This window comes from Terrabacter terrae, assembly GCF_039529575.1.
In the GTDB taxonomy this organism is placed as follows: domain Bacteria; phylum Actinomycetota; class Actinomycetes; order Actinomycetales; family Dermatophilaceae; genus Terrabacter; species Terrabacter terrae.
In genome coordinates, this window is sequence record NZ_BAAANB010000001.1 from 371134 (window position 1) to 428452 (window position 57319).

At 72.5% G+C, this 57319-nt stretch carries 50 protein-coding genes and 1 pseudogene (2 of these 51 running past the window's edge); 25 read left to right on the top strand and 26 right to left on the bottom strand.

All coding sequences use genetic code 11. The features are described 5' to 3' along the window. From ABD194_RS01720 to ABD194_RS01755, 8 genes are all read left to right on the top strand, one after another. A protein-coding gene (locus tag ABD194_RS01720; RefSeq protein WP_343986563.1) for a Fic family protein crosses the window boundary here: on the top strand, window positions 1–184 show its final stretch. Its footprint begins 731 nt before the window's first position; 184 of the gene's 915 nt are visible here — the last part of the coding sequence; its start codon lies beyond the left edge, outside the window; it ends in the stop codon at window positions 182–184. Between the two features lie 669 nt (window positions 185–853). Then, the gene (locus ABD194_RS01725) at window positions 854–1645 is read left to right on the top strand and encodes a CpaE-like family protein (RefSeq protein ID WP_343986565.1); all 792 of its coding nucleotides are present in this window, start codon (window positions 854–856) and stop codon (window positions 1643–1645) included. A 109-nt stretch (window positions 1646–1754) separates the two neighbouring features. After that, complete coding sequence (locus tag ABD194_RS01730; RefSeq protein WP_343986568.1) at window positions 1755–2927, top strand: TadA family conjugal transfer-associated ATPase; 1173 nt, start codon at window positions 1755–1757, stop codon at window positions 2925–2927. After that, a complete protein-coding gene (locus tag ABD194_RS01735; RefSeq protein ID WP_343986571.1) occupies window positions 2924–3799 on the top strand; it encodes a type II secretion system F family protein in 876 nt (291 codons plus the stop codon). The genes ABD194_RS01730 and ABD194_RS01735 overlap by 4 nt, the downstream gene beginning before the upstream one ends. Continuing rightward, window positions 3796–4467, top strand: coding sequence for a type II secretion system F family protein (locus ABD194_RS01740; protein ID WP_343986574.1), 672 nt, complete (start codon window positions 3796–3798; stop codon window positions 4465–4467). The genes ABD194_RS01735 and ABD194_RS01740 overlap by 4 nt, the downstream gene beginning before the upstream one ends. A 179-nt stretch (window positions 4468–4646) precedes the next feature. Further along, window positions 4647–4832 carry a DUF4244 domain-containing protein gene (locus tag ABD194_RS01745; protein WP_343986577.1) on the top strand — a complete coding sequence of 62 codons (186 nt, stop codon included), beginning with the start codon at window positions 4647–4649 and terminating at the stop codon, window positions 4830–4832. A gap of 41 nt (window positions 4833–4873) precedes the next feature. After that, complete coding sequence (locus ABD194_RS01750; RefSeq protein ID WP_343986580.1) at window positions 4874–5197, top strand: TadE family type IV pilus minor pilin; 324 nt, start codon at window positions 4874–4876, stop codon at window positions 5195–5197. After that, window positions 5194–5571, top strand: a complete 378-nt coding sequence (locus ABD194_RS01755; RefSeq protein WP_343986582.1) for an Rv3654c family TadE-like protein — start codon at window positions 5194–5196, stop codon at window positions 5569–5571. The genes ABD194_RS01750 and ABD194_RS01755 overlap by 4 nt, the downstream gene beginning before the upstream one ends. A 5-nt stretch (window positions 5572–5576) precedes the next feature. Here ABD194_RS01755 and ABD194_RS01760 read toward each other — a convergent pair whose 3' ends face one another. From ABD194_RS01760 to ABD194_RS01785, 6 genes are all read right to left on the bottom strand, one after another. Further along, a complete protein-coding gene (locus ABD194_RS01760) occupies window positions 5577–6041 on the bottom strand; it encodes an RrF2 family transcriptional regulator (protein ID WP_343986584.1) in 465 nt (154 codons plus the stop codon). Between the two features lie 170 nt (window positions 6042–6211). After that, window positions 6212–7219, bottom strand: a complete 1008-nt coding sequence (locus ABD194_RS01765; protein ID WP_343986586.1) for a sulfate/molybdate ABC transporter ATP-binding protein — start codon at window positions 7217–7219, stop codon at window positions 6212–6214. Then, window positions 7216–8022, bottom strand: coding sequence for a sulfate ABC transporter permease subunit CysW (gene cysW / locus ABD194_RS01770; RefSeq protein WP_343986588.1), 807 nt, complete (start codon window positions 8020–8022; stop codon window positions 7216–7218). Before cysW ends, ABD194_RS01765 begins: the two co-directional genes overlap by 4 nt. Beyond that, on the bottom strand, window positions 8019–8981 hold the full coding sequence (gene cysT / locus ABD194_RS01775; protein ID WP_343986590.1) for a sulfate ABC transporter permease subunit CysT: 963 nt from the start codon (window positions 8979–8981) through the stop codon (window positions 8019–8021). The genes cysW and cysT overlap by 4 nt, the downstream gene beginning before the upstream one ends. Window positions 8982–9036: 55 nt before the next feature. Then, on the bottom strand, window positions 9037–10071 hold the full coding sequence (locus ABD194_RS01780; RefSeq protein ID WP_343986593.1) for a sulfate ABC transporter substrate-binding protein: 1035 nt from the start codon (window positions 10069–10071) through the stop codon (window positions 9037–9039). A gap of 239 nt (window positions 10072–10310) precedes the next feature. Beyond that, window positions 10311–12626 carry a DEAD/DEAH box helicase gene (locus ABD194_RS01785; RefSeq protein WP_343986596.1) on the bottom strand — a complete coding sequence of 772 codons (2316 nt, stop codon included), beginning with the start codon at window positions 12624–12626 and terminating at the stop codon, window positions 10311–10313. Between the two features lie 178 nt (window positions 12627–12804). On the opposite strand from ABD194_RS01785, the gene ABD194_RS01790 reads away from it, so the two are divergent. The 5 genes from ABD194_RS01790 to ABD194_RS01810 all read left to right on the top strand — a co-directional run bounded on the left by ABD194_RS01790 (window position 12805) and on the right by ABD194_RS01810 (window position 19716). After that, on the top strand, window positions 12805–13182 hold the full coding sequence (locus ABD194_RS01790) for an anti-sigma factor antagonist (RefSeq protein ID WP_343986599.1): 378 nt from the start codon (window positions 12805–12807) through the stop codon (window positions 13180–13182). Next, entirely contained in the window at window positions 13179–14804 is a 1626-nt protein-coding gene (locus ABD194_RS01795; protein WP_343988167.1) for a DUF7059 domain-containing protein, read from the top strand. The genes ABD194_RS01790 and ABD194_RS01795 overlap by 4 nt, the downstream gene beginning before the upstream one ends. A 181-nt stretch (window positions 14805–14985) precedes the next feature. Further along, a complete protein-coding gene (locus ABD194_RS01800; protein WP_343986602.1) occupies window positions 14986–15774 on the top strand; it encodes a TetR/AcrR family transcriptional regulator in 789 nt (262 codons plus the stop codon). 85 nt (window positions 15775–15859) lie between these two features. After that, window positions 15860–17590 (top strand): ABC transporter ATP-binding protein, encoded by a 1731-nt coding sequence (locus ABD194_RS01805; RefSeq protein ID WP_343986605.1) that lies wholly within the window; start codon window positions 15860–15862, stop codon window positions 17588–17590. After that, the gene (locus ABD194_RS01810) at window positions 17590–19716 is read left to right on the top strand and encodes an ABC transporter ATP-binding protein (protein WP_343986608.1); all 2127 of its coding nucleotides are present in this window, start codon (window positions 17590–17592) and stop codon (window positions 19714–19716) included. The genes ABD194_RS01805 and ABD194_RS01810 overlap by 1 nt, the downstream gene beginning before the upstream one ends. Before the next feature lie 110 nt (window positions 19717–19826). On the opposite strand, the gene soxR is transcribed toward ABD194_RS01810, so the two are convergent. The 12 genes from soxR to ABD194_RS01870 form a co-directional block, all read right to left on the bottom strand. Continuing rightward, entirely contained in the window at window positions 19827–20258 is a 432-nt protein-coding gene (soxR, locus tag ABD194_RS01815) for a redox-sensitive transcriptional activator SoxR (RefSeq protein ID WP_343986610.1), read from the bottom strand. 229 nt (window positions 20259–20487) lie between these two features. Further along, the gene (locus ABD194_RS01820; RefSeq protein WP_343986612.1) at window positions 20488–21435 is read right to left on the bottom strand and encodes a double zinc ribbon and FHA domain-containing protein; all 948 of its coding nucleotides are present in this window, start codon (window positions 21433–21435) and stop codon (window positions 20488–20490) included. Further along, the gene (locus ABD194_RS01825) at window positions 21432–22721 is read right to left on the bottom strand and encodes a VWA domain-containing protein (RefSeq protein ID WP_343986615.1); all 1290 of its coding nucleotides are present in this window, start codon (window positions 22719–22721) and stop codon (window positions 21432–21434) included. The genes ABD194_RS01820 and ABD194_RS01825 overlap by 4 nt, the downstream gene beginning before the upstream one ends. Then, window positions 22714–24108 carry a PP2C family protein-serine/threonine phosphatase gene (locus ABD194_RS01830; protein WP_343986618.1) on the bottom strand — a complete coding sequence of 465 codons (1395 nt, stop codon included), beginning with the start codon at window positions 24106–24108 and terminating at the stop codon, window positions 22714–22716. The genes ABD194_RS01825 and ABD194_RS01830 overlap by 8 nt, the downstream gene beginning before the upstream one ends. Further along, window positions 24105–26579, bottom strand: coding sequence for a serine/threonine-protein kinase (locus tag ABD194_RS01835; RefSeq protein WP_343986622.1), 2475 nt, complete (start codon window positions 26577–26579; stop codon window positions 24105–24107). Before ABD194_RS01835 ends, ABD194_RS01830 begins: the two co-directional genes overlap by 4 nt. Next, on the bottom strand, window positions 26576–27814 hold the full coding sequence (locus tag ABD194_RS01840; RefSeq protein ID WP_343986623.1) for a hypothetical protein: 1239 nt from the start codon (window positions 27812–27814) through the stop codon (window positions 26576–26578). Before ABD194_RS01840 ends, ABD194_RS01835 begins: the two co-directional genes overlap by 4 nt. Next, on the bottom strand, window positions 27811–28800 hold the full coding sequence (locus tag ABD194_RS01845; protein WP_343986625.1) for a glutamate ABC transporter substrate-binding protein: 990 nt from the start codon (window positions 28798–28800) through the stop codon (window positions 27811–27813). Before ABD194_RS01845 ends, ABD194_RS01840 begins: the two co-directional genes overlap by 4 nt. Further along, complete coding sequence (locus tag ABD194_RS01850) at window positions 28797–30131, bottom strand: hypothetical protein (RefSeq protein WP_343986627.1); 1335 nt, start codon at window positions 30129–30131, stop codon at window positions 28797–28799. The genes ABD194_RS01845 and ABD194_RS01850 overlap by 4 nt, the downstream gene beginning before the upstream one ends. Beyond that, window positions 30128–31744 carry an AAA family ATPase gene (locus ABD194_RS01855; RefSeq protein WP_343986630.1) on the bottom strand — a complete coding sequence of 539 codons (1617 nt, stop codon included), beginning with the start codon at window positions 31742–31744 and terminating at the stop codon, window positions 30128–30130. Before ABD194_RS01855 ends, ABD194_RS01850 begins: the two co-directional genes overlap by 4 nt. Before the next feature lie 17 nt (window positions 31745–31761). After that, window positions 31762–32406, bottom strand: coding sequence for a hypothetical protein (locus tag ABD194_RS01860; protein ID WP_343986633.1), 645 nt, complete (start codon window positions 32404–32406; stop codon window positions 31762–31764). A gap of 143 nt (window positions 32407–32549) precedes the next feature. Next, on the bottom strand, window positions 32550–33812 hold the full coding sequence (locus ABD194_RS01865; RefSeq protein WP_343986636.1) for a toxic anion resistance protein: 1263 nt from the start codon (window positions 33810–33812) through the stop codon (window positions 32550–32552). A 380-nt stretch (window positions 33813–34192) separates the two neighbouring features. After that, window positions 34193–34972, bottom strand: coding sequence for a dioxygenase family protein (locus ABD194_RS01870; protein WP_343986639.1), 780 nt, complete (start codon window positions 34970–34972; stop codon window positions 34193–34195). 258 nt (window positions 34973–35230) lie between these two features. Between ABD194_RS01870 and topA the strand changes: the two genes are divergently transcribed. From topA to ABD194_RS01885, 3 genes are all read left to right on the top strand, one after another. After that, a complete protein-coding gene (gene topA / locus ABD194_RS01875) occupies window positions 35231–37987 on the top strand; it encodes a type I DNA topoisomerase (RefSeq protein WP_343986642.1) in 2757 nt (918 codons plus the stop codon). An 80-nt stretch (window positions 37988–38067) separates the two neighbouring features. Further along, the gene (locus ABD194_RS01880) at window positions 38068–38532 is read left to right on the top strand and encodes a GNAT family N-acetyltransferase (protein ID WP_343986645.1); all 465 of its coding nucleotides are present in this window, start codon (window positions 38068–38070) and stop codon (window positions 38530–38532) included. A 12-nt stretch (window positions 38533–38544) separates the two neighbouring features. After that, window positions 38545–39339 (top strand): PIG-L deacetylase family protein, encoded by a 795-nt coding sequence (locus ABD194_RS01885; protein ID WP_343986648.1) that lies wholly within the window; start codon window positions 38545–38547, stop codon window positions 39337–39339. Window positions 39340–39506: 167 nt separating this feature from the next. On the opposite strand, the gene ABD194_RS01890 is transcribed toward ABD194_RS01885, so the two are convergent. Both ABD194_RS01890 and ABD194_RS01895 read right to left on the bottom strand, forming a co-directional pair. Continuing rightward, entirely contained in the window at window positions 39507–40901 is a 1395-nt protein-coding gene (locus tag ABD194_RS01890; RefSeq protein ID WP_343986652.1) for a GntP family permease, read from the bottom strand. Next, on the bottom strand, window positions 40898–41428 hold the full coding sequence (locus ABD194_RS01895; protein ID WP_343986655.1) for a gluconokinase: 531 nt from the start codon (window positions 41426–41428) through the stop codon (window positions 40898–40900). The genes ABD194_RS01890 and ABD194_RS01895 overlap by 4 nt, the downstream gene beginning before the upstream one ends. 158 nt (window positions 41429–41586) lie before the next feature. On the opposite strand from ABD194_RS01895, the gene ABD194_RS01900 reads away from it, so the two are divergent. Further along, on the top strand, window positions 41587–42291 hold the full coding sequence (locus ABD194_RS01900) for a FadR/GntR family transcriptional regulator (RefSeq protein WP_343986659.1): 705 nt from the start codon (window positions 41587–41589) through the stop codon (window positions 42289–42291). Between the two features lie 188 nt (window positions 42292–42479). Here ABD194_RS01900 and ABD194_RS01905 read toward each other — a convergent pair whose 3' ends face one another. Then, entirely contained in the window at window positions 42480–44702 is a 2223-nt protein-coding gene (locus tag ABD194_RS01905; RefSeq protein ID WP_343986663.1) for an NADP-dependent isocitrate dehydrogenase, read from the bottom strand. Window positions 44703–44878: 176 nt separating this feature from the next. On the opposite strand from ABD194_RS01905, the gene ABD194_RS01910 reads away from it, so the two are divergent. Both ABD194_RS01910 and ABD194_RS01915 read left to right on the top strand, forming a co-directional pair. After that, complete coding sequence (locus ABD194_RS01910) at window positions 44879–46264, top strand: serine hydrolase domain-containing protein (RefSeq protein ID WP_343986666.1); 1386 nt, start codon at window positions 44879–44881, stop codon at window positions 46262–46264. Continuing rightward, window positions 46255–46860, top strand: coding sequence for a GNAT family N-acetyltransferase (locus ABD194_RS01915; RefSeq protein ID WP_343986668.1), 606 nt, complete (start codon window positions 46255–46257; stop codon window positions 46858–46860). Before ABD194_RS01910 ends, ABD194_RS01915 begins: the two co-directional genes overlap by 10 nt. A 41-nt stretch (window positions 46861–46901) precedes the next feature. Here the strand turns inward: ABD194_RS01915 and ABD194_RS01920 are convergent, their stop codons facing one another. From ABD194_RS01920 to ddaH, 5 genes and pseudogenes are all read right to left on the bottom strand, one after another. Further along, window positions 46902–48317 (bottom strand): glycoside hydrolase family 3 N-terminal domain-containing protein, encoded by a 1416-nt coding sequence (locus ABD194_RS01920; protein WP_343986671.1) that lies wholly within the window; start codon window positions 48315–48317, stop codon window positions 46902–46904. Window positions 48318–48581: 264 nt separating this feature from the next. After that, a complete protein-coding gene (locus tag ABD194_RS01925; RefSeq protein WP_343986674.1) occupies window positions 48582–48821 on the bottom strand; it encodes an MMPL family transporter in 240 nt (79 codons plus the stop codon). Window positions 48822–48919: 98 nt separating this feature from the next. Further along, window positions 48920–49405: pseudogene (locus ABD194_RS01930) on the bottom strand (MMPL family transporter); the annotation flags it as partial. 20 nt (window positions 49406–49425) lie between these two features. Then, window positions 49426–49794: an MMPL family transporter gene (locus tag ABD194_RS01935; protein WP_343988170.1), complete on the bottom strand. Its 369-nt coding sequence runs from the start codon at window positions 49792–49794 to the stop codon at window positions 49426–49428. A 267-nt stretch (window positions 49795–50061) separates the two neighbouring features. Next, entirely contained in the window at window positions 50062–50832 is a 771-nt protein-coding gene (ddaH, locus tag ABD194_RS01940; RefSeq protein ID WP_343986677.1) for a dimethylargininase, read from the bottom strand. 104 nt (window positions 50833–50936) lie between these two features. Here ddaH and ABD194_RS01945 point away from each other — a divergent pair, with 104 nt between their 5' ends. From ABD194_RS01945 to ABD194_RS01970, 6 genes are all read left to right on the top strand, one after another. Further along, complete coding sequence (locus ABD194_RS01945) at window positions 50937–51725, top strand: MerR family transcriptional regulator (RefSeq protein WP_343986680.1); 789 nt, start codon at window positions 50937–50939, stop codon at window positions 51723–51725. Between the two features lie 72 nt (window positions 51726–51797). Beyond that, window positions 51798–52832 carry an aspartate-semialdehyde dehydrogenase gene (locus ABD194_RS01950; protein WP_343986683.1) on the top strand — a complete coding sequence of 345 codons (1035 nt, stop codon included), beginning with the start codon at window positions 51798–51800 and terminating at the stop codon, window positions 52830–52832. Between the two features lie 57 nt (window positions 52833–52889). Next, window positions 52890–53549, top strand: coding sequence for a dTMP kinase (tmk, locus tag ABD194_RS01955; protein WP_343986686.1), 660 nt, complete (start codon window positions 52890–52892; stop codon window positions 53547–53549). Beyond that, window positions 53546–54706, top strand: a complete 1161-nt coding sequence (locus ABD194_RS01960; RefSeq protein WP_343986689.1) for a DNA polymerase III subunit delta' — start codon at window positions 53546–53548, stop codon at window positions 54704–54706. The genes tmk and ABD194_RS01960 overlap by 4 nt, the downstream gene beginning before the upstream one ends. A 129-nt stretch (window positions 54707–54835) precedes the next feature. Further along, on the top strand, window positions 54836–56407 hold the full coding sequence (locus ABD194_RS01965) for an alpha/beta hydrolase (RefSeq protein WP_343986691.1): 1572 nt from the start codon (window positions 54836–54838) through the stop codon (window positions 56405–56407). Further along, window positions 56401–57319 carry the 5' portion of an alpha/beta hydrolase gene (locus tag ABD194_RS01970; protein ID WP_343986693.1) on the top strand. 815 nt of this gene lie beyond the right edge of the window, so 919 of the gene's 1734 nt are visible here — the first part of the coding sequence; its start codon is at window positions 56401–56403; the stop codon falls past the right edge of the window. The genes ABD194_RS01965 and ABD194_RS01970 overlap by 7 nt, the downstream gene beginning before the upstream one ends.

Below are 57319 nucleotides of genomic sequence, written 5' to 3' on the forward strand. Positions count from 1 at the left end.
CGTCCCCGAAGCCGGACACGTCGCCGGCGGGGGGCCGGCCTACCTGGGCGCGCTGACGGCATACGCGGAGGGTGGCGCCCGGGGCGTGGGCCTGTGGCTCGCCCAGGCGGGGGAGGCGCTCGTGCGCGGCGCCGCCGAGGGTGAGCGGATCAGCGACGCGGTGCGCGCGGGTCGCCTCCGCTGAGGGCGCCCGTCCTTTTTGGGCGGGGTGTCCACGTGACGGGACACTTTCTGGAAGCCCGGCGCCGGCAGGGGTGTCGCCACACCGGGAGCGTGGAGTAGAACGGAGTCAGGAACCACATCGCCGAGAGGCGTAGGCCGGATCCCTTGCAGGACAGAAGTCTCGAGAAGATGCCGAGTACCCACGCGAGAGCAGTTCACTTGGAACCGTCCACCCCCGGGCGCACAACCGGGGCGACACTTCGAAAGATGCACGCCTGGTAGCACGGAACTTCTCTGGAGGCCCCTGACCCACGGTCGAGGGGCCTCCGCCCTGTTTTGTCGCCCGCCAAGATTTCACCTCCGCGAATAGTTCCGGTACGAAGTCGGGAAAAATCCGCCTCAGTGGGGACAAGTCGGTTTGCATTCGAGCGAGCCAGGGGTCACGATTGATGAGGTGCTCCCCCTAGGGGTCGAGCATCGCGCGATCTGGCTCCTCCCCCCCGGCGCCAGGCTCGTGAGGTGGCCTCCGTCTTCCCCCGGACGGAGGCCACCAATGCTTTGTCGGCCTTCCGGAGCCGCCGGCGAGTCCGGGCGGCGGGGGTTGTCCACACCCCCTCGGTGAGATGTGCCGCTGTCCACCGACCTGCGTATGCCGCTGGGCCCGGCCACATCGCTGCGTGACCGTTGGCGCATGGGAACTGTCATCGCCTTCGTGCCTGCCTCCGGTGGGGTCGGGTCCTCGACCCTCGCCGCCGCCGTCGCCGTGCGGGCCGCTGCGGCAGGCCGCTCGGTCGCGGCCGTCGACCTCGACCCCTGGTCCGGCTGCCTCGACGTCGTGTTCGGCCTCGAGCAACAGCCGGGATGGCGCTGGCCCGAGCTCGCCGAGGTGGCGGGCGTCGTCGACGGCCAGGGCCTGGCCGACGAGCTGCCGGTGTCGTGCGGGGTGCCCGTGCTCTCCGGGGCCCGGGGTGCCGGGTGGGGGACCGACCCTGATGCTGCCTCGGTCGAGGCGTGGCTCGAGACGGTGCCCGACGTGGTGGCCGGGCTCGCCGACGCACACGCAGTGACCGTGCTCGACCTGCCGCGGCACCCGTCGGTCGTCGCGGCGGTCGCCCTGCTCGTCGACGCGGTCGTCGTGGTGACGGGGTCGCAGGTGCCCCAGCTCGGCTCGGCCTACGTCGTCGTCGCCGGCGTGCGCGGACTGCTGGCCCGGGCCCGTGACGCCGACCGTGCGTGGGAGGCGGAGCCGCTGCTGCCCATCGAGCCCTGGGTCGTGCTGCGAGGCGGACGGGTCGAGCCCGACCTCGAGGACCTGGTCGTCGACCAGCTCGACGTGCCCCTGGTGGCGACGGTGGGCGAGGACCGACGGCTCGTCGCTGAGGTGACCGACGGGCTCCCGCCGGGTGCTCGGGGGCGCGGTGACGTGGTCCGGCTGGCCGACGAGCTGCTCCTGCGGCTCACCGAGCAGGCGATCGCCGCATGAGGGGCGACGACAGCGAGTCGCCTCGTGGCTCACTGACGCAGCGGCGGTTCCTGCCGGCACCCGGCACGGCCCACGCCGCTCCGTCCGGCCCTTCGGTGAGGTGTCTGCGATGAGCCTGACACCGGCGATGTGGCAGCGGGTGCGCGACGGCGTCGGCCCCGACGGCGCCGCCGTCGACGACGTGGCGGTGCAGGAACGGGGCGCCCTCGGGGCCCACCGGGTCGCCGAGACCCGATCGGCCCTTGCTGCTCGGGTGCTCGGCGCCGGCCCGCTCGACCCGTGGCTTGCCCAGGCCGGTGTCACCGACGTGGCGGTCAACGGCGACGGGCGCATCTGGGTCGACCGGGGCTGCGGCATGGAGTGCGTCGGCGAGCGGCTGGCGCCCGACGAGGCCCGGGGACTGGCCGTGCGGCTGGCGGGCCTGGCGGGGCGGCGCCTCGACGAGGCGAGCCCGTGGGTCGACGGCCAGCTGCCGTCCGGGGCCCGGTTGCACGCGATGCTCCCGCCGCTCGTCGCCGGCGGCCCACACATCACCATCCGCGTCCCGCCCAGTCGTCCCGTGTCGCTGGACGAGCTCGGCGGCAGGGGGATGTTCCCGCCGGAGTGGGAGCCGGTCCTGCGGGCCCTCGTCTCGAAACGGCTGGCCTTCGTGGTCTCGGGCGGCACGGGCGCCGGCAAGACGACCCTGCTCGCCGCGCTCCTGGGCTGCGTCGACCCACTCGACCGGGTGCTCGTCGTGGAGGACGTGCGCGAGCTGAGCGTGGACCACCCCCACCTCGTCCGGCTCGAGGCCCGTCCGGCCAACGTCGAGGGCGTCGGCGAGGTGACGCTCACGACGCTCGTGCGGCAGGCGCTGCGGATGCGGCCCGACCGGATCGTCGTCGGGGAGGTCCGCGGCGCCGAGGTGCGTGAGCTCCTCGCCGCGCTGAACACCGGCCACGAGGGCGGCTGCGGCACGGTGCACGCCAACGCGCCCGGCGACGTGCTCGCCCGGTTCGAGGCCCTGGGTGCCTTGGCAGGGATGGGTCCCGAGGCGGTCCGGGCGCAGCTCGCCGCTGCCATCGACCTGGTCGTGCACGTGACCCGCCACCGGGGTGTGCGCCGCATCGCCTCGGTGGCTGCCCTCTTCCGCCGTGACGGCGCGCCGCAGGTGGTGACGGCACTGGAGTGGGACGGGCCGGGGCAGGCTGCGCGCGTCGGCCCGGGCTGGCCCGCGGTGGCAGCCCGGCTCGGTCTGGCGGCTGACCTGCTGGTCCACCTGCGACCCGCGGAGGCATCGTGACCGCGCAGGGTGCCGTGCTCGCGGCATCGGCCCTGGCCGCAGCGGCCTCGGTCGCCGCTGCCGTGCTGCTGTGGCCGCGCCGCAGGTCCGCGGTCGGCGCGTTCGTGGACGCCTGGTCGGTTCCGGTCCCCGGGCACGGTTCGAGAGGTCCCGCCCGGGTCGGCAGTCTCTGGCACGAGGACCCGGTCGACCTCTATCGGCGCTGGAGGCTGCGGCGAAGGCCCGGGGTGCTCGTCGACGACGTCCTCGAGCTGCTGCGTGGCATCGGCCCGGCGCTCGAGGCCGGGTTGACGCCGAGCCGAGCCATCGACCTGGCCGCCACGTCCACCCTCGGCGCGGAGCGAGTCGCTGCCGCGAGGGGCGCGGTGCGGGCCGCTCGTGCGTCTCGGAGGTCTCCTTCCGGCCGGTCGGGAGCCGATGGCGACGACGCACCCGCCGCCGACATCGACCGGCTCGTGGGTGACCTGCTGGAGGCGAGCGACCGGGCCGCACCGACCTCCCCGGTGTGGGCCGGGTGGGCCGAGCGCAGCGCCTCTGCGGACCTTCGCCTCGTCGCCGCCGCCTGGCGACTCTCGGAGACGACGGGTGCGCCGCTCGCCTCGGCAGTCGACCGAGCTGCCCGCGGGCTGCTCGATGCGCGGACCAGGCGCGGCAAAGTCGCCGTCGCGGTCGCCGGTCCCAGGGCCACGGTGACGGTGCTCACCCTGCTGCCGCTGACCGGACCGCTGTTCGGGCTCGCGTGCGGTGTCGACCCGGCCGGCCTCTACCTGGGCTCGCCGCTCGCCGCCGCCTGTGCCACTGTCGGCCTCGGCCTGGTGTGGTCCGGCCGCGTCTGGTGTGCGCGCCTGGTCCGTCGGGCGGTGGGGCGATGAGCGGGTCGGATGTCCTCGCGCGCCTGCGCGACGCCGGTGTGCCGACCTTCGTGGCTGCGGCGCTGGTCGCCGTCGCCGTTCTGGTCCTGCTCGGCGGTCGAGAGGCCTCCGGGACACGTGCCGCCGGAGGTCCGGGAGAGGACCCCGTCGCTCCCGCGGGGGAACGACCTGCGTCCCGTGCTCGCCGCTCGTTGGTTGGGCACCTGCGTCCCAAGGACGTCGGTCGGCGGCATGCTGCCGAGTCCGAGGTCGCGGCGGCGCTGGCACTGCTCGCCCTGGCATACCGCTCCGGCCTGCCCACGTGGGACGTCCTCGACGCCGTGGCGGACGGGATGCCCGGCCCGGTGGCCACGGACCTGCAGCAGGTCGCCGCCGCCCTGCGGTGGGGAGCCACCGACGGCGAGGCGTGGACGTCCGTCGGGCCGACGTGGGCTCCGGCCGCAAGAGCGGTGGCGGTCGCCCACCAGGCCGGCATCCCGCCCGGTCCGATGCTGCTCGCGGCCGCCGACGACCTCCGCGCCGCGGAGCTGGAGCGGCTCGAGGTGTCGGCCGCCAAGGTCGGGGTGCAGCTCGTGGCGCCGCTCGGCCTCGTGCTCCTTCCGGCCTTCTGCCTCACGACGGTGGCGCCACTCGTCATCGCGCTCGCCGGCGACCTGCTGCAGACGTGAGGCGCCGCCCACCTCCGCTCCCGACGGCCGCGGCCGGTCCATGGCCTTGCTCGTCCCCCGCTGCCCCGTCCCGTCCCGCCGCCTAGTGCATCCGTCGCGTCCCGCCGCCCCTTGGTGGTGGCCGTCGGCAGCACCCCACACGTCCCGGGCACCCGTCCGGACCAAGAGAAGGAGAACCCATGACCCACAGACTGATCCGGCGCCTCGCCCGCCGGCGTGACACCGGCATGACGACCGCGGAGTATGCCGTCGGCATCATGGCCGCGTGCACGTTCGCGCTCGTGCTGCTCGGCGTGGTCAAGTCCGATGCCGTGAAGAGCGCCCTCGCCGGCATCGTCCAGAGCGCCCTGGGAATCGCGGGGTGAGGAGCGACCGGAGCCGGTCCCGCAGGCGACGGGACCGCGGGATGGTGACGGCCGAGCTCGCCGTCGCCATCCCGTCCGTCGTCCTCGTCCTGGCCATGTGCCTCGTCGCCGTCAAGGCCGGCATCGACCAGATCAGGTGCGTCGACGCCGCGCGCATCGCGAGCCGGTCCGCGGCGCGGGGGGACGACTCGGACACCGTCAGGACCCTCGCCGCCCGCGCTGCCCCTGACGGCGCTCGCGTGCAGGTCGACGCCGGAGTCCAAGGAGTTCGCGTGACCGTCTCGGTCCGGACCGGCGGGTGGGGCGCCCTGCCCGGCTGGGAGCTCAGCGCGACGGCGGTCACGCCCGTCGAGTCGACGTCATGAGGCGGCGCACCGCCACGGCCCAGGAGGTGACCCGCCGGGACGACCGTGGTGCGGCGACGGTGCTGCTGGTGTCGGTGGTCGCGGTGGTGCTGGCGCTGACGGCCGGAGGCCTGGTCCTCGTCTCGGCGGTGGTGGCCAGTCATCATGCCCGGCTCGCAGCCGACCTCGGCTCGCTCGCCGGTGCGTCCGCGATCCAGGACGGCCTCTCGCCGGTTCAGGCCTGCGGCGTCGCCCAGCAGGTGGCCCACACGAACGGCGCTGCCCCGCAAGGGTGCACGGTCACGGGCGAGGATCTCGACCTGCGAGTCACGGTGCGCGCGGCCCTGTGGCCCGAACCGGCCGTGGCGCGCGGACGAGCGGGCCCCCGACGCTAGCCAGGTCAGCGGTTGCGCCAGGCGTCCGGAGCGGCCAACAGCTCGCGCACCCGGTCCGGCAGGTCGCCGGTCCGCAGGTCGTCCAGCGACGTGTCGTCCAGCACCTCTCTCAGGCTCGCGCGCACCGCGACCCAGAGGCTCGGCAGATGGGCCGCCACCCCCTGGTACTCCGTCTCGTGCGGCCGCAGGCCCCGGACCTCGGCGAGCGGTCCGTCGACGGCCCGGAAGACGTCCGCCACGCTGATGTCCTTGCTCGGCCGCCCCAGCACGTAGCCGCCCTGCGACCCCCGACGGCTCACGACCAGGTCGGCGCGGCGCAGGTCGGCGAAGATCGCCTCGAGGAACTTGCGGGGAAGGTCCTGTCGGGTGGCGAGGGCGTCGATGCTGATCGGTCCCGACCCCTCCGCCGCGGCCTCGGCAAGGATGAGCATGGCCCTGACTGCGTAGTCGACCCGCGCCGAGATGTCCACCCTCGCAGTCTGCCGCACGAGCGCGCTCCGGCCGACGCGACCCCACCGCGCCGCGGGTCCCGCGCACCCGCCAGCCCGCGCACGGCTGTTCTCAAGAGCGGTACGGGTCCAGGAATCTCACCGGACGAGTAGTCCCGGGCAGTGCCGGGGGACAGCACTGCCCGGGACGATCAGATGGCGACCGGCTCGACGTCGACGACGCTCGACCGTCCGATCGCGCGGGCCTGCACGGTCTCGCCGCGCTGCAGCTGCAGCCGGGCGGCGTCGTGCCGTGAGACCTGGGCCGCGAAGCGCTCGCCCGTGTCGGTCCGCAGCTCGACGCGGACCTCGAAACCGAGCGGCACGACCCGCTCCACCACGGCGGGCACGACCCCGGGCGAGCCCGCAACCTCGGCGTCGAGGGCCAGGGCCGCCACCCGGTCGCGCTCGAGCACGATGTCGTGGGGCCGCACGAGCTGGTCCCCGAGCCGCGCCACCGAGCCCAGGAAGCCCATGACGAAGTCGTTGGAGGGTCGCTCGTAGAGCGCCACTGGATCGCCCACCTGCTCGATGCGGCCCTTGTTGAGCACCGCGATGCGGTCGGCGACGTCGAGCGCCTCCTCCTGGTCGTGGGTCACGAGAACGGTCGTCACGTGCACCTCGTCGTGGAGGCGACGCAGCCACTGCCGCAGGTCGGTGCGCACCTTCGCGTCGAGGGCACCGAACGGCTCGTCGAGCAGCAGCACCTGCGGGTCCACGGCGAGGGCGCGGGCCAGGGCCATGCGCTGACGCTGGCCACCCGAGAGCTGCGCCGGGTAGCGGTGGCGGAAGCCCTCGAGACCGACGATCTCGAGCAGCTCGCCGACCTTCTTGTCGATCTCGGCCTTGGGTCGCCTGCGGATCGAGAGGCCGAACGCCACGTTGTCGCGCACCGTCATGTGCTTGAACGCCGCGTAGTGCTGGAAGACGAACCCGATGCCGCGTCGCTGGGGCGGCTCCTCGGTGACGTCGCGGCCCTGGATCGTCACCGATCCCGAGTCGAGCGCCTCGAGCCCGGCGATGGAGCGCAGCAGGGTGGACTTGCCCGAGCCGCTGGGCCCGAGCAGTGCCGTCAGCGATCCCTTGGGGATGTCGAGGCTGACGTCGTCCAGCGCCGCGAAGGAGCCGTACCTCTTGCGAGCGTTGGTCACGGTGATCATCGGTCACTCCTCTTGCGGTCGAGCACGGTCATGAGCAGCAGCACGACGAGGGCGATGCCCATCAAGAGGGTCGCGGCGGCGTACGCGCCGTAGGTGTTGTGGTCGTCGATGTAGCGGGAGTGCACCAGCAGGGTCAGCGTCTGGGAGACCCCGGCGAAGCCGGAGGACACCATGATCACCGCGCCGAACTCCCCGAGCGCCCGGGCCACCGTGAGCACCACGCCGTAGGTTAGGCCCCAGCGGATGGCCGGGAGCGTGATGCGCCAGAAGGTCTGCCAGCCGCTGGCGCCCAGCGTCGAGGCCGCCTGCTCCTGGTCCAGGCCGATCTCGTGGAGCACCGGCTCCACCTCACGGACGACGAACGGCAGGGTCACGAAGATCGTGGCGATGACCATGCCGGGTAGTCCGAAGATGACCGTGAAGCCGGCCCGGTCGAGGGCGCCGAACCAGCCGGCCGAGCCCCACAGCATGATGAGCGCGACGCCGACGACGATGGGTGACACCGCGAAGGGGAGGTCGACGACGGCCTGGAGGAGCCCGCGCCCGCGGAACCGTCCTCGCACGAGCGCGAGCGCCGTGGCAACGCCGAAGACGACGTTGACCGGGACCGTGACCGCCACGATCAGCAGAGAGAGGTTCAGGGCCGACCGGGCCGCCGGCGTCGAGACCGAGGCGAGGAACTCCGTCAGACCGGGCGAGAACGTGCGCCACAGGATGACGGCGATCGGGATGCCGACGAGGGCGAAGAGGTAGCCGAGGGCGACCGTGCGCAGCGAGAGCTGCGTCGCGCGGGAGACCTTCATGAGTCACCCTCCTCACGTCGCCGGCTCCGGCTCGACACGGCGCGCAGCACGAGCAGTGTCACGAACGCGATCGCGAGCAGCGCCACCGAGACGGCAGCCGCGGCCTGCGGACGGTCCACCTCGATCTGCTGCTGGATGTACTGCGAGGCCACCTGCGTCTCGTGCGGGATGTTCCCGCCGATCAGCACCACTGAGCCGTACTCACCGATCGCGCGGGCGAACGCCAGCCCGGCGCCGCTGATGATGGCGGGAGCCAGCGCCGGCAGCACGATGCGACGGAACGTCGTCCACCCGGATGCGCCGAGGGACGCGGCGGCCTCCTCGACCTCCCGGTCGGTCTCGATGAGGACCGGCTGCACCGATCGGACCACGAAGGGCAGGGTGACGAAGAGCAGCGCGACCACCAGCCCCGGTCGGGTCGCGTTGAGGTGCACGCCGATGGGGCTGTTGGGGCCGTACAGCGAAAGCAGCACGATGCTCGCGACGATGGTCGGCAGGGCGAACGGCAGGTCGATGAGGGCGTTGACGACCCGCTTGCCGCGGAAGTCGTCCCGCACGAGCACCCAGGCGACCAGGGTGCCCAGCACGGCGTTGACGAGGCCGACCACGGCCGACACCAGCACGGTGACCGTCAGCGCGGCCAGGGCGGCGGGCGAGGTGATCGCCCGCCAGAAGCCGGACAGGCCGTCGTCGAAGGCGGCCACCGTGAGCGCCGCGAGCGGCAGCAGGACGATGATGCTGAGCCACAACGTGACCACCCCGACGCCGAGTGGCCGGGCGAGGCCGAGGCGCCTGCGTGAGCTGGGCGTCGGTGGGACGTCCCGCCCGGCACTCGTCGGGGAGGTCGAGGGGTCCGAAGGGGTGGCGCCCGGGTTGCCGGCAGCCTCCAGCGCCGGCGGACCGGGCGCCAAAGACGTCGACATCGCGGCGCGCCGGTGCTCGTGCGTGTGTGCGGTCATGGTCGCCTCCGTCTCCGGGTCCGTCTCGAGGTCCGCCTCGGCAGCCTGTCGGAGCTCACTGGGTGGCCTGGTCGTAGATGACCGCGATGTCACCCACGTCCTTCTTGAAGAGCGTGCCGTCGACGGCCTTCCAGCCGCCCAGGTCGGCGATGGTCCAGAGCTTCTGCGGTGCCGGGAACTTCGAGGCGTAGGCAGCCGCGACCGTGGCGTCGACGGGCCGGAAACCGGCCTCGGCGAGCAGCTTCTGGGCCGGCGCGGTGTAGAGGAACTCGTTGAACGCCTTCGCTTTCGCCACGTTCTTGCTGCCCTTGAGCACCGCGGCCGGGTTCTCGATCTTGAACGTCTGCGGCGGGGTGACGTGCTGGACGGGGTCGCCGTTCTTCTCGATGAAGAGCGCCTCGTTCTCGTAGCCGAGGAGCACGTCGCCGCTGCCCTGGAGGAAGGCCTCCGTGGCCTCGCGCCCGGACTTCGGCTGGATCTTCACGTGCTGGCTGACGAGGGACTTGATGTAGGCCAGGCCGGCGGACTTGTTCGTGCCCCCGTCGCTCTTGGCGGCATACGGCGCGAGCAGGTTCCACTTGGCGGAGCCGGACGAGAACGGGTTGGGGGTGACGACCTCGACACCGGGCTTGAGCAGGTCGTCCCAGTCGTGGATCCCCTTGGGGTTGCCCTTGCGGACGACCATGGTCACGACCGATCCGAACGGGATCCCCTTGTGCTCGTTGGCGTTCCAGCTCGCATCGACGAGGCCGGCGTCGACCAGGCGCGTCACATCGGGCTCGACGGAGAAGTTGACGAAGTCGGCCGCGGCGCCGGCCGCCACCTTGCGGCTCTGGTCGCCCGACGCGCCGTAGCTCTGCTGGAACTGGACGCCAGACCCGGCGGGAGTCTTCTGGAAGGCCGGGATGAGGACGTCGAAGGCGACCTTCGGCACCGAGTAGGCGTAGAGGTTGACCGTGCTGGTCGCGGCGGCGGCGGCGGTGGACCCGGGCTGGGCGACTGTGTCGCTGGCCCCGCCGCCACCGCAGGCGGTCAGACCGAGTGTCCCGGTCACGGCGAGGGTGACGACAAGAAGAGCTGGACGGCGCATCGACAGGCTCCTGACGTGGACGGGCGGGCGCATGGAAGTGACAGGCCCTGGGAAGCGGCTGCTTTCCTACTGGAAGGGTAGGACCGTTTCCTACTTTCCATATGGGAGTTTGAGGAAATGCGTCCGGGCGCGCCAGTGCAGCCCGGTTTCGTCTCAGACTCTGGTCCCGCCTGAGGCCACCCGAGCCGGGCGGCCCAAGCCGGGTGGCCCAAGCCGGGCGGCCCAAGCCGGTCAGGCGGTCAGCAGCCCGCGCCCGCGCACCGCAGCGTGAGGTCCAGCAGCGCCACGGCGCCGGCCTTGTCGAGCGGCTCGTTGCCGTTGCCGCACTTCGGCGACTGGATGCACGAGGGGCAACCGGTGGCGCACTCGCACGACGCGATGGCGTCCCGAGTCGCCTTGAGCCATGGACGAACTCGTCGATAGCCGCGCTCGGCGAAGCCGGCACCGCCGGGGTGCCCGTCGTAGATGAGGATCGTCGGCAGGCCGGTGTCCGGGTGCAGCGCCGTCGACACCCCGCCGATGTCCCAGCGGTCCGCCGTCGCGAAGAGCGGGAGCATCCCGATCGCCGCGTGCTCGGCCGCGTGGGCAGCCCCGGGTATGCCGTCCTCCGCCACCCCGGCCGCCGCGAGCTCCTCGACGGGCATCGTCCACCAGACGGCCTTGGTGGCCAGCGACCGCGGCGGCAGGTCGAGCGGGTGCTCGCCGAGCACCTCGCCGCCGGGCAGGCGGCGCAGGAAGGAGGTGACCTGGTTACGGACCGTCACGTGCCCGAAGGAGCACCGCAGCGGCCCCCAGTCCTCGTGCTCGACCTCGTGCACGATCTGGAAGTCGCTGACCGACTGCGCCTGCGTGGTCCACCCGGGGTCGCCGCGGACGGCGAAGGCGGCGTGGTCGTCGAGGTCGAGCTCGGTCACGACCCACGTCTGCCCCTGGTGCAGGTGCACGGCTCCGGTGTGCACCTGCGAGTGCGCCGCCGCGTCGTCGACCGTGCCGACGACGCGGCCGGTGCGCGTCTCGATGATCCGCACCGGCTCGCCGGCGCCGCGCAGCGACAGGTGGTCGGCGGGCCGGTCCTCGCGCCCCCAGAACCAGCCGCGGGGCCGCTTCTTGAGGATGCCCCGGGCCACGAGCGCGTCGAGGAGGCCGCGTGTCTGGGCCCCGAAGATCGCCACGTCGGCCTCGGTCATGGGCAGCTCGGCGGCGGCCGCGGCCAGGTGCGGCGCGAGCACGTGGGGGTTCTCGGGGTCGATGACCGTCGCCTCGATCCCGCGGCCGAAGATCGCCTCGGGGTGGTGCACGACGAAGGTGTCGAGCGGGTCGTCGGCGGCCACGAGCACCGCCAGCGAGCGCGCCCCGGACCGGCCGGCGCGGCCCGCCTGCTGCCACAGCGACGAGAGCGTGCCTGGCCACCCGGCGAGGAGCACGGCGTCGAGGCCGCTGACGTCGACACCCAGCTCGAGCGCGTTCGTCGCCGCCAGCCCAAGCAGCTCCTTGGACCGCAGGGACCGCTCGAGCTCGCGCCGCTCCTCGGGCAGGAAGCCGCCGCGGTACGCGGCCACGCGCCCCTCCTCGGTCACCGGCACCCGTTCCTTGGCGATGCGCGCGACGACCTCGACACCGGCGCGCGAGCGGGCGAAGGCCACCGTCTGCACCTGCTCGCGCACGCACCCGGCCAGCAGCTCACCCGTCTCGGTGATGGTGCTGACCCGCTGCGGCTGCCCGGTCTCGTCGACGAGCAGCGGGGGCTCCCAGAGGGCGAAGGTCATGGGCGCGCGAGGTGATCCGTCGCTGGTCACCGGCGTCACCGGCATGCCGAGGAGCCGCGAGGCGTGCTCCTCCGGGTCGGCCACGGTGGCGGACGCGAAGACGAAGGTCGGCTCGGCGCGGTAGCGCGCGGCGACCCGGCGCAGCCGACGCAGCACCGCGGCCATGTGGGCGCCGAAGACCCCCTTGTAGACGTGGCACTCGTCGACGACGACGTAGCGCAGCGCCCGCAGGAACGAGCTCCACCGCTCGTGCCCGGGCAGCAGGGAGTGGTGGAGCAGGTCGGGATTGGTGAGCACGAGGTTGGCGTGGTCGCGGATCCAGCGCCGCTCGTCGTTCGGGGTGTCCCCGTCGTAGGTGGCCGGCCGCACGGCAGGCAGCGCCAGCCGGTCGATCCGGCTCAGCTGGTCGGCGGCGAGCGCCTTGGTGGGGGAGAGGTAGAGCGCGGTGGCGCCGCGGCCGTTCGGCGCGCCGGCCCCCGCGGTCAGGTCGGTGAGGATCGGCAGGTGGTAGCCGAGGCTCTTGCCCGAGGCGGTGCCGGTGCTCACGACGACGTGCCGACCGGCGTGCGCGGCCTCCGCGACCTCGACCTGGTGCGACCATGGCGCCTCGATCCCCGATGCGAGCAGGGCGCCGAGCAGCGTGGGGTCGACCCACTCGGGCCAGTCGGCGTGGACGGCCGCGCGGGCAGGCACCTCGTGGACGTGCACGAGACGTTCGGGATGGTCGCCGACGAGCGTGCGGAGCAGGTCCTCCGGCACGGTTCGCATCGGCGTGGACTCCCCGTTCATGTGGAGCAACCGTATGCCGTCGGGGTACGGTTGCCGTCGAGCGGGGGCATGTTACTCCGTAGTCAGCAACGCAGGTGGAATCGTCGTCAGGGAGTTCGGGGGGGAGACTCCCGGACCGGTCCGAAGCCACCTCGCACCGGAAACCATCTAGCCAGTGTGGGCACAGGAAGGGGCACAGGTGGATCTCTCGATCACCCGAGCCGACCATGGCGAGCAGACCGTGGTGCACCTCGGCGGTGAGATCGACGTCTACACCGCGCCGGTCGTGCGCGAGAAGCTGGACGAGCAGATCCAGGCCGGGCGCACCAACCTCGTCGTCGACCTCACCGACGTCACCTTCCTCGACTCCACCGGCCTCGGGGTCCTGGTGGGCCGGCTCAAGCTGACCCGCACCCGCGGTGGCTCCATGCGCCTGGTCGGCAGGGACGACCGGGTGCTCAAGGTCTTCGCGATCACCGGCCTCGACAAGGTGTTCGAGATCCACCCGGACCTCGAGGCGGCGCTCGCCGCCGGCCGCGCCGGGGCCGGGTCGAACGGCGCGGGCGAGGGGTCCTGAGCGACACGCCCGTCGTCGACGAGCGACTCCTCGCGCTGCTGCGCGCGGACCTCGCGGCGGCCCGCTTCACCGTCGACGGCGTCGCCGAGCGGTTGGGGTGGGTGGCCTCGGCGGCGCTGCACCGCGAGCAGCCGCTCCCGGCGCTGCTCGCGACGGAGGCCGAGGCGTCCGCCACGCCGGCCGACGACGCGTGCGGTGTCCTCATCCGCCTCTTCACCCTCGGCCGCCGCGTGCGGGCCGCTGCGCTCGCCTCCGCGCTGCCGACGCTCGGCGTCGAGGGCGCCGTCGCCCTCGGCCTGGTCCGCCTCGAGGGTGGCCGGGCCGGTTTCGGCCCGCCCGATTTCGGCCCAGCCGGGGGATCCGACGGCGCGAGCGCGGCCGTCGCCGACCGCCAGGTCGTCGCCACGTGCGACCTGCGGCCCTACGGCGACGACGCGCACGACTGGTGGGTCGCCTCGGATCTGTCGGAGGTGGCCCTCGGCGGTCCGCTGCGGGCCGACCACGTGCTCGGCATCGGCGGGGCCTCCACCACCCTCGCGTCGTGGACGGTCCGCCGGCCCGTCGCGCGGGCGCTCGACCTCGGCACGGGCTGCGGCGTGCAGGCGCTGCACCTGACGGGACACGCCCGCTCGATCGTCACCACCGACATCTCCCGGCGAGCTCTTGCGTATGCCGCCTTCAACCTCGCGCTGGCCGCCTCGGAGGAGCCGGGTGCCGTCCCGCCGGTCGAGCTGCTCCGCGGCGACCTGCTCGAGCCCGTGACGGGGCAGCAGTTCCCGCTCGTGGTCAGCAACCCGCCGTTCGTCATCACCCCGCGTGACGAGGACCTGACGCTCTACGAGTACCGCGACGGCGGTCGCGCCGGCGACACCCTCGTCCGCTCGCTCGTGCGCCAGGTCGGCACGGTCCTCGAGCCCGGCGGCATCGCCCAGTTCCTCGGCAACTGGGAGGTCCCGACCGGACGCACGTGGCGCGACGTCTGGGGCGAGTGGCTCGACGAGCAGGCCCGCGAGGGCGTGCCGCTCGACGCCTGGGTCGTCCAGCGCGAGTCGCAGGACCCCGCCGAGTACGCCGAGCTGTGGGCCCGTGACGGCGGGGCGCAGCCGGGCAGCGAGGCCCACTCGAGGATGTATGCCGCGTGGCTGCGCGACTTCGCCGCCCGCGACGTCGAGCGGGTCGGGTTCGGCATCGTGACCCTCCAGCGCCCGGCGACCGACCGCGCCCCCTGGCGCTCGCTCGACGAGGCGTACGGCCCCGTCGCCGCGCCCATGGGCCCGGCGGTCGACGCAGGGCTGCGGGCACGGACCTGGCTCGCCGAGCACTCCGACGACGAGGTCCTCGACGTGGCGTGGTCGTGTGCGCTCGACGTCACCGAGGAACGCCACGGCCTGCCGGGCGCGGAGGACCCGAGCGTCATCCTCGTCCGCCAGGGCGGTGGGCTGGGACGGGTGGTGCGGGCCGGGACGCTGCTGGCGGCATACCTCGGCGTCGCCGACGGCGAGCTGACGGCGGCAGCGGCCCTCGACGCGATCGCGACGGTGCTCGGCCTCGACGCGGCGGGGGTGCGTGCCGAGCTCGTCCCGCAGGTCCGCGACCTCGTCGCCGACGGCCTCCTCGTCTGACGCGACCTCCCCGCGAACCCCAACGTCATCCGTTCGAGACCCGTGAGCCCGACGCCGTCCCCGTTCCACTCCCACCACGTACCTGACGCCCCGACCGCGATCCGTCTGACGTATCGGTCCGGGAGCCGCGCGATCCACGAAAACGCTTGTGAGTGAGTGCTCACTCATTCAGAATGGACCGGTGCCCACCCACCTGGACAGAGCGACGGCGCCGCAGACCACGCCGCAGACCATGCCGCGGACCACCCAGCGGCGTGCCGCCCCGATGGACCCCGACGAGCGGCGCGACGCCCTCGTCGACGTCTTCCTCCGGCTTGCCCACCGCGAGGGACGCAACCCGACCACGAGCGAGATCGCGCAGGAGGCCGGTGTCGCCGAGGGCACCATCTTCCGGGCCTTCCCCACCAAGGAGGTCCTCGAGAAGGAGGCCGTCCAGGCCGCCTTCTGCCCGGCCCCCGTGCGGCGGCGCATCGCGGCCATCGACCCCGAGGGGTCGCTGCGTGAGCGGCTCGTCGACTTCACCCGCATCATGCAGCTGCGCTTCACCGAGGTCTTCGGCCTGATGGGCGCCCTGGGACTCACCCAGCCGCCCAACCGCGGGTTGCACGAGGCCTGCTACGAGGCGGGGCGTCACCTGCGTGGGCACGCCGACCACGAGGAGCACCAGGCGGCGCACCAGCCGCTGCTCGAGGCCATCCACGACCTGCTCATCCACGACGAGGACTGCCTCGTCGTGCCCGGCACCGACGTCATCCACCGCATCCGGCTCCTGACGTTCTCCGGCAGCCACCCCGGCATCGCCGACGGCAACGTGCTGACCCCGGAGGAGATCGTCGACACCGTCCTGTTCGGGCTCGTGCGCCGCGATCCCGCCGGCGCGCAGGAGGGCGACCTGTCGATCGCCGCGCTCCACGCCCAGCTCGGCGGCGACCCGCGCCACCTGACCGACGAGTGGGAGGCGCGACCGTGACAAACCGGTTGACCCTCACCCCACGTGAGTCCCTAGCGTTGCCGAGCGACCACCGCCCGCACCCCATGCTCCGAAAGGCACCCTCATGCTGATCCGGCTCCTCCGCAGTCACCTGCACCCCTACCGGGGCCAGATCGTGCTCATCGTGCTGGCGCAGCTGGTCAGCACGATGTCCTCGCTCTACCTGCCGAGCCTCAACGGCGAGATCATCGACCAGGGCGTGGCCACGGGCGACACCGCCTTCATCATCAGCCACGGCGGCCTCATGCTCGCCGTCAGCCTCGTGCAGATCGCCGCCTCCGTGAGCGCCACCTACCTCGCGGCGAAGGTCGCCATGGGGATGGGGCGCGACGTCCGCGGCAGCGTCTTCGGCAAGGTCGTCGAGTTCTCGGCCCAGGAGGTGACGCGCTTCGGCGCCCCGACGCTCATCTCCCGCAACACCAACGACGTGACCCAGGTGCAGATGGTCGTCTTCATGGGCTTCGCCCTGCTGGTGACCACGCCGATCATGATGGTCGGCGGCATCATCATGGCGCTGCGCGAGGACGTCGGCCTCTCCTGGCTCGTCGCCGTCGCCGTGCCGCTCCTCGGCCTCTTCGTCGGCCTCGTCGTCTCCCGCATGCTGCCCTGGTTCGGGCGCATGCAGACCTCGCTCGACGGCGTCAACCGCGTCATGCGCGAACAGATCACCGGCATCCGCGTCGTGCGGGCGTTCGTGCGCGAGGCCCACGAGGAGGCCCGGTTCGCCGAGGCCAACGGCCGGCTCACCGACGCCGGCCTGCACGTCGGGCGCCTGATGGCGCTGGTCTTCCCGATCGTGATGTTCATCTTCAACGTCTCGACCGTCGCCGTCATGTGGTTCGGCGCCAAGCGGATCGAGTCCGGTGACATGCAGATCGGCGAGCTGACGGCGTTCCTGTCCTACCTGGTGCAGATCCTCATGGCGGTCATGATGGCCACGTTCATGGCCACGATGATCCCGCGCGCCTCGGTGTCGGCCACCCGCATCCAGCAGGTGCTCGACACCGACTCGTCGGTCGTCGAGTCGGTGCAGCCGCTGCGGCTGCCGTCCGGGTCGGCCGGGCTGGACCTGGTGGGGGTGGACTTCCACTACCCGGGAGCCGAGGCGGCCGTGCTGCACGACGTCAGCTTCCGCGCCGAGCCGGGGCGCACGACGGCGATCATCGGCTCCACCGGCGCCGGCAAGACCACCCTGCTCGGCCTCGTGCCGCGCCTCTTCGACGCCTCGAAGGGCAAGGTGCGGATCGGCGGCGTCGACGTGCGCGACCTCGAGCTCGACGAGCTCTGGAGCAAGATCGGCCTCGTCCCGCAGAAGCCCTACCTCTTCAGCGGCACCGTGGCGAGCAACCTGCGCTACGGCAACCCGGACGCCACCGACGAGGAGCTGTGGGACGCCCTGCGGATCGCCCAGGCCTTGGACTTCGTCTCGGCGATGGGCGGCCTGGAGGCGGCCATCGCGCAGGGCGGCACGAACGTCTCCGGCGGCCAGCGCCAGCGGCTCGCCATCGCGCGCGCCGTCGTGAAGCGGCCCGACATCTACCTGTTCGACGACTCGTTCTCCGCGCTCGACCTGTCGACCGACGCCCGGCTGCGCCGGGCCCTGCGGCCGGCCACCTCGCGGAGCACGGTCGTCATCGTCGCCCAGCGCGTCTCGACGATCGTCGACGCCGACAACATCCTCGTGCTCGAGGACGGCCGCATCGTCGGCCAGGGCACCCATGACCAGCTCGTCGACTCCTGCGAGACCTACCGGGAGATCGTCGAGTCGCAGCGCAGCGCGGAGGAGGCGGCCTGATGGCCGAGGGAGTCAAGACGGCCGAGGAGAAGGCCGCCGAGAGCCGGCGGGGACCGGCACGCCGGGGTGGCCCGCCGCACATGGCGATCGGCCAGCCGACCGAGAAGTCGCTCAACTTCGGGCCGTCGGCCAAGCGGCTGCTCGGCCGGCTGCGGCCGCACCGGGTCAAGGTCGGGGTCGTGCTGGTGCTGGCGGTCGTGAGCGTCACCCTGAGCTCGATAGGCCCGAAGGTCCTCGGCCGGGCCACCGACCTCATCTTCGCCGGCGTCGTCGGGCGCACCATCAAGGCGCCGCCCGGCACGACCAAGCAGCAGGTCATCGACGCCCTGCGCCAGCAGGGCAGGACGACGTATGCCGACCTGCTGGGCAACGTCGACTTCATCCCCGGCCAGGGCATCGACTTCGAGGCGCTGGGTCAGGTGCTCCTGCTCGTCATCTCCCTCTTCGTCGTCGCGTCGCTGCTCATGTGGGCCCAGGGCTGGATCCTGCAGGGCGTGCTCCAGCGCACGATGTTCGACCTGCGCCAGGAGGTCGAGGCCAAGCTCAACCGCCTGCCGCTGCCCTACTTCGACAAGCAGCCGCGCGGCGAGGTGCTGAGCCGCGTCACCAACGACATCGACAACGTCAACCAGTCCCTGCAGCAGACGCTGTCGCAGCTGCTCAACTCGCTGCTGACGGTCGTCGCGGTCCTCGCGATGATGTTCTGGATCTCGTGGGTGCTGGCCCTCATCGCCCTGGTCACGATCCCGATCTCGGTCGTCGTCACGGGCCTGATCGCCAAGCGCTCGCAGAAGCTGTTCGTCCAGCAGTGGCGCAACACCGGCGAGCTCAACGGCATCGTCGAGGAGACCTTCACCGGGCACGGCCTCGTCAAGGTCTACGGCCGGCAGAAGGAGACCGAGGCCGACTTCAAGCGCAAGAACGACGAGCTCTTCGGAGCCTCGTTCGGGGCGCAGTTCATCAGCGGCATCATCATGCCGGTCATGATGTTCGTCGGGAACCTCAACTACGTGGTGATCGCCGTCGTCGGTGGCCTGCGCGTCACGTCCGGCACGATGACCCTCGGTGACGTGCAGGCGTTCATCCAGTACTCCCGCCAGTTCACCCAGCCGCTGACCCAGGTCGCCTCGATGGCGAACGTGCTGCAGTCCGGGGTCGCCTCGGCCGAGCGTGTCTTCGAGGTGCTCGACGCCGACGAGCAGGAGCCCGACGCCGTCTCGCCGGCGCGCATCGAGGACCCGCACGGGGCCGTCGCGTTCGAGGAGGTGTCGTTCTCCTACACGCCGGACAAGCCCCTCATCGAGGACCTCGACCTGTCGGTGCGACCGGGCCAGACCGTGGCCATCGTCGGCCCCACCGGGGCCGGGAAGACGACGCTGGTCAACCTCATCATGCGGTTCTACGAGCTCGACGGCGGCCGGATCACGCTCGACGGCGTCGACATCCGTGACCTGACGCGCCACGACCTGCGCTCGCGCATCGGCATGGTGCTGCAGGACACGTGGCTCTTCGGCGGCACGATCCGCGACAACATCGGCTACGGCCGCCCCGGTGCCACCGACGAGGAGGTCGTCGCGGCTGCGCGGGCCACGTTCGTCGACCGCTTCGTGCACTCGCTGCCCGACGGCTACGACACGGTGCTCGACGACGAGGCTTCCAACATCTCGGCCGGCGAGAAGCAGCTCGTGACGATCGCCCGCGCGTTCCTCTCCGACCCCGCGCTGCTCATCCTCGACGAGGCGACGAGCTCGGTCGACACCCGCACCGAGCTGCTCGTGCAGAAGGCCATGGCCGCACTGCGCTCCGACCGCACGAGCTTCGTCATCGCGCACCGCCTCTCGACGATCCGCGACGCCGACCTCATCCTCGTGATGGAGGAGGGCCGCATCGTCGAGAAGGGCTCGCACGCCGAGCTGCTCGCCGCCGGCGGCGCCTACGCCACGTTGTATGCCGCCCAGTTCGCAGGTGCCGCAGCCGACCTCGACGAGGGGGCAGGGGCACCCGCCGGGGCGGACGGCATACCCGAGCTGGCAGGGGTCGGGGCGGCAGCGCCGGGACCGACCGGCGGACCGGGCGTCCCGGCGCCCGACAACGCGGTCACCTCGGACGGCACCGCAGCCGACTGAGCGAGCGACCCGTCTGGGCCTGCTGGGACAACCGGCCGGAACGAACCCGCATCTCCGCGCCTGAGGGCACGAAGGACGGTTCGTTCCGGCCGGTCCACCCCGTGCAGCGGTCAGGGCTCGAGCAGGACCGCACCCGGCCCGCGCTCGGCGAGGAGGTCGTCGGGGTTGTTGAGGGCGCAGGCGCTCAGGCTCAGGCAGCCGCATCCGATGCAGGAGTCGAGCTGGTCGCGAAGCCGCTCCAGGCGCCCGATCTGCTCGTCGAGCCGGCCACGCCAGGCGAGGGACAGCCGGGCCCAGTCTCGCGCCGTGGGCGTGCGCCCCTCGGGCAGCCCCGCCAGCGCGGTGCCGATCTCGTCGAGGGTCAGGCCGACTCGCTGGGCCGCGCGGATGAAGGCGATGCGGCGGATCGTGGCCCGCTCGTAGCGCCGCTGGTTGCCCGCCGTGCGGATCGAGCTGACGAGGCCGAGCTCCTCCCAGTAGCGCAGGGCCGAGGGCGCGACACCGGATCGCTCCGCGACCTGCCCGATGCTCAGCACCGACATCGGTGCCGTCCCGGCCCCGGCCGCTCACCGGACGTGCTCGTGGACGCGCGGCCCGCTCGTGGCCAGGACACCGGTGACGACGACGGCTCGCGCCCGGTCCACCGGGGCGTCGTCGAGGGCCACTGGCTCACGTCGCACACCCTAGGTCTCGTGCGCGCCGGCCGCCACCGCCCGAGGGCGCCAAGGCCCCGTCCGAGGGCGTATGCCGTGGGGTCGGCCCCCGCACGGCTCAGGCGTACGTCTCCACCTCGTCCGGGGTGGCGCGCCGCACGACGACGCGGGTCCAGGCGCCGACGTAGAGCCGGTCGTCGTCCCCCAGCTCGGTGCGGGGGCCGACCGCGATCGCCGCTGCCGGCAGCGGACCCGAGGCGGGGCCCACGTAGGTGCCGTTGGAGCTGCCGAGGTCCTCGACGAACCATCGCGTGCCGTCGGTCGTCAGCTGCGCATGGCGGCGGCTCACGCCCGGGTCGGACGACAGGTCGATCTCCGGGTGGGTGTTCCTGCTCGTCGACACCCGTCCGAGCAGGACGCTGCGGTGGCGCAGCGGCATGATCGTCGGCAGCCCGGGCGAGGGACACGGGTCCTCGGCCTCCTGGGTCTGGTACCAGTCCGGGTCGACCCACACCTCGGCAAGCCACTCGAACGGCTCCGTCGACGCGCCGCCGTCTGCACCCTCGACCGCCTGGCCCGCCGGCGTCGCTGCACCGTTGGCGCTGCCTGCCGTCCCCGCGCCGCCGGCTGCCGGGAGCTCGCCGGAGTCGGGGAGCTCGTGCGGCTCGGTGTCGACGAGGTCGCCCGGCGTGGCGGAGGGGTCGCGCGGCATCGCACCGGTGGTGAAGTCGTAGCCGCAGGCCTCGCAGAACAGCGCGCCGTCGGGGTTCTCCGTCTTGCAGTTGGGGCATTCGAGCGACGTCGGCGCACTGGGCTGGCTCGTTGCAGCCGCGGGCGTCGACGCGGAGACCCCGCCAGACTCCTCGACGGCAGGACCGAGGTCGAGCGAGGAACGCGACGACGACGGCGCCGCCGCGGCCGTTCCGGCCGCTGCACTCGCCCCGACGACCTCGACGGGCGCGCCGGCGCTCGCGGCCGGCTGGGCAGCGAGGTCGATGGGCGAGCCGCAGGTGTCGCAGTAGTCCTCGGCTTCGGACGTGTGCCCATTGGGACAGACGGCACTCATCGGCGCACCCTGCTCGTCTTGGTCGAGGCAGTGTCGAGCGACAGCTCGTCGATCTTCGAGGCGCCCTTCTTGAGGCGCACCGTGCCGGTGTCGACGTCGTCGATGTCGACGACCTTCTTCAGGCGGGTGGTCATCTCGTCGTTGCCGGTGAGGCCGGCGAGCTGCACGGCCCGGCCGAGCTTGGCGGTGGCGACGTCGTCCTGTCCGGCGGCCTTGGCCGCCAGCCCTTCCTGGATGGTCGTGGCGAGCTCGGCCTGGCCGGTGTAGGCGGCGACGGCGGGGTCGATGCGCGTGGTGAGCGAGTCGTCGTTGCTCCACTTGGCCTTGACGAGGCCCTGGGCCACGGGGTCGCCGCCGAGGGAGAGCTGCACCCGGGCCGCGAGCTGCTCCTGACCGAGCGTGCGGGCGGGGAGGCGTACGGCGACGTGGTAGTCGCGCGTCTCGTCGGACCAGGCCCCCGTCGGGTAGGCGCCGGTCAGCGGGTTGACGACCGTGCGCCGGGGGGTGAGGTCCTCGAGCGTGGGGGAGACCTGCTTGACGAAGAGCAGCTCGGCGCCCTGCGGCACCCAGACCCGCAGCTCGGAGCTCGCGACGCCACGTGACATCGACGCCCGCATCATCGCCTGGAACTCGGCGGCCATCTCCTCCGGGGCCGGGATGAGGTCGACGCTGCCGAGCAGGGCCGAGGCGATGCCGCGCACCTCGTCCACGCGCCACTGGTCACCGACGCCGCGGCAGTCGCACTGGAAGACGCCGACGCAGCTGCGGACCGCAGCCTGCAGCGACTGCGGCGTCTCGCCCTCGTTGACGCCGTCGGTGAGCAGGATCGCGTGGCGCTTGGTCACGTGCGGCACGGTCTCGAAGATGTTGCGGGCGAGCGTGAGCCAGGTGCCCATCGCGGTGCCGCCGTTGGCCCGCAGTCCCTCGATGGCGCGGCTGGCCTCACCACGGGTGTGGGACGACATCGGGATGAGCGCGCCCTGGTGGCTGTAGGGGTAGACGATCTGGGCGGTGCCGTTGCCCGCGACGATGGAGAAGAGGGTGCCGTCGACGATCTCGGCGAGCGCGGCCTTGGCGGCCTCGCCGGCGGCGGCGACGCCCCGGCGGCCCATCGAGCCGGACGTGTCGATGAGGATGACCTCGGCAGCCGATCCCGGGTCGGCCAGCGCGCCCGAGGCGCTCGCGGCGGAGGCCCCGGTCGAGGTGATGCGCACGATGGCGTGCACGTCGGTCCCCCCGTCGGGGAGGAACTCGTTCTGGAACACCTCTGCGGTGAAGTCAGCCATCGGCCCTGTCCCCTTCCACCGGCGCCGTCGTCGCAGCCGGCTCGCTCGTCGTTGTCGATCCTCGTCCAGCCAGTCTGGCGAGGGCAACCGTGATGTTGTCGCGGCCGCCCTGCTCGTTGGCGAAGTCGACGAGGGCCTGCGCCAGCACGGTGGGTGTCGCCCGGTCGGTCCGGTCGGTCCCGTCGGTCCGGTCGGTCCAGTCGGTCCGGTCGGTCCGGTCGGTCCGGTCGGTCCGGTCGGTCCCGGCGGTGCCGGCGGCGACGCCGCGGAGCAGCGCCCGCAGGGCCTCCGCCTCCGAGCAGTAGTTCCAGAGCCCGTCGGAGCAGACCAGCAGCCATCCCGCGGTCGCCGTCATCGTGGTCAGGTGCGGCGTCAGGTCATCGGGTGCGTCCTTGCCCAGCCAGCGGGTGATCGAGTGGGCGTGCGGCCCGGTCTCGGCCTCGAGGCGGGGCACGCCGGCGACCATCTGCTCCTGCGCGAACGAGTCGTCACGCCCGAGCTGGACCGCCGGCTCCTGGTCGGAGTCGGGCAACCAGTAGACGCGGCTGTCCCCGACGTTGCCCGCGACGACGACGCCGTCCTCGACGACGGCCGCCGCGAAGGTGCACGACGGCGGGTTGGGCACGTCCTCGACCACGGCGGCGATGACGGCCTCGTTGGCCCGCGCCACCGCGATCGTCAGGGCCCGCCCGGCGGTGGCGGCCCACGCGTCCGGGGTGCCGACGCCACGCGGGAACGGCTGGTCCAGCACCGCTCGTGCCTCCGTGGCCGCCGCGAGCGAGGCGATGTGCGAGTCGGAGGCCATGGAGACGCCGTCGCAGACGACGAGCACGGCCCGGGACCCGGGCGCGTCGGTCGCGCTGAGCGACATGGCGTCCTCGTTGCGGGTGTGGCGGCGGCCGATGTCGCAGACGCCGCCGACCCACGGAGCGGGCGACTCGACGAAGTGGTCGCGCGGGTTCGGCGGCGGGGTGCCGCAGTGGTCGCAGTAGCCGTCGACGATGCGGCCCTGGCCGCAGGCGTGGCACGTGAGCTCGTCGGCCGCCGCCTCGGGCGCCACCGGGACGGCGCCGGTCCACCCCACGTCGAGCGGCGACTCCTCGCCGGCGGGGGCCGTCTGTGGCGCGGCCGAGGGCATCACCGGACCGTCGACGGAACCTGCGGGTCCCGTCGCTTCCGTCGCCCCCGTGTCAGCACCCGCGGAGGCGCGTGCCGTGACGACGAGATCGGCCCCGCACGCCTCGCAGAAGCTCGAGTCCGCAGGGTTCGGGGTGCCGCAGGCCGGGCACTGGCGGGACGGGAGCTCGTCGCCCCCGTGGCCCTGCTGGCGCTCGTCGGTGGAGACGGGAGGGGGATGGGGCGCTCCCGCCGTCGGGAAGTCGGTCACCAGAGGCTCCAGGGTCGGATGGCGTTGGCCTCGTCGACGAGGGGAACGCGTGCGGACAGTTCGGGGGTGCGCTTGGCGAGCTCGCGCAGGGCATCCTCGAGCCCGAGCCGCAGGCCGTTGGGCGTGCCCCTGTGCTCGCCGACGCGGATGTCGGCCTTGTTGCCACTCTTCTCCACGGTCGCGAGCGCCTCACGGTAGATCAGCGTGGTGAGCTCGGCGCGCCGCCGCGCCGACAGGGACGTGTCGTCGAGGGTGCGCAGCGCCTCGGCCAGGTCGGGCAGCCCGCGGTTGGCCCGCGCCAGCAGCTCGGCGAGACCGGCGCGCGCGGTGCGGTACGCGCTCGACTGCACCGGCACGAGCCGGTATGCCGCCACCGCACCGTCGACGTCGGACCGCGCCGCCCGGATGCGGGCCAGGCCGAAGGCAGCCATCGGGACGTACGTCGCGTCGGTGCGCGCGCACGCGACGTAGAGGTTCTCGGCCACCGCGTCGTCGCCGGCCTGCTCGGAGGCCTGGGCGAGCGCGAGCTTGGGGGCCAGCTCGCCGGGCACCTGCCCGTAGACGGCGTTGAAGGCCGCCTGCGCGGCCCGCGAGTCGCCGCGCTCGAGGGCGGCCAGGCCCTGGATCCACACGGCGCGCCACTCCCACGGGTCGGAGGTGAGCAGTTCGCCGGCGGTCGCCTCGGCCACGTTGCGCCGGCCGGCGTCGAGGGCCGTGCGGGCCAGTTCGAGGAGCACCTCGGTGGTGCGCACGGCCGACCGCTCGAGGGTCGCAAGCCGCTCCTCCGGGGTGCCGGCGACCGTGGTGAGCCAGCCGGTCTGCGGGTCGTGCGGGTCGCGCCGCAGCACCGGCAGGTTGCGCCAGTCGTCGGGTGCGACGCCCGGCGTGGGCACGTCGAAGAGCAGCGAGCTGACCGTGGAGGTCGCGGCACCCGCGCCCCGGTCGAGGGCCACGACCTCGCGCAGCACCCCGACCATCTGGGAGCGCAGCTCGTCGGCGGACACGAAGCGGTCGTCGCGGTTGGGGGCGCACGCCTTGGCCACGAGCCGGTAGAAGGAGTCGTAGCGCTGGAAGACCGGCACGGTGTCCTGCGCGGGGAGGGTGTTGAGGTAGGTCGTCTGGTAGCCGCGGAACTCCATCGTGAGCACGACGAGGGTGCGCCCGATCGTGTAGATGTCGGACGCGGGCGAGACGCCGAGCTCGGCCACCTCGGGGGCCTGGTAGCCGACGGTGCCGAAGATCGCGGAGTCCTCGTCGTCGGCGCGGCGCACCCCACCGAGGTCGATGAGCTTGACCTCGTCGCCGACCTGGATGACGTTGTCGGGCTTGAAGTCGCAGAAGACGAGCCCGAGGTCGTGGAGGTACTGGAAGGCCGGAAGGATCTCGAGGAGGTAGGCGAGGGCCTGGTCGACGGGCAGCGGGTCGTACTTGCCGGCGGCCTGCATCCGCTGCTTGAGGATCGACTTCAGGGACGTGCCGCCGACGTACTCCATGACGATGTAGCCGGCGTCGTCGTGGGTGACGAAGTTGTAGATCTCGACGATGCTCGGGTGCGACACCTGTGCGAGGAACCGCTGCTCGGCGATGGCCGCGGCGAGGGCGTCGGGGTCGGCCGAGTTGAGCAGGCCCTTGAGCACCACCCACCGGTCGGAGACGTTCTTGTCGCGAGCGAGGTAGATCCAGCCGAGGCCGCCGTGCGCGAGGCACCCGGCCACCTCGTACTGGCCCGCGACGAGGTCGCCCGCCTTGAGCTTGGGGTCGAACGAGAACGGCTGGCGGCACTTGGGGCAGAAGCCGGTGGTGCGTCCCGGCCTGCCGTCGCGGCTGCGGCCGACGGGCTCGCCGCACTTCGGGCAGTAGCGCTTGCTCTCGGGGACCGTCGGGTTGGTGAGGAGCGCCTTCTCGGCGTCGATCTCGGGCGCGGGTCGCACCGTGGTGATGCCGCCGCCCAGGCGGGCGGCGCGCAGCCGCTGCGAGCCCCCCGTGCGACGCGTCGCGACCGAGCCCGACTCGCGGGCTCGCTTGGAGCCCAGAGCCGCCGAGGCCAGGTTGCTCGAGGCGGCGGAGCGCGTGGACATCTCGGGACCGACGCCGGCGGGCTGGGCGCCGGCCTCGCCGTTGGCCCCCACCGATCCCGGCGCACCGGCTGTGCCGGCCGCGCCCGCGGACCCGTTCGGGGCGGCATACGCGGTGGCGCTGAGCTGGTCGGCGGGAGTGCCGCAGACGTTGCAGTAGCCGGCCTCGATCGTCCCGGAGCAGCCGGGCTGCTGGCACGCCCCGCCCTCGGGGATGGAGGGGCCGGCGGCCGGCGGCGACGCCGCGAGGGCCCCGGAACCCGAGCCGGCCGTCGCGCTCGCGTGGGCAGGGGCGCCGGCGGTCGGCGGCACCGGGTTGGAGCCGGCGGCCATCCCGCACAGGTCGCAGTAGCCGTCGACGATGGTGCCGGTGCAGCCCGGCTGCGTGCAGTTCATGGGCGAGGCCTCTGGGGTCGGGGCGCGGACGCGCGCGGGGCTGCGCGCCCCGCGCCGGGCTGCGGGCGGGTCGCGGTGTCGACGTAGGACTGGAAGGCCGCCGCGAGGGCCCGCGCACGGGCGATCGGCAGCGGCTTGCCCGAGAGCGCCTCGTCGAGCCGGCGGCGCAGCTCGGCGACGTCGGCCGACACCTCCGGCGCGAGCGACGCGGAGGCCGCCATGGCGCCCACGGCACCGACCAGACCGACGACCTCGTCACGCTCGGCGAGGCCCCCGGCATACGTCTCGTGGGCGAGGTCGAGGGCACGCGAGACCCGCTCGAGCTTCTCCCGGTATGCCGTCAGCTCGGCCGCGCCCTGGGGCACGGGTCCCAGCGCCCGCACGTTGGGGATCGCCAGGTGCGGGGCCGGGGTGATCGCCTCGACACAGGCCCGCTCGAGCGCGCGGATCGCGGCGGCGCGGGCGTCGAGCTCCTCGACCTGCTGCTCGGTGCGCAACCGGCTGCGGGCCGCGCTGGCCCGCTCGGCGGCCGCGACGATGAGGTCGCGCTCGAGCACGGCCACGTCGATCTCGAGGGGGCCGATGATGCCCCCGACGTCGGCGCCTCGGCGGGCCCGCTCGAGGAGGTCCTCCATGCGGCGGTCGAGCCGGGTGAGCTTCTCGCTGGCCGCGTCGCGCTGCGGGCCGGCCGGCACGAGCGGGACCTGGTCGCGGGTGCGCTCGAGCCCGGCCCGCACGATGGTGATGCGCTGGGTCGCCTCGGCGGCGCCGGGGGCCAGCGAGGCGCGAGCCTGCAGGGTGCGGGTCAGCGAGTCGAGCAGGCGGCAGGCCTCCGGCAGGCTCACGGCCAGGGACCCGCTCGAGGGCAGCGACAGGTGCTCGCTCGTGTTGGAGTCGAGCCGCCCGTGGATGAGGGTCGAGAGCCGCTCGGCCTCGACCGGACCGACGCGGCCGCCGTCGAAGGTCGTCTCGAGCAGCGTCAGCCGGTCGCTGACGGCCTTCCAGAAGGTCAGCGCGACGGTGAGGTCGTTGGTGATCGCGACCTGCTCGGCGGGCGACAGCTTGAGCACCGCCCGGTCGACCTCGCCGAGGTCCGCCCGGCGCTGGGCGACCCACTCGCGCAGGGCGAAGAGGTACGTCTGGGCCTCCTCGGCCTGGACGGGCACGCCGAGGCGCCCGGGCGCGGTGGGAGCGGCGGTGCCGGCGTCGGGGAGGCCCTGCGGCACTGCGCTCATCGCCCGTAGACCGGGGTCGGGGGAGCGGGCGCCGGCCCGAGCGGTCCGGCGAGCCAGCGGTCGTAGACCTTCTTCCACCGGCCGTCGGCCTCGAGGTCGGCGATGACCCGGTTGACGTAGCGGGCGAGGTAGACGTCCGCCTTGTTGAGGCCGAGGCCGTAGGGCTCGACGGTGACCGCCTTGGCGCTCGTGACGACGGTGTTGGGGTCCTGCGCGGCGAGGCCGGCGAGCACGGTGTCGTCCCCGGTGATGGCGTCGACCTTGCCCTGCTGGAGCAGGACGAGGCAGGCGGTGTGCGTCGCGGCCGGGACCGCTTCGGGCCCCTTGACCTGCTCGAGCTTGGTCAGGGAGGTCGTGCCGGCCGGCGCACAGACCTTTCGGCCCTTGAGGTCGGTCAGCGCGAGGTCCTTCGCCCTGGGCAGGGCCTTGCTGACGAGGACCTTCTGGCCGGAGCGGTAGTACTCGGCGGAGAAGGCGATCTTCTGCCACCGGTCGCAGGTCATCGACATGTTGCGGGCCACCATGTCGACCTGGCGCGACTGCAGCAGGGGCAGTCGCTCACCGGCGGTGATGACGCGCAGCTGCACCTTGTCCGGGTCGCCGAAGATGGCCTGGGCGACCGCGCGGGCGATGTCGATGTCGAAGCCGGTGATGCCGCCGGTGAAGGGGTCGCGGGCACCGAAGAGGTAGGTGTCTGCCGAGACCCCGACGACGAGGAAGCCCCGCTTGAGGATGCGGTCGCGCATCGTCGGGTCGGTGATCTCGCCACGGCTCGGCAGGGTGGGCAGCGGGGCGTACGACTGCGTGGCGTTGTTGCACGTCTGTGCCGGTGCGGGGGGCGCGCTGCTCGACGGCGCGGACGGGGCGGCAGGCGGCAGGGGCGTCTGGGCATACGTCACCCCCGAGCACCCGGCGAGGGCACCGAGGGCGGCGACGGCCACGAGCGCGGAGAGGCGGCGACGCAGCGTCGAGGTGAGCGTGCTCATCGGTACTCCTCCAGGCGCTGGCTGATGCCGCGCACGATCAGCCACGACGCGACCAGCCCGGCCAGGGCGATGAGGACCGCGATGAGCGCGACGCTCCCGTGGAGGTCCTGCAGGGTGGTCACCGTGTCCTTGGCCGCCTGGTCGCGCGCCTGCGTCACGGCGACGTCGAAGTCGTCGAACGTCTTGGCGGCGCCCCCGTCGGCGATGCTGGTCGAGAGGCGAACCGCCTCGTCCCACCGACCGCCGTCGTCGAGCGTGCGCACCTTCGTGTGGGCGTCGGAGTAGCCGCGCCACAGCTGCTGCAGGTCCGAGCTGTCGCGGACCCCGGCGAGGGTGTCCTCGACGGTCTTGGCGTCGGCGACCCAGGCCTTCTGGTTGTCGGCGCCCGAACCGCGGCGGATCAGCGTCAGGCTCTCGTTGGCGCGGGCGTCGTTGGCCGCGGTCGTGACGTCGGCCAGTGCGACGGCCTGCTGGTAGGACCCACTGGAGACCTGGCTCGTGGCCGAGGCGATGGCGCTGATCTGGGTCGCCGCGACGAAGAGCGCCACGAGCAGCAGGGCGATCGCGCCGGTGAGCGAGGGGTTGAGGTAGCGGTGGGTGCGCCTGGCCAGCCAGACCGCCAGGGCCACCAGCCCCAGCAGCGCGACGACGCCCACGAGCAGCTGCAGCGTGGAGTTGCTGCGGTCGAACTCCTTGCTCGACCGGTCCTCGTTGACCTTGACGACCTGCTCCACGATCGGGATCGCGTCGGAGCGCAGTCCGGCGCTGGCCTGCGTCAGGTACTGCGCGCCCACCGGCAGGCCGAGCCGGTTGTTGGCGCGGGCCTGCTCGACGAGCGCTGCATAGGTCTGGACCTTCTCGCCCAGCGCGCCGAGCACCGTGCCGTCGGCCGGCTGGGCGGCTGCGGCCTCCGCGATGCCGGAGGCCACCCGGGCCATCGCGGCCTCGTACTTGGCCCGGGAATCGGGGGACTCCAGGCCGCCGACGAGGAAGGCGTTGGTCGCGAGCGCGTCGGCGCGGAGCAGGTCGACGTGGATCGACTGGGCGCGCACGACCTGGGCGGTGTTGTTGGCCGCGCGCTCGACCGCGGCCTGCGAGGCGACGAGGGCATTGGCGCTGACCGCACCGAGCAGCACGGCGGCGATGACGCCGAGCAGTCCGAAGAGGCGCATCCGCCCGGGCGTGCCGTGCAGGAGCCGGTCGGCGAGGCTGCGGGCACCGGGGATGCTCCCCGCGATGGTGCGCGTCGATCGGCCCCCGGACGCGGAGGGCGCGCCCGACGACGAGCGCGCCGGGATGGCGACCGGGATGTTCGTCGTCGGTGCGCTCATGCGGTGTCCTCGGGCTCTGTCGCGCTGGTGTGGTGCTGCTGCTCCGAGACTGCCTCACCCGGTGCGGCCTCGCCATCAGGTTCTGCCCCGAGAGCTGCCGGATCCGCGCCGGTCTGGTCGGGGTCGTCCCGGACGTCCAGCTGCTCGATGAGGTCGTCTGCGGTGAGTAGACGCAGCTCGTCGCGAGTCGGCTCCTTCGCGTCCCGCAGGCGCCAGGCGTGGCTGCCGACGGCCTGCTCGAAGAGGTTGCGCGCGAAGCGGCCGTTGCCGAAGGACGGGCCGCGCGGCGTCGCCTCGAGCAGGTGGCGCACCCGCCGGCGAGCCTCGTCGGTGAGCTCGTAGTCGCTGCCCGTCGCGATGGAGTCCAGGATGGCGAGCAGCTCGTCGTCGGAGTAGTCGTCGAACTCGATGGCCGTGGTGAACCGGCTGGCGAGGCCCGGGTTCTGGGCGATGAAGCGCACCATCGGGTCCGGGTAGCCGGCCACGATGACGACGAGGTCCTCGCGGTGGTCCTCCATCTCCTTGACGAGGGTGTTGACCGCCTCCTCGGCGTACTGGTCGCCGGTCAGGGCGTAGGCCTCGTCGATGAAGAGCACCCCGCCGGTCGCCTTGGCGCAGACCTCGGCGGTCTTCATCGCCGTCTGCCCGACGTAGCCGGCGACGAGCTCGCTGCGGTCGACCTCGACGAGCTGGCCCTTCGGCAGCAGCCCCAGGGCCTTGTAGATGCCGCCGACGAGGCGGGCGACCGTCGTCTTGCCGGTGCCGGGGTTGCCGACGAAGATCAGGTGGCGGCTCATCTTGGGGGCCTTGAGCCCGGCCTCGGTGCGCAGCTTCTCGACGGTGAGCAGGGCCACCTGCCGGTGGATCTCCTTCTTGACGCGATCGAGCCCGATCATGTCGTCGAGCTCGGCGAGCAGCTCCTCGACCGACCTCTCCGGCTCGGCCGGCAGCTCCGGCTCGGTGGCGGGCTGGGCGGCCGGCTGCGCCGTCGCCGGCGTGGCTGCGGACGGGTCCATCGGGCCGGGGACCGTGGGTCGCATGGTGTCGGGCGTCCCGAGTCCCAGACCCGGTATGCCGCCCTGGAGCCGGCGTTCGGCGCCGGGCTCGGTGCCCGGGAAGGTCGGCACCGGGAAGGCCGGCACCGGGAACGACGGCTGGGGGAAGGTCGGCTGCGACGGCATCCCCGATGAGGTGGGCATCCGTGCTGCGGCCAGGTAGGCGCCCGACGCGGCGGACGCGTTGGCGATGACCCAGATCGGCGCCGTGCCCAGCATGACGGCCGAGGAGGCCACCTCGGTCAGGGCCTCGGCGTAGTCGAGGGCTCGGTCGTGCCGCGAGTCGACGAGGGCCTGGAGCAGGTCGGTCGGGGCGCCGCGCCACCGTCGTCCGCGGGAGGCGGCGTCGAAGAAGGCCTCGTTGATGCGGCCGAGGTCGGTCAGCCCGGGGTGGGCGACCTCGGCCCAGGCCGGAGCCGCTCCTGGCACCGCCTCGGCGAGCGCGGCGGCGACGCGCAGCCCCTCGTCGCGGGCGGAGGCGCGGTCGATCCCGGCCTCGGCGGCCACGTCGGCCAGCTGCTCGAGGCTCTCGGCGAGGCGGGTCTCCTCCGTGGTCATGCGTCCCCCTCCATGCGTCATTCCGGCGGCGTCAACGGTGCAGGGGACGGGGCAGGCGGCCGAGGGGTTCCCGGGCCCCCGGCGCCGGATGCGCCCGGCTCGCCCACCCGGCCGGGCTCGGAGGTCCCGGGCGGAGGCGGTGGGGCGACGCGTACGGGATCGGGACCGAGCCCCAGCACCCCTCCGGCGGAGGCCGGTCCGAACTTCTCCTCGAGGAACGCGCCGTGCACGATGATCGCCTCGGCGTCGGCGCGGTTGACCGCGTCGTAGACCTTGTCCATCGTCGAGCCGAGCAGGTCGAGCTGGTCGACGAGGAGCATCACCGAGCTCTTGCCGGCCGCGATGGGGCGGGTGTCGGCCCAGTCCCGGGGCAGGCGCAGGTAGTTGCCGATGGCGACGGGGAGGTAGTCGGTGGCGGTGGCCATGACGCTGTAGCCCTGCGCGCTGCCGAGGCCGAGGTTGGCCAGGCGGGGGAGGGTCTCGCGCACGACACGCGTCACCCGGAGCAGGCGCGAGAGGACGACGCCGGGCACCTTGCCGTCCCTGGCCTGCTGCTCGATGGCGTCGAGGGCGCCGAGGAGCTGCTCCGTGGTGGGCGGCCCCGAGCGCACCGGCTCGGGCGCTTCGGGCCGGTCCAACCCGAACCACGACCGGATTCCCACTGCGTCTGTCCCCTCTGATGTGTGTCGAGCTGGTGTGCTGCGCTGCCGTCGGGCGCCGAGCGGCGGTCGTCCACGCACATCCTGCTTCACCGGTCCGCGGTCCGTGTCACGGATCCACCCGTCTCGTCAGGCGTGGCGGCGGCCTACCGGGTCGACCCGAGGTCGAGCAGCCCCGGCGCGACGTTGTCGGCCCGGCGCTGGTCCTGCTTGGAGACGCGGTCGAGGTAGGAGCGCGACTTGGCGACCTCCGTCTCGAGCGTGCCGATCGTCGCAGCCATGTTGTCGAGAGCCCGGACCTTGAACTGGTCGATGGTGTCCATCGTCTCGTAGATGTTGGCGAAGGCCTTCTGCAGCGACTCGATCGAGAGCGTGGAGCTCGCCGACTGCTCCTGGATGCGGGCGGAGTTCTGCTTGAGGGCCTCGGAGGTGCGCTCGATGATGCCCGAGGTGGTCGTGTTGAGCGCCGTGATCTGGTCGAGCACGAGCTGCTGGTTGTTGAGCGCCTGCGCGACGATGACCGCGGTGCGCAGCGCCGAGACGGTCGTCGTGGTGGCGCGGTCGACGCCCTTGATGAGCTCGATGTTGTTCTTGATGATGATGTCGATCGCGAGGTAGTTCTGGATCGACACCGCCAGCTGGGTCAGCAGGTCCTGGTGCTTCTGGCGGACGTAGAAGAGCACGTCCTCGCGCAGGGCCTTGGCCCGCTCGGGGTCGCTGACCTCGTAGGTGGCGACCTGGGCGGCGAGGCGCGCGTCGAGCCGTTCGGCGACGTAGACGTACTGGTTGAGCCGGCCCATCGACTGCCAGAGGTTCTTCTTCTCGAGGTTGAGCGCGACGTTGTCCTTGACGAGCTCGTCCTGGCCCGACTGCAGCGAGTGCAGGATGCCGTTGAGGTGGCTCTGCGCCGACTGGTACTTGCGGAAGTAGTCGGTGACCCGGTCGCCGAAGGGGATCATGCCGAGGAACTTCTTCGCGCCCTGGGCCTGGCCGGGGTCGAGGTCCTCGACGGTGCGGCGCAGGTCCAGCAGGGTCTTGCCGACCTTCGAGTTGCCGGACAGACCGCCCTCGTTGAGCGCCTTGACCGGCATCTGGAGCATGCGGTTGGACGACTCGGCGGCGAAGCGCACCTCGTCGTTGCCCATGCTGCGCACGTCGGCGGCCTTGGCCTCCCACTCGGGGGAGCGGGCAGCCGCCTTCGTCAGCGACTCGAGGTAGGTGTCGACCTTGGCCTCGAGCCCGGGCAGGGCCGCTTCGGGAACGGCCGGGGCCATCTTCGGGGCGGACGTGTCGGCCACCGGGGCGGTGGGTGCCGGGGCGGTGAGCACGAAGGCCTCGCCGGGCGGCGGCTCGAGGGGCGCGACCTGGGCGGCGGCGGTCGCCTGCTGGGCGGCGGGCTGGTCAGTCATGGTGGAGCGGGTCCTTCCCTCGCGTGCCGGTCGCGTCGGAGACGCGCCCGAAGTCCCTCGCCCGAAGCCGTTGCACGTCGGGTGCACGGCACGACGGGTGCGCGACGCACGCCTGCGGCGCCGTCGTCGGGCGTACGGCCACTCTACGTGCCGTCCGTCTGCGACGGGTGGGCGTTGGCGCCGGTTCCGTCACACCGTCGGCACCCCGCACCGACCTCGGGAAAGCTCGGGAAAAGGGGCGGCCGCGGCTCGGAGTCAGGGGAAATTCCGAGCCGCGGCCGCGATCGTGGGCCGCCCACACCTGACCAACGGGTTGCCCGTCGCGCGGGTTCCCGTGCAGGGCGACAGTCGGGTCAGCCGGGTCTGCCGGGTCGGCCGCGTCAGCTGAACTGCCAGGAGCGCTTGCTCAAGCCGAACCAGAAGCCCTCGATGACGCTCTTGTTGTCGAGGCCGCCGGACTCGTAGGCGGCGCCGAGGGTGACGAAGAGCGGGGCGAAGTGCTCGGTGCGGGGGTGCGCCTCGTGGGCGGCGGGGGCCTTGTCGAGGAAGTCGAGCAGGCTGTCGACGTCCTTCGCGCGCATGGCCTCCTGCGCCCAGTGGTCGAACTCGGCACTCGCCCTGGGTGGGAGGGCGTCCGACCCGGCGTGCGGGTTGAACCAGCGCAGGTTGTGCGTGGTGAAGCCGGAGCCGACGATCAGGGTGCCCTGCTCGCGCAGCGGGGCCAGGCGCCGCCCGATCTCGAAGAGCCCGCGCGGGTCGAGCGTCGGCATCGACATCTGCAGCACCGGCACGTCGGCGTCGGGGAACATCTCCTTGAGGGGCACGTAGGCGCCGTGGTCGAGGCCGCGCGGCTCGTCGCGGTGGACCGAGTGGCCGGGCCAGGTGAGCAGCTTCGTCACGTCGTCGGCGAGCGTGGGTGCAGCGGGCGCGTCGTAGGTGACGTCGTAGTACTTCTGCGGGAAGCCCCAGAAGTCGTAGGTCAGCGGGGCGCCGGTGGTCGAGCCGAGCGTCGTGGGCGCGTCCTCCCAGTGCGCCGAGACGATGAGCACGTCCCGGGGCTTGGCGATCTCGGTGGACCAGGCCGACAGCTCGGCGGTCCAGCGCTCGTCGTCCGCGAGAGGCGGCGCGCCGTGGCTGAGGTAGAGGACCGGTGCCGACATGGCGGTTCCTTCCGAAGTCGTTGAATCATAAACTATCACGGGAACGTCCTCTCCGGCTCCATCATTCCCGAGGACGTATGCCGTCCGCCCGGCTTCCCCAGGAGAGCGGCGTGCGGCCCGCGAGGTGACGGCATACGCCCTCTTCGGTGGATGCCTGGAGAGCTTGCGAGGCCCGTGCTGTTACGGTCGGTCCCGCGTCCACGTCGGGGCAGCGACGAATCCGCTGCACGTGAGATGCGGGAAGTTGAAGGTGCATCCATGGCCGCAGGCAAGGGCCGCAAGCTCGTCATCGTCGAGTCGCCCGCCAAGGCGAAGACCATCGCCGGCTACCTCGGCGGCGACTTCGAGGTCGAGGCCTCGGTCGGTCACATCCGCGACCTGCCCAACCCGTCGGAGCTGCCGGCCGACATGAAGAAGGGGCCCTACGGCAAGTTCGCCGTGGACGTCGAGAACGGCTTCGACCCCTACTACGTCGTCGACCCGGACAAGAAGAAGAAGGTCGCCGAGCTCAAGCGGCTGCTCAAGGACGCCAGCGAGCTCTACCTCGCCACTGATGAGGACCGCGAGGGCGAGGCCATCGCCTGGCACCTGCTCGAGGCGCTCAAGCCGCGGGTCCCGGTCAAGCGCATGGTGTTCCACGAGATCACCCGCGAGGCGATCCAGCGCGCCGTCAACGACACCCGCGAGATCGACACCGCGATGGTCGACGCGCAGGAGACCCGCCGCATCCTCGACCGCCTCTACGGCTACGAGGTCAGCCCGGTCCTGTGGCGCAAGGTCCGCCAGGGCCTGTCCGCCGGCCGCGTCCAGTCCGTCGCGACCCGCATGGTCGTCGAACGCGAGCGCGAGCGCATGGCGTTCGTCCGCTCCTCCTACTGGGACGTCGAGGGCGAGTTCACCCCGGAGGGTGCAGCCCAGCAGTTCACCGCCCGGCTGTCCTCCGTCGACGGCACCCGCGTCGCGACCGGCCGGGACTTCGCCGACGACGGGCGCCTTACCGGCAAGGGCGTCGTCCACCTCGACGAGGCGCTCGCGACTCGCATCGCCGAGGCCTGCCTGCCCCTGCAGGCGCGCGTCACCGACGTCCAGGAGAAGCCGTACACCCGCCGCCCTTCGGCGCCGTTCACCACCTCCACCCTCCAGCAGGAGGCGTCGCGCAAGCTGCGGATGTCGTCCAAGAACGCGATGCGCGTCGCGCAGCGGCTCTACGAGAACGGCTACATCACCTACATGCGTACCGACAGCACGACGCTGTCCGACGCCGCGACGACCGCCGCCCGCAGCCAGGCCCGTGACCTCTACGGCGCCGAGTACGTGCCCGACAGCCCGCGCCGCTACGAGAAGAAGGTCAAGAACGCGCAGGAGGCCCACGAGGCCATCCGCCCTGCCGGCGACCGCTTCCGCTCGCCGGCCCAGGTCGCCGGGTCGCTGCGCGGCGAGGAGTTCGCGCTCTACGAGCTGATCTGGAAGCGCACCGTCGCCTCGCAGATGGCCGACGCCCGGGGCTCCACCGCCACGGTCAAGCTCGCCGTCGACACGGCGGTCGAGGGCGCGCAGTCCGTGGAGTTCAGCGCCAGCGGCACCGTCATCACGTTCAAGGGCTTCCTCGCCGCGTACGAGGAGGGCCGCGACGACGAGGCGGCCGCGAAGGCCGACGCCGCCGCCGAGGAGCGCCGACTGCCGAAGCTGTCCGCCGGGGTCGCGCTCGAGGTCGTGCGCGCCGAGGCCGACGGCCACGAGACGAGCCCGCCCGCCCGCTACACCGAGGCCACGCTCGTCAAGGCGATGGAGGAGCGCGGCATCGGCCGCCCGTCGACGTATGCCGCGACGATCGGCACGATCCAGGACCGCGGCTACGTCTTCAACAAGGGCCAGGCGCTCGTGCCCACGTGGCTCGCGTTCGCGGTGACCCGGCTGCTCGAGGAGCACTTCGGCAACCTCGTCGACTACGAGTTCACCGCCTCGATGGAGGAGGACCTCGACCGCATCGCCAACGGCGACGAGCGCCGCATCGACTGGCTCAAGCGCTTCTACTTCGGCGAGGAGGCGACGACCGGGGAGGGCCTGAAGTCCCTCGTCGACGACCTCGGCGAGATCGACGCCAAGGAGATCTCGACCATCCCGATCGGCGACGGCATGGTCGTCCGGGTCGGCCGCTACGGACCGTACGTCGAGGAGGTCGTCCCCACCGGGGTCGACCTCGCGACGGGCGAGGTCGCCGACGGCGCCGAGGTCTCCGGCACGCCGCGCCGCGCGACGATCACCGACGACGTGGCGCCCGACGAGATGACGCCCGAGAAGGCCCGCGAGCTGCTCGAGGTCGCCGCCGATGACGGCAAGGTGCTCGGGCGCGACCCCGAGACCGGGCGCGAGATCGTCGCCCGCGCCGGGCGCTACGGGCCGTACGTCACCGAGGTCATCGAGGACGACGAGCCCGCCGCCGAGAAGCCCAAGGGCCGCAAGGCCGCCAAGGTCAAGCCGCGCACCGCCTCGCTCTTCAAGGACATGGAGCTCTCGACCCTGACGCTCGACGACGCGCTCAAGCTGCTCTCGCTGCCGCGCGTCGTCGGCACCGACGCCGAGGGCGTCGAGATCACGGCCCAGAACGGCCGCTACGGGCCCTACCTCAAGAAGGGCACGGACTCGCGGTCCCTGGCCTCCGAGTCGCAGCTGTTCGACATCACGCTCGAGGAGGCGCTGGCGATCTACGCGCAGCCCAAGCAGCGCGGCCGCGCGGCTGCCGCCCCGCCGCTCAAGGAGCTCGGCGCCGACCCGGTCAGCGGCAAGGCTGTCGTCGTCAAGGACGGCCGCTTCGGCCCCTACGTCACCGACGGCGAGACCAACGCGACGCTGCGCAAGGACGACGACCCGGCCTCGATCACGCCGGAGCGCGGCTACGAGCTGCTCGCCGAGAAGCGCGCCAAGGGACCGACGACGCGCAAGCGCGCCGTGAAGAAGACGGCCAAGAAGACCGCGAAGCGCACGACGAAGAAGGCGGCCGCCAAGAAGGCCTGACCGCCCGCGCCAGCGAGTGGTGGCGTATGCCGGGTGCTGATCCCCCCCGGCATGCGCCACCGTCGCGCTAGCGTCGGCTCGTGATCGAGATCCGACCGCTCGAGCCCGGAGACCGGGACCGCTGGGAAGAGCTCTTCCGGGCGTACATCCGGTTCTACGGGCGCTCCCTCGACGACACGGCATACGACCGCGCGTGGCGTGAGATCACCTCCGGCGCAAGGCTGCACGGGCGCTGCGCCTGGCTCGACGGTCGGCTCGTCGGGATCGCGCACTTCCTCGTCCACCCGAGCTCCAGCGAGCCGGACCTGTGCTACCTCGAGGACCTCTTCACCGACCCGGACGTGCGTGGTCGGGGTGTCGCGAGCGCGCTCGTCTGCGCGGTGCGCGACTGGGCCCGGGAGAAGGGCTGCGGCAGCGTCTACTGGCAGACGCACGAGTCGAACGCGGTGGCCAGACGGCTCTACGACGAGCTGGCGACCTTCGAGGGCTACGTCGTCTACACCCTGGCTGTCGACGACGTGTCCACGGACGTCAGCGGGCGGTGAGAGGCTGGGGCCATGTCAACGCTGGTCTTCGTGCACGCCCACCCCGACGACGAGGCCTCCCAGTCGGCCGGCTCCATGGCCCGGGCCGTCAGTGAGGGCCACCGGGTCGTCCTCGTCGTCGCCACCAACGGCGACCACGGCGATGCGCCCGACGACCTGGCCGAGGGCGAGACCGTCGTCGACCGGCGCCGCGCCGAGGCGGCCGCGTCCAACGCGCTCATCGGGACCCACCGGGTCGAGTTCCTCGGCTACGCCGACTCGGGCATGACGGGCTGGGCGCAGAACGACCACGAGGCGAGCTTCGCCAGGGCCGACACCGAGGAGGCGGCGCAGCGCCTGGCGGCCATCCTGCGCGAGGAGCAGGCCGACGTCGTCGTCGGCTACGACTGGCACGGCGGCTACGGCCACCCCGACCACGTCAAGGTGCATGCCGTGACCGAACGCGCGGCGCAGCTCGCCGGGACGCCCCGCTACCTCGAGGGGTCGATGAACCGCGACGCCATGATCCGCTCGCACCAGGCGGCGCTCGCGGCCGGCCTCGACGTGGGCGAGTGGGACCCGACCGTCCCGATGGACGACGGCAACCCGCTCGGCAGCCTCGAGAGCGAGCTGCACTGGGCGTGCGACGTCAGCGAGTTCCTCGAGGTCAAGCGATCGGCGCTCAAGGCCCACGCGAGCCAGTCGGACGCGCAGGGCATGCTCCAGATGCCGATGGACATGTTCGCCGTCGCGTTCTCGTGGGAGCACTACATCGAGCCTGCTCGTCCTGCCGGGATGGTGACGGGCTGGTTCCTCGACGTGGAGTGAGGCTGCGGCGCCTGAGAACGACGTCAGTACCCCCTTCACACATCGAGAGGCCACGTCCCGGGCCCTCCTCACACGTCGAGAGGCCGGTCCTCGTGACGAGAACCGGCCTCTCGAGTCCTGCACACCCGCGAAAGGTGGCCTTTCGACGGCGCGTGCGCTGCCGTCGGCTAGACGACGAGGTTGAGCAGCAGCACGAAGACGAGACCGGTGACCGAGAGCACCGTCTCCATGAGCGACCACGACTTGATCGTCTGGCCGACCTTGAGGCCGAAGAACTCCTTGACGAGCCAGAAGCCGGCGTCGTTGACGTGCGAGAAGAAGACGGAGCCGGCGCCGATGGCCAGGACCATGAGCGAGACCTCGTTCGTGGACATGCCCGCCGCGAGCGGCGCCAGGATACCCGAGGCGGTGACCGTGGCCACCGTGGCCGAGCCGGTCGCGAGCCGGATCAGCACCGCGACGAGCCAGGCGAGCAGCAGCACGGACAGGCCGCTGCCGGAGATCCAGTCGGCGACGAGCTGGCCGATGCCGGTGTCGACGAGGGTCTGCTTGAAGCCGCCGCCGGCCGCGACGATGAGGATGATGCCGGCGATCGGCCCGAGCGAGGACTCGAGCGAGGAGCTGATCCGCTTGACGCCCATGCCCGCGCCACGCCCCAGGGTGAACATCGCGAGGATGACGGCGATGAGCAGGGCGATGAGCGGCGTGCCGAGGAAGTCGAGCACGGTGCGGGCGGCGGTGCCCTTGCCGGCGAGGATGTCGGCCAGGGCCTTGCCCATCATCAGGACGACGGGCGTCAGGACGGTGAGCATGGTGATGCCGAACGACGGGCGGGGGCCGTTGTCGGACTCCCGCGCCTCGAACAGGTCGGGTGCGGGGACGTCGACCCAGCGGGCGGCGAACCGTGCGAACCACGGCCCGGCGAGGGCGATCGTGGGGATGGCGACGAGGATGCCGAAGCCGAGCGTGACGCCGAGGTTGGCCTTGAGGGCGTCGATGGCCACGAGCGGGCCGGGGTGCGGCGGCACGAGGCCGTGCATCGCCGAGAGGCCGGCGAGCGCCGGGATGCCCACGCGGATCACCGACTGCTGCGAGCGGCGGGCGACGAGGAAGATGACCGGCATGAGCAGGACGAGGCCGATCTCGAAGAACATCGGCAGCCCGATGATGGCGCCGACCGCGGCCATCGCCCAGGGCAGCGAACGCGTGCCGCTGCGGCCGATGATCGTGTCGACGATCTCGTCGGCGCCGCCCGAGTCGGCGAGCAGCTTGCCGAACATCGCGCCCAGGGCGATGAGGATGCCGACGCTCGCGGCGGTGCTCCCGAAGCCCTTGGTGTAGCTGTCGAGCACGTCGGCCATCGGCACGCCGGCGACGGCGCCGACGGTGAGCGCCCCCAGCGTGAGCGAGAGGAACGGGTGCAGCTTGAACCGCACGATGAGGACGACGAGCACGGCGATGCCGAGCAGGGCTGCGGGCACGAGGCGCCCGGCCGGGATGTCGGGGAGCTTGTCGGCAGCCAGTGCCGAGGTGGGCAGCAGGGAGAGCAGGTCGGTGGTCATGGGCGGATCGCTTCCGGGTCGCGAGAGTCGAGGAGGGTGAGGGACTGGGTGACGAGGTCGTCGACGGGCTGGTCGACGTCGAGGACGGCTCCGCGTTCGCCGGGCTCGAGGCGCTCGAGCGTGGCGAACTGCGACTCCACGAGAGCGGCCGGCATGAAGTGGCCGGGACGCCCCGCAACCCGTGCGGCGATGACCTCGGGATCACCGTGCAGGTGCACGAAGAAGAGCTGGGGTGCCGCCGTGGCGAGGATCTCGCGGTAGGAGCGCTTGAGCGCCGAGCAGCTCGCCACCCCGCCGCTCGCCGCGTGCTCACCGAGCCACGTGGCGATCGTGGCGAGCCAGGGTTCGCGGTCATCGTCGGTCAGGGGGATGCCGGCCGACATCTTGTCGACGTTGGCCCGGGGATGGAAGTCGTCGGCGTCCGCGAACGGGACGCGCAGACGCTGCGCGAGGGCCGCGCCGATGGTGGTCTTGCCCGAGCCGGACACCCCCATGACGACAACCAACGGGGGCGGGTGGTGCTGCATGTTTCCGTGACTCCTTCGTCCGGCTCGAACGACCTCTTCGTCGAGACGCTCGCCCTAGGGTGCAGCAACAAGAGCGTCTTATCAACCCCCATGGACAAATAAACCGGATTTAATGACCGTCGACTGGGTGCAGAGCAGTCGTGTGTCAGGCTGGCCTCGTGCCGACCGACCGCCGCCCTGCGCTCCATGCGAGCGTCCTCGACGACCTCGGGCGTCAGATCGTCGCGGGCGAGCTCGCCCCGGGCACGGTGCTGCGCATCGACCAGCTCGACGAGCGCTACGGGGTCTCCCGGTCGGTCGTGCGCGAGGCGATCCGGGTGCTCGACTCCATGCGCCTGGTCGAGGCCCGCAAGCGCCTGGGGGTCCGGGTCCTGCCGAGCGCCACGTGGAACGTCTTCGACCCGCGCGTCATCCGCTGGCGGCTCGATGGTCCCGGGCGCGAGCAGCAGCTGCTCTCCCTCGGCGACGTGCGCCGCGGCATCGAGCCGGTCGCGGCCGAGCTCGCCGCCGCCCATGCGTCCCCTGACCAGTGCGGGGCCCTGATGGGCGCGGTCATGCAGATGGCCGTGCACGCCAAGTCAGGTGATCTCGAGGCCTACCTCGAGGCGGACCAGCTCTTCCACGCGACCCTGCTCGCGGCGTCCGGCAACGAGATGCTGGCGGCCCTGTCCGACGTGGTCGGGGAGGTGCTCGCGGGTCGCACCCACCATGACCTCATGCCGGCCACGCCGAACCCGGTGGCCGTGCGCCTCCACGGCGACGTCGCCGAGGCGGTCCAGTCCGGCGACGCTGCCGCTGCGGCCGCGGCGATGCACGCCATCATCGCGGAGGCCACCGAAGCGCTCCGCGACGTCGACGCCTGACGCCGAGCCAGCGTCCGTATGCCGTCCCGACCCTGGGCGGTCGACGTGCCCGCCCGGCGTGGCCGCCGGCGTACGAGAACTGCGCCATGGCGCGGTTCCGGGCCCCGATCCTCTCGACGGTGGAGAAGCGGATGAAAGTGCCCACTCGACCCGGGAGGTCGAGTGGGCACTTCGAGCTGGAGCGAACCTCAGGCGAGGGCGTCGACGATCTCGTTGAAGGTCTTCGACGGGCGCATCACGGAGGCGACCTTGTCGGCGTCGGGGCGGTAGTAGCCGCCGATGTCGACCGGCTGGCCCTGGGCGTCGACGAGCTCCTGGGAGATCGTGCCGATGTTGTCACCGAGCGCCTCGGCGACCGGGGCGAACGTCTCGGCGAGCCCGGCGTCCTCGGTCTGCTTGGCCAGCTCCTGGGCCCAGTAGAGCGCGAGCCACACGTGGCTGCCGCGGTTGTCGATCTGGCCGACCCGGCGGGCGGGGCCCTTGTTCTCGTCGAGGAGTGTGCCGGTCGCGCGGTCGAGGGCCTCGCCGAGGACCTTGGCCTGCGCGTTGCCCGTGACGTCCGCCAGGTGCTCGAAGCTGACTGCGAGGGCGAGGAACTCGCCGAGGCTGTCCCAGCGCAGGTAGTTCTCCTGCACGAGCTGCTGCACGTGCTTGGGGGCCGAGCCGCCGGCGCCGGTCTCGAAGAGGCCACCGCCGTTGATGAGCGGCACGACCGAGAGCATCTTCGCCGACGTGCCGAGCTCGAGGATCGGGAAGAGGTCGGTCAGGTAGTCCCGCAGCACGTTGCCGGTGACCGAGATCGTGTCCTCGCCCTTGCGAATCCGCCCGAGGGAGTAGGCGATCGCGTCGGTCGGCTTCATGATCTCGATCGTCAGACCGTCGGTGTCGTGCTCGGTGAGGTACTCCTTGACCTTGGCGATGAGGTTCGCGTCGTGGGCGCGGTCCTCGTCGAGCCAGAAGATGGCCGGCGAGCCGGTGGCGCGGGCGCGCGTCACGGCCAGCTTGACCCAGTCGCGGATCGGGATGTCCTTGGTCTGGCAGGCGCGCCAGATGTCGCCGGCCGAGACCTCGTGCTCGAGGACCGTGTTGCCCGAGCCGTCGACGACGCGCACGGTGCCGTCGGCCGGGATCTCGAAGGTCTTGTCGTGGCTGCCGTACTCCTCCGCGGCCTGCGCCATGAGGCCCACGTTGGAGACCGAGCCCATCGTGGCGGGGTCGTAGGCGCCGTTGGCGCGGCAGTCGTCGAGGACGACCTGGTAGATGCCGGCATACGAGCTGTCGGGCAGCACGGCCAGCGTGTCTTGCTCCTCGCCGTCACGGTTCCACATGTGCCCGGACGTGCGGATCATCGCCGGCATGGAGGCGTCGACGATGACGTCGCTCGGGACGTGGAGGTTGGTGATGCCCTTGTCGGAGTTGACCATCGCGATGGCGGGGCCCTGCTCGAAGCCCTTGGCGACGGCGGCCTCGACCTCGGCGCGCTCGTCGGCCGGCAGGCCCTCGACGGCCTTGAGCACGGCGCCGAGCCCGTCGTTGGGGGAGGCGCCCACGGAGGCCAGCGCGCCGGCATACGTCTCGAAGACGTCGGGGAAGAAGGCGCGCACGACGTGCCCGAAGATGATCGGGTCGGAGACCTTCATCATCGTGGCCTTGAGGTGCACGGAGAAGAGGACGCCCTCCTCCTTGGCGCGCTTCACCTGCTCGGAGAGGAAGTCGCGCAGCTTCGCGACGTCCATGAAGGTCGCGTCCACGACCTCGCCGGCCAGGACCGGGATGGACTCCTTGAGCACCGTCGTGGACCCGTCGTGGCCGACGAGCTCGACGCGCAGGGTGTCGCCGGCCGGGATGACGACGGACTTCTCGTTGTGGCGAAAGTCGTGCTCACCCATGGTGGCGACGTTCGTCTTCGAGTCGGCGCTCCAGGCACCCATCGAGTGCGGGTGCTTGCGCGCGTAGCTCTTGACCGACGCAGGAGCGCGACGGTCGGAGTTGCCCTCGCGCAGAACGGGGTTCACCGCGGAGCCCTTGACCTTGTCGTAGGCCGCCCGCACCGCCTTCTCCTCGTCGGTGGACGGGTTGTCGGGGTAGTCGGGCAGCGCGTAGCCGGCCGCCTGCAGCTCGGCGATCGCGGCCTTGAGCTGCGGGATCGAGGCCGAGATGTTGGGCAGCTTGATGATGTTGGCCTCGGGCGTCTTGGCCAGGGCGCCGAGCTCCGCCAGGGCGTCGCCGATGCGCTGCTCCGGCTTCAGGGCGTCGGGGAAGCTGGCGATGATGCGGCCCGAGAGCGAGATGTCACGCGTCTCGACCTCGACGCCGGCCTGCTTGGCGAACGCCGAGACGATCGGCAGCAGCGAGGCCGTGGCCAGGGCGGGCGCCTCGTCCGTGTGCGTGTAGATGATTCGCGAGTCCAACGCGGGTGCTCCGTTCGGGTTGCTGGTCGTGCCGAGATCCGAGAGGCGGGTCCCGAATAAATCTTGATGTCAAGATATCTGATCCGCGGCGGCCGTGGGAGGTGCGGGGGCCGCCGTCCCATCCTGCCGGGGGTCGCTCCACCACGCCACGGGCCGCCCTCCCTAGGCTGACGCGGGTGAGCAGCGACCTCGGCACGGACACCGGCACGCATACCCCCCTCGATCCCGGCACCGCACGCCACCTGCACCACCTGCTGGCCACCGAGCAGGTGCGGGGCCGGCTGCCGTCGGTCGCGGCGGGAATCGTGCGCCGGGGGGCGCTGGCCTGGTCCGACGCCATCGGCACGCTGGACGGCCGGGCGGACGGCGTGGCAGCCGACACGAACACGCAGTACCGGATGGGCTCCATCACGAAGACGTTCGTCGCCGTCGCGGTGCTGCGGCTGCGCGACGCCGGCCGGCTCGACCTCTCCGACCGCTTCGAGGACCACGTGCCCGGTTCGAGGCTCGGCGGCGCCACGATCGCGCAGCTGCTCTCCCACGGCGGCGGAGTGCAGGCCGAGACGAACGGGCCCTGGTGGGAGCGCACACCCGGGGGTGACTGGGACGCGCTGGTGGCCTCGCCCGTCGGACAGCGCTTCCGTGCGGGCCGCCGCTTCCACTACACGAACGTCGGGTTCGCGGCGCTCGGCGAGCTGGTGGCCAGGGCCTACGGCACCGACTGGTTCGACGTCGTGCGCCGCGACCTGCTCGCTCCGCTCGGGATGACCCGCACGACCACCCGTCCCGACGGCAAGGCCGCGCAGGGCCTGGCGGTCCACCCCTTCGCCGACGTCCTGCTGGCCGAGCCGGAGCACGACGCCGGTGCGATGGCCCCCGCGGGGCAGCTGTGGACGACGGTCGGGGACCTGGCCCGATGGGCCGCCTTCGCCGGCGGCGACACGGGCGGCGTGCTCTCGGGCGACACCCTCGCCGAGATGTACGAGCCCCACACCCTCGTCGACGACCCCGGCCAGCCGTGGACGGCCGCGCACGGGCTCGGCTGGCAGCTCTGGAACGTCGACGGCACCAGGTGTGCCGGCCACGGCGGCTCGATGCCGGGCTTCCTCGCCGGGCTGCGGGTCGACGTCGAGAGCGGCGACGGCGTGGTCGTCCTCACCAACTCCACGACCGGCCTGGGCCCGGTGGCACCCGAGCTGCTGAAGGCGTTCGTCGAGCGAGAGCCGCTGCCCCCCGAGCCCTGGCACGCCTCCGGCGACCCGACCGTGCTCGACCTCGTCGGGACCTGGCACTGGGGTCCGTCCGTCTCCACGGCGAGAGTCGTCGGCGAGCACCTCGTCCTCGGCGAGCCGGGCAGGGCGCGCGGCTCACGCTTCGCCCGGGTGGGCGCCGACGAGTGGGTCGGGCTGGACGGCTACCACACGGGTGAGCCGCTGCGCGTGCTCAGGGCGGCGGACGGCATACCTACGCATCTCGACCTCGCATCCTTCCGCTTCACGCGCACCCCCTACGACCCCGCGGCGGACGTGCCCGGCGGAGTGGACGACGGAGGGTGGCGCTAGTGCCTCGCCCCGACCTGGCCCGGCTCACCTGGCCCCGCACGACGGACCGCCTGGAGCTGCGACCCCTCACCCTCGACGACGTCGACGCCATCTGGGCCTTCCGGCGCCTCCCCGAGGTCGTCGTCCACCTCAGCCACGACGTGCTGAGCCGCGACGAGGTGCGCGACCGGATCGCGGCGCACATCGAGCGAGGGCGGCCGGAGGTGGCCGAGCCGAGGCTCGAGCTGGCCGTGGTGGAGCGGCGGACCGGGCGCGTCGTCGGCGACGTCATGCTGCGCCTCGAGCCCAGCCACAGCATCACGCGCACCCCGAGCGACGAGTGGGAGGGCACGATCGGCTACGCCCTGCACCCGGACCGGCACGGGCGCGGCTATGCGGCGGAGGCCGCCACCGAGCTGCTCGCCATGGGGTTCCGCGACCTGGGGCTGCGGCGGATCACCGCCGACGCGTACGCCGACAACGTGGCCTCCAACCGCGTGCTGCGGCGGATCGGCATGCGCCACGAGTCGACCGTCCTGGCGAAGTCGCTGGGCAAGGACGGCACGTGGCTCGACGACAACACGTGGGCGCTGCTGCGCGAGGAGTGGCGCCCCTGATCTCGGCGCCATCGACCCGGCCCCTGCCCGTCTGTGGCGGGTCAGAGCTGGGTGTTGAGGTAGCGCTGCAGGCCCGCGGCGGTGTGCACGTTCCAGGTGGTGGCCCCGTCGTGGTAGAGCCACAGGTAGGTCTGCAGGGCGGCGATCGACCGCGACCCCCAGATGCCGTCGACCGATGTCCCGATGCGGGCCTGCAGGGCGCGGATCGTCGTCGTGTCGAAGGCCCCGGTCTGCGCGATCCCGAGCCAGCGCTGCAGGGCCGCCGTGGTCAGCGGGCCGAAGTAGCCCGTGACCGGCAGGCGGGGTGCGAGCAGCCCGTACGCGGCCTTGACGGTGAGCACGCGCATCACCGCGGCCTGCACCCAGCTGCGGAAGACGCTGTCCGTGGCGGCGCGTGACGTCACCGCGCTCACCATGGCGGGGATGAGGTACGGGTTGACCGTCAGGACCATGTCGCCGCCTGCACTGATGAAGTTCACGGCCCGCGTGCCCGGCGACCAGGCGGCCACCTGCCTGGCGTTGCCGATGTCGTCGCTCACGACGATGCCGGTGAACCCGAGGTCGCCGCGGATCATCCCCCGGATCACGGTGCTGGAGAAGACGGCCGGGTGGTAGGGGTCGATGCGCGAGTAGTAGGCGGAGGAGACCATGAGCAGGTGGGCGCCGGCGGCGATGGCTGCCCGGAAGGGCGTGATGTCGGCCGACGTGCGGGTTGTCACCGTGTCGGTCACCCCGGCGGTCGTGTCCGTGTTGCCGGCAACCCGTCCGAGACCGGGGAAGTGCTTGGCCGTCATCGCCAGGCCGTACGCCTGCATCCCGCGCAGGAACGTCGTGCCCTTGTCGGCGACCACCGTCTGTGTGTAGCCGTACTCCCGTTGGTAGTAGCCGATCGGCTTGTTGTAGGGGGCGAAGGCCTGCGAGACGGTGTCCATCACGGGAGCGAGGTCGACGTCCACCCCGGACCGCATCACCTGGATGCCCCACGCCCTGGCGTATGCCGTGAGCGTCGTGTCGGCCCAGGTTCCCTGGGTCAGGGCGGTCGGCATGCGAGAGAACCCCGAGCCCTGGAGCACCTGGACGTAGCCGCCCTCCTGGTCGGTGGCGATGAAGAGCGGGACGCCGGCGGTCGCCGTCGCGGTCGTCAGGTTGTCGGCCGCGCCGGCCAGGTAGCGGACGGGGGGCGCGCCGGCCGTGGTGCGCCCGGTGAGGACGAGGTTGCCGACGTGGTAGGTGCTGATCGCGCTCGTCGTGGCGGAGCCCAGCCCGGTCACCGGGCCTCCGACCATGAAGAGCTGGCCGATCCGCTGCGCCGTCGTCATGCGGTTGTAGGCGGCGAGAGCCTGTTCCGCGGGTGTCAGGGCGACGGCCGTCGGGGCGTTGACGCCCGCGGAGATGGTCAGCAGGGCGGCGACGGCGCTGACGACTGATCCGACGGCGAGCGAGAAGCGGGGGCGCACGGCGGTCCACCTGCCATTCGAGGAGGTCAGCGCGGCGACGTGGCTTCAGTGTAGGTCGCCCGGGATCGCGTCCGACGTGGTTCGCAGGGCCGGCAGGTCACGGTTCGGGTGACGGATCGCAGGGTGGGCGACTGGGGTGTGGGCCACACGCCGGAAGGGAGTCCGGCGTGTGGCCCACGGTGGCCGCGGCCGACAGGAGCGGGTCGGTCGGGCGTGGAGGGGTGGCGCCAGCTGGTCAGGAGCCCGTCACACGCGATTCAACGATCAACGGTGCGGCGTGTCAATGGTTTGTCCAACGTTGTGGGCGCCGACCGGTTCGAGGGGCGCGCGGCCCCTGGTCGCCGCGTCAGCCCCCTTGACCGGGTCCTGGGTCGGATGGGGGCGGCGCGGCCACCAGAACCGGTCGCCGAGCACGACGGCGATGGCCGGCACGAGCAGGGTCCGGACCACCAGCGTGTCGAGGAGCACCCCCACGCAGATGATGACGCCGACCTGCGCGAGCACCACGAGCGGGAGAGCGGGGCGCTGTCGTCGAGGGCCGAGAAGCCGAAGACCTTCGTGAAGATCCACCACGAGGCGCCGACGCTCGCGAGGAACGTCGCGACGACGGTGGCGACGAGGACGAGTGGTGCCACGACCGACCGCAGGAGCAGGACGAGGGCGAGCAGCACGAGCGCGAGCACGATCGGGAAGATGACGAGACGGTCGCGCGCGGACGCCTTGGCCTGGTCGAGGGCGATCGCCTCGGTGCCCGCGACGTGGCTCTGGGGGGAGGGCGGTGAGGGCGGTGCGCAGCGCGCGGACCGTGCCTGCCGCCTCCTCGGACCCGGGGGCCGCCTCGAGAACGGCGTCGACCTCTGCCACCCCGCCGGACTGCTTGACCGTGCGGGCTCCGGCGATGCCCGGAACCTGCCCCACGGCAGAGGTGACGGCGCCCGGGTCCGCGGTGGTGACGATGACGGCCGGGTCGGCGCTGCCGGCGGGGAAGGATCGTGCCAGGCGCTCGCTCGCCGCGATGGCCTCGGGCTCTCGAGGAACTGGTCGGACGACTTGAGGCCCGTGTCGATCGCGGCGATGCCGGCAGCCATGACCGCCAGCACGACCAGGGTCACGCTGATGATGCGCCTCGGGTGCGCGGCGACCCGGTCGCCGACCCGGCGCCAGAAGCTGTGCCCGTCGGCCAGTGCGGTCTCGCCCTCACGAGGGACGCGCGGCCAGAAGATCCAGCGGTCGAAGATGACGAGCGCGGCGGGCAGACGAGCAGGACGAACGCCGCGGCGACGACGACGCCGACGGCGCACGCGAGTCCCAGCCCGCGGGTGGCGGGGAAGAGGGAGAGCAGCAGCGTCAGAAGGCCGATCACGACCGTGACGGCGCTGGACAGCACGGCCTCGGCCGTGCGACCCAGTGCCACCGACATGGCCTCCCGGCGGTCGCTGTGGCTGCGCAGCTCGTCGCGGTAGCGGGAGATGAGCAGGAGGGCGTAGTCGGGCTCGCGTGGAGATCTCGCAGACGTGTCGTCGCACGTCGGACTCCGGTGCGTCGCCGTCCGGCCGGTCGAGCAGGCACGTCGCCTGGACGAGGTGGCGAGTCGGAGGGGCGTAGCTCGGCGCGGCGGCGCTCAGGACGGCGGTGTTCGACACCGGCCCCGGCGCGGTCGTGCCGTCCCGGCGGCCGTCGACCGCCACGAGCGACGAGTACGCGTGCTGCCCACCGCGCCAGGGCCGTCAACCCCCGTGGGCGCTCAGCCGCGGAGGCGGACCGAGAGGCAGGTGACGCAGCCCTCGAGCTTCTCGAACTCGGAGATGTCGACGGTCACCACGTCGTGGCCGCGCGACCGGAGCAGCTGGGCCGTGCGCGGGGCGGACGCCGACATCAGCACCGCCATGCCGCCGAGCAGCACGACGTGGGCGCCGGACTCCTCGGGCACGGCCAGGAACTGCGGCCACACCGACGGGTCGTCCACGAGCGGCGGGTGGCCCAGGACGGTGCCGTCGGGCAGCGCCGTGACCGCGGACTTCAGGTGCAGCACCTTCGACACGGGCACCGGCACGACCTCGACGCGATGACCCTCCAGGGCCGTGCGCAGCTGCTCCACGCCGGCGAGGTTGGTCCGCCCGCCGACGCCCACCCAGACGTGGTGCCCGTGCTTGAGCACGTCTCCGCCGTCGAGCGTCCCCGGCTCCAGCACCTCGACCGTGCGGTAGCCGTGTGCCTCCACGGCCTCCCGGACGCCGGTGCGTTCGCCGCGTCGCTCCGGAGCCCCCGACCGGCACAGCACCGCGACGTCGCCGTGCACGACCACCTGGTCCTCGATGAAGACGCCGTCCGGGCAGGCGTCCACCGGGGGCGCCTCGACGACGGCCCAGTCGCGGCGGCGCAGCACGTCGCAGTACTCCTGCCACTGCCGCAGCGCCAGCTCGGCGTCGACGGAACCCGACCGCTCGATGTGCGTCACCAGCCCGTCGGCGAGTCGAGGGGAGGGGCGGCGGACGAGCGCGAGGCGACGGTGCACGCGCTCACTCTAGGGGCGGCATACGGTGGGCCCACCAACGCCCGTGTCACCCTGCGCCGCAACGGGCTTGACCCTCACGCGACGTGAGGCGGGACGCTCCGTGCATGACCGGAAGGACGCAGCAGATGGCCACCTGGACGGTGGGGCAGGTCGCCGACCTCTTCGGCGTGACGGTGCGCACCCTGCACCACTACGACGAGATCGGCCTGCTCGTCCCGAGCGAGCGCTCGCGGGCGGGCTACCGGCTCTACACCGACGAGGACCTCCAGCGGCTGCAGCAGGTCGTGGTCTACCGGCGGCTCGAGCTGCCGCTGGACGAGATCGCGACGCTGCTCGACGGCGGGGAGGGCGCGGCCGAGCACCTGCGGCGCCAGCGCGCGACGGTCATGTCCCGGCTGGACGAGCTGCACGAGCTCGTCGTGGCCATCGACCGAGCACTGGAGAGAGAGATGAGCAACCAGCCCGCCACCCCCGAGGACCTCAAGGAGCTCTTCGGGGACGGCTTCCGGGACGAGTACCAGCAGGAGGCCCAGGAGCGATGGGGCGAGACCGACGCGTGGAAGCAGTCGGCCTCGCGGACGAAGGGCTACGCGTTGGCCGACTGGGAGCAGGTCAAGGCCGAGATGGATGCCGTCAACGCGGCCTTCGTCGCGGGCCTCACCTCCGGGCAGCCCGCGACGAGCGAGGTGGCCATGGACGCCGCCGAGCGGCACCGGAGGCACATCCAGGACCGCTTCTACGACCTCAGCCACGACTTCCACCGGGGCCTGGCGGACATGTACGTCTCCGACCCCCGGTTCGCGAAGACGTACGACGACCTCGCACCCGGCCTGGCGGCATACGTCCACGACGCGATCCACGCCAACGCCGACCGACACTCGGCCGGCGGCTGAGCGGAGGACGAGCCTGACCGACTGGTGAACGCGGCGGGGGAGGGGCCCCGCCCTCGCCGTACCCTTGGGCCCATGCGAGTCGGAGTCTTCGGTGCAACCGGTCAGGTCGGCGGGGTCATGCGCGCCCTTCTCGAGGAGCGTGACTTCCCGGTGACGCAGGTCCGCTTCTTCGCGTCCGCGCGCTCGGCCGGCACGACGCTGCCGTTCAAGGGCGAGGACGTCGTCGTCGAGGACTCGGCCACCGCGGACTTCTCCGGCATCGACATCGCGCTCTTCTCCAACGGCGGCGCCGCCTCGAAGGTGCTGGCTCCCAAGGTGGCCGCCGCGGGCGCGACGGTCATCGACAACTCGAGCGCGTGGCGCAAGGACCCGGAGGTCCCGCTCGTCGTCTCCGAGGTCAACGCCGACGACCTGCGCGAGATCCCCAGGGGGATCGTGGCCAACCCCAACTGCACGACGATGGCCGCGATGCCGGTGCTGAAGCCGCTGCACGAGCGGGCCGGGCTGGTGCGCCTGCACGTCAGCAGCTACCAGGCCGTGAGCGGCTCGGGCGGCAAGGGCGTCCAGGAGCTCGACGGGCAGCTGCGCGGCGCGTATGCCGCCGGTGACCCCGCCGGGCTGGCGCTCGACGGGCGCGCGGTGGCCGTCCCCGACCCGACGGTGTATGCCGTGCCGGTCGCCTTCAACGTCGTCCCCCTCGCGGGGTCGGTCGTCGACGACGGCTCGCTCGAGACGGACGAGGAGCAGAAGCTGCGCAACGAGTCGCGCAAGATCCTGCACATCCCCGACCTGCGCGTCTCGGGGACCTGCGTGCGCGTGCCCGTCTTCACCGGCCACAGCCTCGCCATCCACGCCGAGTTCGAGCGCGACATCACGCCGGAAGAGGCCCTCGACCTGCTCAAGAACGCGCCCGGCGTCGTCGTCACCGACGTGCCCAACCCGCTCGACGCCGCCGGCCGTGACGAGGTCCTCGTCGGTCGCGTCCGCGCCGACCAGGCCGCCCCCGAGGGCAAGGGCCTCGTGCTCTTCGTCGTCGGCGACAACCTGCGCAAGGGCGCGGCTCTCAACGCCGTCCAGGTCGCCGAAAAGCTGCTCGCCCGCCGCTGACGCGAGGCCAAGCCGGTGCGAACGGGCGTTGACGGTGGGGTCGCATAGGCTCGGGGCGTGACGGAGAACCTCGCGGCAGCGACCCATCGAGCCGGCACCGCCCCGGGACTCTTCGTGTGCTTCGAGGGCGGCGACGGTGCCGGCAAGACCACCCAGGTGCGCCTGCTCCGAGAGGTGCTGCAGCAGCAGGGCCGTGAGGTGGTGGTGACCCGGCAGCCCGGCGGCACACCCCTCGGCGAGCAGATCCGCGCGCTCGTGCTCCACGGCGACCACGTGTCGCCCCGGGCCGAGGCGCTGCTCTTCGCCGCCGACAAGGCCCACCACGTCGACCAGCTCATCAGGCCGGCGCTGGACGAGGGCAAGGTCGTCATCACCGACCGCTACGTCGACAGCTCGATCACCTACCAGGGCGCCGGCCGTGCGCTCGGCCGCGACGAGATCATGGCCCTGCAGCACTGGGCCGTCGGCGGCCTGCTGCCCGACCTGACCATCGTCCTCGACGTGACTCCCGAGGTGGGCCGGGAGCGGCGCGGCGACGCGCCCGACCGGCTCGAGTCCGAGGCGGAGGCCTTCCACGCGGCCGTGCGCCGCGGCTACCTCGAGCTCGCTGCCGGCGACCCGGAGCGCTACCTCGTCCTCGACGCCGCCCAGTCCGTCGAACGCGTCCACGCCGCGGTCCTCGACGGCGTCGACCGGGTCCTGTCCGTCCGCCGATGACCGTCTGGGACGACCTCGTCGGGCAGGAGCCCACGATCGAGACGCTGTCGCGGGCGGTGTCCGACGAGTCGGCGATGACGCACGCGTGGCTCTTCACGGGCCCCCCCGGCTCCGGTCGCTCCACGGCAGCCCGTGCGTTCGCGGCGGCGCTGCAGTGCCCCCAGGGCGGCTGCGGGCAGTGCCGCGAGTGCCGCACCGCCCTCGACGGCAGCCACGCCGACGTCAAGGTCGTGGCCACCGAGGGTCTCTCCATCAAGGTCGCCGAGGCCCGTGCCCTGGTCCAGGAGGCGGCCCTGCGTCCTTCGGTGGGTCGCTGGCGCATCATCATCATCGAGGACGCCGACCGCCTCACCGCCTACACCGACGCCCCGGCCGACGCGCTGCTCAAGGCCCTCGAGGAGCCGACCCCGCGCACCGTCTGGATGCTCTGCGCGCCGAGCCTCGAGGACGTCATCGTCACCATCCGCTCCCGCTCGCGGCACGTCCGCCTGCGCACGCCACCGGTCGAGGCCGTCGCCGACCTGCTCCAGCGCCGCGACGGCGTCGACCCCGCGATGGCGCTGTATTCCGCCCGCGCCGCCCAGTCGCACATCGGCCTGGCGCGCCGGCTGGCCCGCGACGAGCAGGCCCGCATCCGTCGCCGCGACGTCATCGCCATGGCGACGAGGATCCTCGGCGTCGGCGACGCCATCGGTGCGGCCGCGGACCTCGCGCAGATCGCCGACGAGGAGTCGTCGGCCTCCAGCGCGGAGCGCGACGCGGCGGAGCGGTCCCGGCTCATGGAGACCCTCGGGGCCGACCCGACGGCGCGCACCCAGCCGCCACACATCCGGTCGCAGGTCGCCGCGCTCGAGCGCGAGCAGAAGACCCGGGCCACCCGCTACGCCCGAGACGTCGTCGACCGGGCCCTCGTCGACCTCACGTCGATCTACCGCGACGCCCTCGTGCTGCGGCTCGGCTCCGACGTCGACCTCGTCAACCCCGACGCCGTCGACAAGGTGCGTGCCCTCGCCGGCGTCTACGTGCCGGAGCAGCTCCTCGCCGCGATGGATGCGATCAACGAGGCCCGCGACCGCATCAACGCCAACGTGCCGCCCCTGCTGGCGCTCGAGGCCATGGCGCTGCAGCTGCGGGTGCCCCGCGACCTCGGCCTCTGACGCCGGCGAGCGAACCTTGGGCCGACCCTGCTCCGACCCGCGAGCGGGGGGACGGCATACGGCCTCGATGCGGTCACGACCCTCGGACGCGGCAGGCCGCTCGCAGGTCGACCCGTTACGGTTTCCGGCATGACGAGACGTCCGGCCGCCACCCCCCGCGCCCGCTCCACCGCCGTATCGGTGCTCGTCGCGCTCGTCGCGCTGGTGCCGGCACTCTCCGCGTGCACGACCACGACGGAGCCCCCCGTCGGCACGACGCCCAGCTCGGGTCTGCCGAGCGCCACCGCCGCACCGAACCCGGCACTCGCGCGGTACTACACCCAGAAGCTCGACTGGAAGAAGTGCGGCGACCTCGAGTGCGCCGACCTGCGCGTGCCGCTCGACCACGCCGCGCCCGACCCGGCCAAGGACCTGACGATCAAGGTCGCCAGGGTCAAGGCGCGCGACCAGTCGAAGCGGCTGGGGTCGCTGCTCGTCAACCCGGGCGGCCCGGGCGCCTCGGGGATCGACTACGTGCGCAACGGGGCCGAGACCATCGGCGGCCCCGAGGTGCGGCGCTACTACGACCTCGTCGGCTTCGACCCCCGCGGCGTCGGGGGCTCCGACCCCATCGACTGTCTGGGCGACAAGGCCCTCGACCGCTTCCTGGGCGCCGACCCGACGCCGGACACCCCCGCCGAGGAGCAGGCGCTGCTGGTGCAGGCCAAGGCCATGGCGGCCGGGTGCCAGGCCGACAACCCGGACCTCGTCAAGCACCTCTCCACCGCGGACGCCGCGCGGGACATGGACATCCTGCGGGCCGCTGTCGGCGACCCCCAGCTGAACTACCTCGGCAAGTCCTACGGCACGTTCCTCGGTTCGACCTACGCCGACCTCTTCCCCAAGCGGGTCGGGCGCATGGTGCTCGACGGCGTCGTGCCGCCCGACCTCACCAGCGCAGAGCTCGGCGAGGGCCAGGCACGCGGCTTCCAGATCGCGACCCAGGCCTACGTCGAGGACTGCGTCAAGCAGGGCGACTGCCCGCTCGGCAGCGCTGCCGAGGCAGCCCTCAAGGGGCTCGACGACTTCTTCAAGCAGGTCGACCGACAGCCCCTGCCGTCCGGCGACCCGAGCGCGCCGCAGCTGACCGAGGGGTGGGCCCGCCTCGGCGTCGCCGTCGCGCTCTACGACCAGGGCGCGTGGAGCATCCTCACCGACGCCCTGCGCGAGGCCAAGGCCGGCAACGGCCAGAGCCTGATGCAGCTCGCCGACGCCTACGCCGAGCGGCGCCCCGGCGGTGGCTACGACGGCAACCTGATGGAGTCCATCAACGCCGTCAACTGCCTCGACCGGCCTGACAGCCCGGACCTGTCGGCCTACGAGAAGTACGCGAAGGACTTCTCCGCCAAGGCCCCGACGTGGGGCGCCAACCTCGCCTGGGGCGCCCTGCCCTGCGGCATCTGGCCGGTGAAGGCGACCAACCCGCCGCACAAGATCAGCGCGCCGGGCAGCAACCCGATCGTCGTCGTCGGCACCACCCGCGATCCCGCGACGATCTACGAGTGGTCCAAGCGGCTGCGCGACGAACTCGACAACGCCGTGCTCGTCTCCTTCGACGGCGACGGCCACACGGCCTACGGCCGCAGCAACACGTGTGTCGACAGCGCCATCGACGCCTACTACGTGCAGGGGCGCGTGCCGAAGGACGGCCTGCGATGCTGAACGACCCACCGGGGCCCGACGACCTGCCGGACGCGCCGACCGGGTATGCCGCCCTCCCGCCCGACTACCCGCCACCCCCGCCGGGTGCCGCGGCAGGCACCGGTCAGCCGCGGCCCCCCGGTGGCGGCACGGCCCGCTCGCCGCTGCGGTTGGTGCTGGCCGCCGTGGCGGTCCTCGCCGTGCTCACCGCGGTCGTCCTCACCGTCTGGCGGGTCGGCAACCCGCCCCCGGTCGCCCGGCCGAGCCTGCCCGCCACCTCTCCCAGCGCTGCCACGGCGGCGCCCACGCCCGGCAGCACGGCCAACCAGGACTACCCCGCAGCCCTCAGCGCCTTCTACACCCAGCGCCTGACGTGGTCACCATGCCCGGACAACCCGCAGCACCGCTGCACGACGATGCAGGTCCCGGTCGACTACGCCAAGCCGGGCGGCGACCGCTTCATGCTCGCGCTGCGCAAGGCCCCGGCCACCGATCCGGCCAAGCGGCTCGGCTCGCTCGTCATCAACCCGGGCGGCCCGGGCGGCTCCGGGGTGGAGTACGCTCAGTACGCGTCGTTCGTCTTCTCGCCGGCGGTGCGGGCGGCATACGACATCGTGGGCTTCGACCCGCGCGGCATCGGCGCGTCCAGCCCCGTGCGGTGCCTGGGCAACTCGGACATGGACCTGCTCTTCAGCGCCGACCCGACCCCCGACTCGCCGGCCGAGCGCTCCACCCTGCTCGCCGACGTCGACGGGGTGACGAAGCGGTGCGCCGCTCGCGGCGGCGTGCGCGCGATGCACATGAGCACCGGGGAGGTGGCGCGCGACATGGATGTCATGCGGGTGCTCCTCGGTGACGAGAAGCTCAACTTCTTCGGCGGCTCCTACGGCACCTTCCTCGGGGCGATGTACGCCGACGCCTTCCCCATGAAGG

Excerpts from the sequence above, each read along its gene's own strand:
- ABD194_RS01745 (WP_343986577.1), top strand. The coding sequence starts at position 4,647 with ATGACCCACAGACTGATCCGGCGCCTCGCCCGCCGGCGTGACACCGGC.
- ABD194_RS01725 (WP_343986565.1), top strand. The coding sequence starts at position 854 with ATGGGAACTGTCATCGCCTTCGTGCCTGCCTCCGGTGGGGTCGGGTCC.
- ABD194_RS01895 (WP_343986655.1), bottom strand. The coding sequence starts at position 41,428 with ATGCAGCACCACCCGCCCCCGTTGGTTGTCGTCATGGGGGTGTCCGGC.
- ABD194_RS01755 (WP_343986582.1), top strand. The coding sequence starts at position 5,194 with ATGAGGCGGCGCACCGCCACGGCCCAGGAGGTGACCCGCCGGGACGAC.
- ABD194_RS01810 (WP_343986608.1), top strand. The coding sequence starts at position 17,590 with ATGGCCGAGGGAGTCAAGACGGCCGAGGAGAAGGCCGCCGAGAGCCGG.
- ABD194_RS01965 (WP_343986691.1), top strand. The coding sequence starts at position 54,836 with ATGACGAGACGTCCGGCCGCCACCCCCCGCGCCCGCTCCACCGCCGTA.
- ABD194_RS01960 (WP_343986689.1), top strand. The coding sequence starts at position 53,546 with ATGACCGTCTGGGACGACCTCGTCGGGCAGGAGCCCACGATCGAGACG.
- ABD194_RS01950 (WP_343986683.1), top strand. The coding sequence starts at position 51,798 with ATGCGAGTCGGAGTCTTCGGTGCAACCGGTCAGGTCGGCGGGGTCATG.
- ABD194_RS01740 (WP_343986574.1), top strand. The coding sequence starts at position 3,796 with ATGAGCGGGTCGGATGTCCTCGCGCGCCTGCGCGACGCCGGTGTGCCG.
- ABD194_RS01805 (WP_343986605.1), top strand. The coding sequence starts at position 15,860 with ATGCTGATCCGGCTCCTCCGCAGTCACCTGCACCCCTACCGGGGCCAG.
- ABD194_RS01825 (WP_343986615.1), bottom strand. The coding sequence starts at position 22,721 with ATGGCTGACTTCACCGCAGAGGTGTTCCAGAACGAGTTCCTCCCCGAC.
- ABD194_RS01840 (WP_343986623.1), bottom strand. The coding sequence starts at position 27,814 with ATGAGCGCAGTGCCGCAGGGCCTCCCCGACGCCGGCACCGCCGCTCCC.
- cysW (WP_343986588.1), bottom strand. The coding sequence starts at position 8,022 with ATGAAGGTCTCCCGCGCGACGCAGCTCTCGCTGCGCACGGTCGCCCTC.
- ABD194_RS01890 (WP_343986652.1), bottom strand. The coding sequence starts at position 40,901 with ATGACCACCGACCTGCTCTCCCTGCTGCCCACCTCGGCACTGGCTGCC.
- ABD194_RS01765 (WP_343986586.1), bottom strand. The coding sequence starts at position 7,219 with ATGATCACCGTGACCAACGCTCGCAAGAGGTACGGCTCCTTCGCGGCG.
- cysT (WP_343986590.1), bottom strand. The coding sequence starts at position 8,981 with ATGACCGCACACACGCACGAGCACCGGCGCGCCGCGATGTCGACGTCT.
- ABD194_RS01870 (WP_343986639.1), bottom strand. The coding sequence starts at position 34,972 with ATGTCGGCACCGGTCCTCTACCTCAGCCACGGCGCGCCGCCTCTCGCG.
- ABD194_RS01730 (WP_343986568.1), top strand. The coding sequence starts at position 1,755 with ATGAGCCTGACACCGGCGATGTGGCAGCGGGTGCGCGACGGCGTCGGC.
- ABD194_RS01850 (WP_343986627.1), bottom strand. The coding sequence starts at position 30,131 with ATGAGCGCACCGACGACGAACATCCCGGTCGCCATCCCGGCGCGCTCG.
- ABD194_RS01865 (WP_343986636.1), bottom strand. The coding sequence starts at position 33,812 with ATGACTGACCAGCCCGCCGCCCAGCAGGCGACCGCCGCCGCCCAGGTC.
- ABD194_RS01820 (WP_343986612.1), bottom strand. The coding sequence starts at position 21,435 with ATGAGTGCCGTCTGTCCCAATGGGCACACGTCCGAAGCCGAGGACTAC.
- ABD194_RS01945 (WP_343986680.1), top strand. The coding sequence starts at position 50,937 with ATGACCGGAAGGACGCAGCAGATGGCCACCTGGACGGTGGGGCAGGTC.
- ABD194_RS01750 (WP_343986580.1), top strand. The coding sequence starts at position 4,874 with ATGGTGACGGCCGAGCTCGCCGTCGCCATCCCGTCCGTCGTCCTCGTC.
- ABD194_RS01780 (WP_343986593.1), bottom strand. The coding sequence starts at position 10,071 with ATGCGCCGTCCAGCTCTTCTTGTCGTCACCCTCGCCGTGACCGGGACA.
- ABD194_RS01845 (WP_343986625.1), bottom strand. The coding sequence starts at position 28,800 with ATGAGCACGCTCACCTCGACGCTGCGTCGCCGCCTCTCCGCGCTCGTG.
- soxR (WP_343986610.1), bottom strand. The coding sequence starts at position 20,258 with ATGTCGGTGCTGAGCATCGGGCAGGTCGCGGAGCGATCCGGTGTCGCG.
- ABD194_RS01885 (WP_343986648.1), top strand. The coding sequence starts at position 38,545 with ATGTCAACGCTGGTCTTCGTGCACGCCCACCCCGACGACGAGGCCTCC.
- topA (WP_343986642.1), top strand. The coding sequence starts at position 35,231 with ATGGCCGCAGGCAAGGGCCGCAAGCTCGTCATCGTCGAGTCGCCCGCC.
- ABD194_RS01855 (WP_343986630.1), bottom strand. The coding sequence starts at position 31,744 with ATGACCACGGAGGAGACCCGCCTCGCCGAGAGCCTCGAGCAGCTGGCC.
- ABD194_RS01835 (WP_343986622.1), bottom strand. The coding sequence starts at position 26,579 with ATGAACTGCACGCAGCCGGGCTGCACCGGCACCATCGTCGACGGCTAC.
- ABD194_RS01785 (WP_343986596.1), bottom strand. The coding sequence starts at position 12,626 with ATGAACGGGGAGTCCACGCCGATGCGAACCGTGCCGGAGGACCTGCTC.